The 57671-nt window shown below is 34.9% G+C and carries 45 protein-coding genes and 1 tRNA gene (1 of these 46 running past the window's edge); 21 read left to right on the plus strand and 25 right to left on the minus strand.

Features of this window, described 5'->3' with window-relative positions; genetic code table 11:
- From HX004_RS16010 to HX004_RS16020, 3 genes are all read right to left on the minus strand, one after another.
- A partial coding sequence (locus HX004_RS16010; RefSeq protein ID WP_502888487.1) for a phage tail-like protein occupies positions 1-741 on the minus strand: 741 nt, incomplete at its 3' end.
- Between the two features lie 799 nt (positions 742-1540).
- Positions 1541-2698: a helix-turn-helix domain-containing protein gene (locus HX004_RS16015; RefSeq protein WP_286443680.1), complete on the minus strand. Its 1158-nt coding sequence runs from the start codon at positions 2696-2698 to the stop codon at positions 1541-1543.
- Between the two features lie 785 nt (positions 2699-3483).
- Positions 3484-4179, minus strand: a complete 696-nt coding sequence (locus tag HX004_RS16020) for a helix-turn-helix domain-containing protein (RefSeq protein ID WP_286443681.1) — start codon at positions 4177-4179, stop codon at positions 3484-3486.
- 258 nt (positions 4180-4437) lie between these two features.
- Here HX004_RS16020 and HX004_RS16025 point away from each other — a divergent pair, with 258 nt between their 5' ends.
- Positions 4438-5022: a Crp/Fnr family transcriptional regulator gene (locus HX004_RS16025; protein ID WP_286443683.1), complete on the plus strand. Its 585-nt coding sequence runs from the start codon at positions 4438-4440 to the stop codon at positions 5020-5022.
- A 63-nt stretch (positions 5023-5085) separates the two neighbouring features.
- Complete coding sequence (locus HX004_RS16030; protein ID WP_286443685.1) at positions 5086-5523, plus strand: carboxymuconolactone decarboxylase family protein; 438 nt, start codon at positions 5086-5088, stop codon at positions 5521-5523.
- Positions 5524-5638: 115 nt separating this feature from the next.
- Here HX004_RS16030 and HX004_RS16035 read toward each other — a convergent pair whose 3' ends face one another.
- Positions 5639-6463, minus strand: coding sequence for a hypothetical protein (locus HX004_RS16035; protein ID WP_286443687.1), 825 nt, complete (start codon positions 6461-6463; stop codon positions 5639-5641).
- Position 6464: 1 nt separating this feature from the next.
- Positions 6465-12053, minus strand: a complete 5589-nt coding sequence (locus HX004_RS16040; RefSeq protein WP_286443689.1) for an FG-GAP-like repeat-containing protein — start codon at positions 12051-12053, stop codon at positions 6465-6467.
- A 466-nt stretch (positions 12054-12519) separates the two neighbouring features.
- On the opposite strand from HX004_RS16040, the gene HX004_RS16045 reads away from it, so the two are divergent.
- The 7 genes from HX004_RS16045 to HX004_RS16075 all read left to right on the plus strand — a co-directional run bounded on the left by HX004_RS16045 (position 12520) and on the right by HX004_RS16075 (position 22681).
- A complete protein-coding gene (locus HX004_RS16045; RefSeq protein ID WP_286443691.1) occupies positions 12520-13428 on the plus strand; it encodes an AraC family transcriptional regulator in 909 nt (302 codons plus the stop codon).
- Between the two features lie 144 nt (positions 13429-13572).
- On the plus strand, positions 13573-13881 hold the full coding sequence (locus HX004_RS16050) for a hypothetical protein (protein WP_286443692.1): 309 nt from the start codon (positions 13573-13575) through the stop codon (positions 13879-13881).
- 31 nt (positions 13882-13912) lie between these two features.
- Positions 13913-14269, plus strand: a complete 357-nt coding sequence (locus HX004_RS16055) for a hypothetical protein (RefSeq protein WP_286443693.1) — start codon at positions 13913-13915, stop codon at positions 14267-14269.
- Between the two features lie 78 nt (positions 14270-14347).
- Positions 14348-15322: a 3-oxoacyl-[acyl-carrier-protein] synthase III C-terminal domain-containing protein gene (locus tag HX004_RS16060; RefSeq protein ID WP_286443694.1), complete on the plus strand. Its 975-nt coding sequence runs from the start codon at positions 14348-14350 to the stop codon at positions 15320-15322.
- Between the two features lie 316 nt (positions 15323-15638).
- Complete coding sequence (locus HX004_RS16065) at positions 15639-16613, plus strand: 3-oxoacyl-[acyl-carrier-protein] synthase III C-terminal domain-containing protein (protein ID WP_286443695.1); 975 nt, start codon at positions 15639-15641, stop codon at positions 16611-16613.
- Between the two features lie 551 nt (positions 16614-17164).
- Positions 17165-22051, plus strand: a complete 4887-nt coding sequence (locus HX004_RS16070) for a PKD domain-containing protein (protein WP_286443696.1) — start codon at positions 17165-17167, stop codon at positions 22049-22051.
- A gap of 252 nt (positions 22052-22303) precedes the next feature.
- Positions 22304-22681 carry a carboxypeptidase-like regulatory domain-containing protein gene (locus HX004_RS16075; protein ID WP_286443697.1) on the plus strand — a complete coding sequence of 126 codons (378 nt, stop codon included), beginning with the start codon at positions 22304-22306 and terminating at the stop codon, positions 22679-22681.
- Between the two features lie 335 nt (positions 22682-23016).
- Here the strand turns inward: HX004_RS16075 and HX004_RS16080 are convergent, their stop codons facing one another.
- Both HX004_RS16080 and HX004_RS16085 read right to left on the minus strand, forming a co-directional pair.
- A complete protein-coding gene (locus tag HX004_RS16080) occupies positions 23017-23229 on the minus strand; it encodes a hypothetical protein (protein WP_286443698.1) in 213 nt (70 codons plus the stop codon).
- Complete coding sequence (locus tag HX004_RS16085) at positions 23219-24058, minus strand: class I SAM-dependent methyltransferase (RefSeq protein ID WP_286443699.1); 840 nt, start codon at positions 24056-24058, stop codon at positions 23219-23221. Before HX004_RS16085 ends, HX004_RS16080 begins: the two co-directional genes overlap by 11 nt.
- A gap of 877 nt (positions 24059-24935) precedes the next feature.
- Between HX004_RS16085 and HX004_RS16090 the strand changes: the two genes are divergently transcribed.
- The 8 genes from HX004_RS16090 to HX004_RS16125 all read left to right on the plus strand — a co-directional run bounded on the left by HX004_RS16090 (position 24936) and on the right by HX004_RS16125 (position 31926).
- On the plus strand, positions 24936-26207 hold the full coding sequence (locus tag HX004_RS16090; RefSeq protein ID WP_286385797.1) for a site-specific integrase: 1272 nt from the start codon (positions 24936-24938) through the stop codon (positions 26205-26207).
- Positions 26204-27106: a hypothetical protein gene (locus HX004_RS16095; protein WP_058699650.1), complete on the plus strand. Its 903-nt coding sequence runs from the start codon at positions 26204-26206 to the stop codon at positions 27104-27106. Before HX004_RS16090 ends, HX004_RS16095 begins: the two co-directional genes overlap by 4 nt.
- Before the next feature lie 214 nt (positions 27107-27320).
- Positions 27321-27620, plus strand: coding sequence for a DUF3853 family protein (locus tag HX004_RS16100; protein ID WP_006260872.1), 300 nt, complete (start codon positions 27321-27323; stop codon positions 27618-27620).
- 96 nt (positions 27621-27716) lie between these two features.
- A complete protein-coding gene (locus HX004_RS16105; RefSeq protein WP_058699651.1) occupies positions 27717-28952 on the plus strand; it encodes a primase-helicase family protein in 1236 nt (411 codons plus the stop codon).
- A gap of 219 nt (positions 28953-29171) precedes the next feature.
- On the plus strand, positions 29172-30122 hold the full coding sequence (locus HX004_RS16110; RefSeq protein ID WP_286385281.1) for a DUF8464 domain-containing protein: 951 nt from the start codon (positions 29172-29174) through the stop codon (positions 30120-30122).
- 95 nt (positions 30123-30217) lie between these two features.
- Positions 30218-30517 (plus strand): plasmid mobilization protein, encoded by a 300-nt coding sequence (locus HX004_RS16115; protein WP_058700042.1) that lies wholly within the window; start codon positions 30218-30220, stop codon positions 30515-30517.
- Between the two features lie 2 nt (positions 30518-30519).
- On the plus strand, positions 30520-31434 hold the full coding sequence (locus HX004_RS16120; protein ID WP_058699653.1) for a relaxase/mobilization nuclease domain-containing protein: 915 nt from the start codon (positions 30520-30522) through the stop codon (positions 31432-31434).
- A gap of 3 nt (positions 31435-31437) precedes the next feature.
- On the plus strand, positions 31438-31926 hold the full coding sequence (locus tag HX004_RS16125; RefSeq protein ID WP_058699654.1) for a hypothetical protein: 489 nt from the start codon (positions 31438-31440) through the stop codon (positions 31924-31926).
- A gap of 257 nt (positions 31927-32183) precedes the next feature.
- Here HX004_RS16125 and HX004_RS16130 read toward each other — a convergent pair whose 3' ends face one another.
- Positions 32184-33350: a tetracycline-inactivating monooxygenase Tet(X2) gene (locus HX004_RS16130; RefSeq protein ID WP_008651082.1), complete on the minus strand. Its 1167-nt coding sequence runs from the start codon at positions 33348-33350 to the stop codon at positions 32184-32186.
- Between the two features lie 343 nt (positions 33351-33693).
- On the opposite strand from HX004_RS16130, the gene catB reads away from it, so the two are divergent.
- Entirely contained in the window at positions 33694-34323 is a 630-nt protein-coding gene (gene catB / locus HX004_RS16135; RefSeq protein WP_014043450.1) for a type B chloramphenicol O-acetyltransferase, read from the plus strand.
- A gap of 885 nt (positions 34324-35208) precedes the next feature.
- Here the strand turns inward: catB and HX004_RS16140 are convergent.
- From HX004_RS16140 to lnu(I), 6 genes are all read right to left on the minus strand, one after another.
- Entirely contained in the window at positions 35209-35550 is a 342-nt protein-coding gene (locus tag HX004_RS16140) for a winged helix-turn-helix transcriptional regulator (protein ID WP_150433340.1), read from the minus strand.
- 80 nt (positions 35551-35630) lie between these two features.
- Positions 35631-37550 (minus strand): tetracycline resistance ribosomal protection protein Tet(36), encoded by a 1920-nt coding sequence (tet(36), locus tag HX004_RS16145; RefSeq protein ID WP_150433341.1) that lies wholly within the window; start codon positions 37548-37550, stop codon positions 35631-35633.
- A gap of 274 nt (positions 37551-37824) precedes the next feature.
- Positions 37825-38796, minus strand: a complete 972-nt coding sequence (locus tag HX004_RS16150) for an IS30 family transposase (protein ID WP_180906896.1) — start codon at positions 38794-38796, stop codon at positions 37825-37827.
- Positions 38797-38890: 94 nt separating this feature from the next.
- Positions 38891-39439 (minus strand): hypothetical protein, encoded by a 549-nt coding sequence (locus HX004_RS16155; protein WP_180906897.1) that lies wholly within the window; start codon positions 39437-39439, stop codon positions 38891-38893.
- A gap of 489 nt (positions 39440-39928) precedes the next feature.
- A complete protein-coding gene (locus HX004_RS16160; protein ID WP_154138269.1) occupies positions 39929-40717 on the minus strand; it encodes an APH(3') family aminoglycoside O-phosphotransferase in 789 nt (262 codons plus the stop codon).
- Positions 40718-40881: 164 nt separating this feature from the next.
- Positions 40882-41652: a lincosamide nucleotidyltransferase Lnu(I) gene (gene lnu(I), locus HX004_RS16165; protein ID WP_008992950.1), complete on the minus strand. Its 771-nt coding sequence runs from the start codon at positions 41650-41652 to the stop codon at positions 40882-40884.
- Between the two features lie 484 nt (positions 41653-42136).
- Here lnu(I) and ere(D) point away from each other — a divergent pair, with 484 nt between their 5' ends.
- Positions 42137-43363, plus strand: coding sequence for an EreD family erythromycin esterase (ere(D), locus tag HX004_RS16170; RefSeq protein ID WP_095073170.1), 1227 nt, complete (start codon positions 42137-42139; stop codon positions 43361-43363).
- 200 nt (positions 43364-43563) lie between these two features.
- Here ere(D) and HX004_RS16175 read toward each other — a convergent pair whose 3' ends face one another.
- From HX004_RS16175 to HX004_RS16190, 4 genes are all read right to left on the minus strand, one after another.
- Positions 43564-44427, minus strand: a complete 864-nt coding sequence (locus tag HX004_RS16175; RefSeq protein ID WP_010257826.1) for an AadS family aminoglycoside 6-adenylyltransferase — start codon at positions 44425-44427, stop codon at positions 43564-43566.
- 175 nt (positions 44428-44602) lie between these two features.
- A complete protein-coding gene (gene estT, locus HX004_RS16180) occupies positions 44603-45517 on the minus strand; it encodes a macrolide hydrolase EstT (RefSeq protein WP_165134135.1) in 915 nt (304 codons plus the stop codon).
- Between the two features lie 177 nt (positions 45518-45694).
- A complete protein-coding gene (gene abc-f, locus HX004_RS16185; RefSeq protein ID WP_090410526.1) occupies positions 45695-47290 on the minus strand; it encodes a ribosomal protection-like ABC-F family protein in 1596 nt (531 codons plus the stop codon).
- Between the two features lie 354 nt (positions 47291-47644).
- Positions 47645-47893: a hypothetical protein gene (locus HX004_RS16190; RefSeq protein ID WP_125020289.1), complete on the minus strand. Its 249-nt coding sequence runs from the start codon at positions 47891-47893 to the stop codon at positions 47645-47647.
- Positions 47894-48082: 189 nt separating this feature from the next.
- Here HX004_RS16190 and HX004_RS16195 point away from each other — a divergent pair, with 189 nt between their 5' ends.
- Complete coding sequence (locus HX004_RS16195; RefSeq protein WP_286412918.1) at positions 48083-48922, plus strand: tyrosine-type recombinase/integrase; 840 nt, start codon at positions 48083-48085, stop codon at positions 48920-48922.
- Between the two features lie 86 nt (positions 48923-49008).
- Here the strand turns inward: HX004_RS16195 and HX004_RS16200 are convergent.
- The 7 genes from HX004_RS16200 to HX004_RS16230 form a co-directional block, all read right to left on the minus strand.
- A tRNA-Ser gene (locus tag HX004_RS16200) sits at positions 49009-49093 on the minus strand.
- Between the two features lie 126 nt (positions 49094-49219).
- Positions 49220-50356, minus strand: a complete 1137-nt coding sequence (gene ribB / locus HX004_RS16205) for a 3,4-dihydroxy-2-butanone-4-phosphate synthase (protein ID WP_286443700.1) — start codon at positions 50354-50356, stop codon at positions 49220-49222.
- Between the two features lie 22 nt (positions 50357-50378).
- Positions 50379-51890: an LptF/LptG family permease gene (locus HX004_RS16210; RefSeq protein WP_286443701.1), complete on the minus strand. Its 1512-nt coding sequence runs from the start codon at positions 51888-51890 to the stop codon at positions 50379-50381.
- Between the two features lie 8 nt (positions 51891-51898).
- Positions 51899-52543 (minus strand): outer membrane lipoprotein periplasmic chaperone LolA1, encoded by a 645-nt coding sequence (lolA1, locus tag HX004_RS16215; RefSeq protein ID WP_286443702.1) that lies wholly within the window; start codon positions 52541-52543, stop codon positions 51899-51901.
- A gap of 17 nt (positions 52544-52560) precedes the next feature.
- Positions 52561-55083 (minus strand): FtsK/SpoIIIE family DNA translocase, encoded by a 2523-nt coding sequence (locus tag HX004_RS16220; RefSeq protein ID WP_286443703.1) that lies wholly within the window; start codon positions 55081-55083, stop codon positions 52561-52563.
- A gap of 151 nt (positions 55084-55234) precedes the next feature.
- Positions 55235-55732, minus strand: a complete 498-nt coding sequence (gene tpx, locus HX004_RS16225) for a thiol peroxidase (protein WP_286443704.1) — start codon at positions 55730-55732, stop codon at positions 55235-55237.
- A gap of 146 nt (positions 55733-55878) precedes the next feature.
- Positions 55879-57330: an aminotransferase-like domain-containing protein gene (locus HX004_RS16230; protein WP_286443705.1), complete on the minus strand. Its 1452-nt coding sequence runs from the start codon at positions 57328-57330 to the stop codon at positions 55879-55881.
- Positions 57331-57412: 82 nt separating this feature from the next.
- On the opposite strand from HX004_RS16230, the gene HX004_RS16235 reads away from it, so the two are divergent.
- A protein-coding gene (locus HX004_RS16235; RefSeq protein ID WP_286443706.1) for a GNAT family N-acetyltransferase crosses the window boundary here: on the plus strand, positions 57413-57671 show its 5' portion. The gene runs 188 nt beyond the window's last position; 259 of the gene's 447 nt are visible here — the first part of the coding sequence; its start codon is at positions 57413-57415; its stop codon lies off the right edge, out of view.

A 57671-nucleotide genomic window follows, 5' to 3' on the forward strand; every position in this document is an offset into this window, starting at 1 on the left:
AGTCAAGACTCCTGTAGTTGCGTTATAACCTAAAACAGTTAGGGTTTCATTTAATTCAATCAACTGCTTGATATCCAAAACCGTATCAATTCCCTTTTCATCTTTGAACGTAATCGTACCCGCTGTTGCATCACTGGTAACGCTGGTAACGGTTTCAAAGGACTTTACTGCTCCTTTGACATCTACGGTAACGGTATTGCCATGTTCATCTTGATAGGTCAATACTCCTGTAGTTGCGTTATAACCTAAAACAGTTAGGGTTTCATATGCTTTGACTAACTCTTGCATATTGATTTCATGTCTATCACCATTTTCATCAATATATTCGAATTTAGTACCATCATAGTATACGTTACCTCCGCTTATTTCAAAAAATTGTTTAATTTCATTTTGCACGTATTCATTTGTAATAATTTCATGAAAATTATTAATCACTATTTTAACCACATCGGAATCTCCAACAATACGCATCCATTTCGTTTTATCCCAATAATAAAACCCAGGTTCAATATCTCCTTGTTTTAGTGTAGCATATACTAACAAGCTTTCCACATTACCATTAACAATTGTTGTTTGATCCGTTGTACTTTCTAATGGGATATTAGGAATAAGCAATCCCTTATCTTTAGATAATAAAGTTAATTCAGCTGATTTATTAGGTATTGTTGTACCAATACCAACCTGTGCATGAATAGCGGAAGCCAAAAGCAACATGGCAATTGACAATAATTTTCTTTTCATATTTATCAATTTATTTTTTTTTACTTACTATTATGAATCTATCAATGTGTCTTACATTTTACTTGGATTTCTATATTAGTAAAAGATTACGAGCTCTTTAAGCACTATAAACAATCCTATATGTTTTTCCACATCATTCACAACTATTCAAACTTAAATAAGAAAAAAGTTAAAAAAAGTATCAAAAAAAACAATAAATAAATAAAAATATCACAATGAAACACAATTTAACTTTCATTGATAAAAAGAAAAAAAACACTTAGATAAAAAGTTACTTTGAAATAAACAGCGATTGAATAAAGCAGGTCCAAGGGGGACTATCGTTCACTTTTTTTTACTCTCAATAGTATAATTTTGTTTAAATTATTTTCACGTACTACTCCTTTTAATGGATTTAATTTTAGTAATGATCGAATAATTCATCTAATTTTCTTAGACTCCTTGAACTACAAAATACACAAGGGTAAAATGAAACACATTTTACCTTTTTTGTTAACATTCTATTTCTCATCCTTATATAAAGTATGATCATTTTTTACGATTTAAGGGAATATCGATGAAGAAATATGACTTTTATTTCATCTATCGTTTCTTGTAAAAAGCCCCCCTCTTTCCCTCCTGAAATTTAGCACAGATCATTTCCATTCTGGTCCAAACTGCTACTATCTCTTGTAAATTAATACCTCCATTATTAACCTCCTTCTAATTAGGCTATCTATATCTATTTCAAAAAAAATAGATCCTATAAAAGGATCTATTCTTCGTCTTATTAAGGTAAAAAAGGATTAAAATGTATTTACTATTGACTTTTTTTCAAATATTCAAAAGGGGTGCATCCTAATACTTGTTTAAAGCTTTTGAAAAAGGAGGTTTTTGAGTGAAATGCACTTTCTAAAAATAAATCATGTACACTTAATTTTTCTTTTGCCTGGTGATATTCTATATACTCTACTACATGTTCTATTCTCAACTTATTGATATACTCGCGAAAATTCATTTGATAAACCACATTAAAATACTGAGCTAGATAATACCGTGATATTTTTGTTTTAGAAGCTAAATCTGTCATTTTAAAATCAGCGTCTAGATAAGCTTTATTCTCAATAATTATATGATAAACTTTGACATTACATCGTTGTAAAACGACATCATTCAATTTAGTTTGTCCATACTTGAGTAGCGTGCTTTCTTGTGCGCTTTCTTGTGCACTTTCTTGTGTACTTTTTTGTCCATCCTTTTCTTTTCTATGCTGTATGTGTTGCCATTCCTCCTCCTTTTCATGTGGTGCTTCCTCTAGTTTCGCAGTCATTAAATCTGGTTTACTTTCCATTTTTTTTCTCAAAAAGGTAAGGTATACATAAAAAAGTAGGAGTAAGAGAAAAGCAGATAATTCAAGATTCTCAGACAAAAAAAAGAAAAATACAAGGAGTAAAATACCCAAACAAATATGCATAATTCTATTCCAATTGCTTTGCTGTTCTTTTCGATCAATGAAACTTTCGCTTTGCTTCATCATTTTTTTGTACAATACAACTCCATAATAAAAAAAGGTTACACTAAATACAAATAGCATACATTCTTTTATATACCCCCATTGATTCATCACTAAAGATAAAAATGATACAAAAATAAAGACATAGGCCATTCGATAGAAATCGCTAAAATAATACACCACATTTACATATTGATTCCCTTTGACTCGAGTAGAAACAATGAGATTTAAAAAAGGACCATAGAACAAAAACAAGAGAATCCAAATTGAAAAATGAAATGCATCTTGTAAAAAAACATCTTCATAGACTAAGAGAATTAGTTGAATGACGACAAAATAGCTAAACCATGTGGTTGTCTTATACGTCATTTTTATTTCTTCAGATAAAATTCGACTAGAAACAGAAACGATTTCATATAAAACAATGGGGACTAATAAAATAAGAAAGAAATTTTGTACGGGCATAATTAACATATTTAAAAAAACAAAAGTGCTTCGTTTCTTATCCTAATCAGATATACCCATTACAATAGCAATGCATTATACTGTAATTTCGCGCTTAAACAAGAAAGCGAATCAACAACTGTTATTTCAGTTCATAAATCAGCTCTTGTAAAAGACAACGTAATCTAACTTAGGATATGGAAAGTATTCAAGTAGCTTTAACTACTGCTTCTAGAATTCTACCGATACAACTAAATCTCATGCACAAACATTACGTTAACGATTCAACTTCATTTAAAAACAAGGCAATGATGCCATTCAGACTAATTGATCTAAAAAAGCTTCAAAAATCAGAGCTAAGCATACTCTAATTGCTGTTTTATGCTCCACAGCAAGATGACTTAAAGACAGTAGTAAATGTCTCCCAATTGACTTTTTTGGCGTGAAGCCTGCCCAAATTTGGGCAAGGCTTCGACCAAAAAACACACAAATACTTGAACGTATATTTTCATCACTTATCGCTTAAAGTGATAAATTGCACATCAATAGCGATGTCCAATACCCAAACTTAATTCATCATAATGTTAAAAATAGTATCAAAAAAATATTATATAATCAAATGAATCTAATGATACACAAATTAACTATCAGCTTTTCCACAGCGCATAGGGTGCTGTTGTATCCTCTAAGTTGTTCAAGGATTATCCTTTGAATTTTCAGCTCAATCTCAACTGCCTTTTTACTAGTGAGTGCCCAAAAGAGGTGAAAGAAGTAGAAAACAAAATAATAATTCACCTATTGTTGTGTCACTTTAATAGTTCAGATGGAGCAAACCCATAAAAGTGTACAAAGGCGCGATAAAAAGACAGCCGTGTATTAAATCCGCACAGTATAGTTAATTCCTCCACTGTAATGTCTTTTTCTTTGATTTGAATGATATGAATGGCATATTCAATTCGCAATCGACTGATATACTTTTTAAAAGTTCGAGCTTCTGATTGTTCAAAATATCGAATTAACGTGCTTTTATCCACATTAAGGAGATTCGCAACTTTGCTCAACGTTAGGGTCGAATCTAAAAACAAGGCTGTATCAATAACTTGAGTAAAAAGTAATCGCTTTAATGCTAATACTTCTATTTCAGTCATTTCGCTTCCAATGTTATCACTAGCAATACAAGCTACTTCAAGTCCTCTTATTTTCGTTTTATCAATGGGACTCTTACAATCATTAACCTCTATTCTACTATTTTGTTTCGAATAAGGAAATTTACATATCCATTCACATGTGAGATCAAATACCAAAACTGTAAGCCCACTCCACAATAATATGATATGACGTTGCCCTACAATCTTCCACAAATTGAAACTACTTTCTACTGGTAGCAGCATATATTTTGTTACAAAAACAAGCCCCCCCACTAGAGATAAAAAAAGAAAAATATAAAAAACATACTCCTTTTCCACTTCCTTTTTTTCTTCTGGTATTTCTTTTTCTTTCATGTTTACTTTTTTCAGTAGTACCCCATATAAATCACCTACTCATTCACATACACTTTAGACAGAAAATTAAAAAAATAGTCACCGAAAACACAAAAAATAAATAAAAAACACCACAAATATTAAATATATAAACATATTGAATTAAAAAAAACACAAGAAAAGAATTGTTTTTTGCTTATAAGCCTCTCTAGCGATTGCTTATATTTGACATGAATAATCAATGAAATACAGTAAATTAGTATTTTTACCTTTATTCTCATGGAAAAAGCAATTCTTTTTATTGAACATATTGAGCGATTTACCTCTCCACTAACCCCTAGTGAGAAAGCGTCTATTCTCTCTTTTTTCTCCTTTGAAACACAGGCTAAGAAAACGTGGATTCAGGAAGCAGGCAAGCCTTGTACTACACTTTGTTTTGTACTTCGCGGTTGTTTGAGAAGTTACTATATCAAGGCAAATGGTATAGAACAAACTGTAGATTTTGCTATTGAACAATGGTGGTTAACCGATTATCTTGCATTTGAAAACCAAACTTCTAGTGATTTTTATATTCAAACCGTTGAGCCAACTGATATACTCCTAATTACTTCAGCTGATTTTAAGGCGCTCATGGTTGCTCATCCGATTATGGAGAAATATTTTAGAATTATATTTCAAAAAGCCTATGGGGCAGCTCAACGTCGATTAAAATTCTTATATGAATATAGCAGAGAGGAATTATACTTTCACTTTGAAGCGCAATTTCCTGCCTTTGTACAGCGTATTCCACAATATTTACTAGCTTCTTATTTAGGGTTTAGTCCCGAATATTTAAGTGAAATTAAGAAGAAGCGTTTTTCTTAAACTGGTTGAAGTTTTTCTTATTGGTAAAGTTCTAGTTTTGACTTTATAAAAAAGTACAAAACAATGTCAAACAGAAAACCTATTTACAGTATAGATCCCAAAGCTTATGATGGGATGCTACAATTAGAGCAATACCTCAATGAATCACAATTAACAGCCACGCATAAGGAACTCATCAAAATTAGAGCTTCCCAATTAAATGGCTGTGGATATTGTTTGGATATTCACACCAAAGATGCAATAAAATATGGTGAATCAGCTAGACGCCTATTCGTATTGGCTGGTTGGAGAGAAACGGAGCTTTTCACCACCGAAGAACAAGTCATCCTTGCCTTAACAGAAGCCGTTACTTTTATTCACGAGGGTGGAATTAGTGATGAACTATATCAACAAGCAGAACATTTATTTGGCACTACATATCTCGCTCAACTCATTATGTGCATGGTCACAATTAATGCCTGGAATAGGATTGGTGTAGCTACACAACTAAAGGCAAAATAAAGCGGTTCAACTGCAGAAAATTCAAAGTAAATCAAACAAAAAAGCTTGAGTGTACACTCAAGCTTTTTTATCATTTAGCCATAGTTATTCTTCTATTAGCTAATCTAGTATTGCATTATAAACCAAAACTGTATTTCACTTTCATTCCCAAGGTAAACATTCTCAACTTATAACGTTCATTTTCAACAGGCAAAACACTGTTAATTTGTTCTTTTTCCTGATACGTCAGAACTGATTTATTCGCTTGACCAGCAGCTCCTAAATCGCAATCACCATAGAAACCTAAATACAGAGCTTGGTTGTTAGACAAGGCGTATTTCACACCTATTTCTCCCAAAACAAAGAAGCCACTGTTTAATTTGAGCTTACTTTCTTGTGTTTTATCCCCTAAATTACCAAAACCTGCGTAAGTTGGATTGTGTAATTCGGCATCCCATTGTTCATAATAACCGCTTGTTCTTATCCCCTCTAAGGTTTGAGTTGATTTTACTTTGCTATAAATTTGATATTTGATTCCAGCAGCGGCATAAAGACGGAGTTTTTCACTTCCTATATTGGGGCCTAAATACTGCATTTTAATTGGAATCGCAAAATAGGTTCCTTTCAATTCTTCTTTGAATTTCGCTATTTCATAGCGAAATTCAAAAGCAGCTCCTTGTCCATCTATAGCAGGACTTGTTCCCTTGTAATCGGCATCCTCTTTTGTCAATTGATACGTTCCTACTTCTAATCCAACACCAAGTGAAAGATGCTGGTTAATTTCATGCAAATACGAAGCCGAAACGCCTAAAGTAGATCCGTTTGATAACGAGATACTCGGTTGTCTTACTCCAGATAATCCTCCTAAAATCGAAACCTCAACTTCTTGTGCTTGGATATAAGTCGACTGTAATCCTGCTAAGATTCCCATAGTCAACCCAATTATTTTTATTGTTTTCATCTTATTTTTTTACTGCAAATTTGATTGACTCTCTTCTTCCATTTAATTCAAAAACAGCCACATACATTCCACCTTGTATCGTTTGAGGTAAATAAATCGCCGTGCGTTCACCTTCCATTGAAAAAGTGTGAACCAACTGTCCGTTTAAATTGAATACTTGAACTGGAATTCCTCTTAGCTGAACCCCTGTAACCTGTACTTCTAACGTTGTTTTCTGACCGAGAACAACAGGGTTAGGATACAATTGAATTACCGCTTTCACTTCAGTCATTTCCTCCATCGGACAAACGTGAATTTCTTCTCCTTCTGCCGTTTTAACAATCGCGTGATATACTGAATTCCTATCTAATATTGCCTTAGCACCTGCTGAATATACTTGTTCTTCCGAAACTAAAGTTCCATTTTTATACCATTGGAATCCTACAAAATGATAACCTCCATTCGTCTGTGGATTCTTGTTAATCAACAAGGTATTATTGAACTTTTTCACTGCAATTTCATCAAAGGCAAATGGTTTTTCAACAACAATTACATAGGTTTCTTTTACTTTTCCATTTTGAGAAACAACCGTAACTGTTTGTTTGTAAATCCCTGGTTTAGGTGTTGCTATAACAAATGTTGCATTTGGAGTAATCGTTGCTCCTTCATCTACAACTATTTTTACTGCTACCTCTGCTCTTTTCTCATCACAGCGCATCAAATGGTAAATTTGGTTCTGAGGGGTTGTATAGTGTTCATCCCCAATCCAGATCTCGTGAATGGTAGCATCGTTGTTTACAATGCGCAACATTCGACTTACAGCAGTTGCTGGATGATAATTTTTATCTCCTGCTTGAGCTACTGTAATGGTGATTTCCCCTACTTTCTTGAGTGTCACCCAACCTGTTGTACTTACCTCAGCAGCGGGTTGAGTTTCCGTGTAAGTGTACGTATACTGTAATGGTAAACCTGAAGTTGTTGTTGCTTGCAATTGGAAATCCTCACTTTCATCTAAAATGATTGTTTCTAGTTCGTCAAAGCGAATTTGTTGAGAAGCCTTTTCGATCTTTAACGTTGCTACTAACTCTCGACTTTGATAATTATTTCCTCCATTTACTCTTGCTTTTACTTCATAACTTCCCACGTCAATTTTTCCATTATTGATATGTTCAACAGTCACGCCCTGAGGGATAGCTCCTGAAACAAAAATGTATTTCGCTGTTCCATCATAAACAAAAGTTTGTCCTTCGAATAAAATTGCATTTATAGGTGCCTTTGTAATTTTAAGCGTCGCTCTTAGTGTGGTATTTTCGTATTGACCACCTCCTTGAATTGACGCAATTACGGTATAAGTTCCAGCTTCTATTTTATCATTCCCTTCATAGGTTACACTTACTCCTTCTGGAAGGTTTTGTATTTCAATTCGCTTCGCTGTTCCATCATAAACAAAAGTTGCATCTTCAAAAACTAAATCTGCCAAAGCATGGCGAATTTGTAGATTTGCCTGTAGGGTTTTATCTTCATAGTTTTCTCCCCCGTGCAATAAAGCGCTAACAGTATAGTTTCCAATTTCTATTTGTGTATTCCCTTCATAGGTTACACTTACTCCTTGAGGGAGTTGACCTGTAACTTCAATAAATTTTGGTGTTCCATCATAGAGAAAAGCTCCATCTCTAAAGGTAATTCCCTCAATAATTGCTTTCGTTATGGACAAGGTTCCTTGGCGATATTGAATTTCGTAATTTGGCGATTCATATCCCATGGGTTCGATACTATACGTTCCTACGTTAACAGCTGGAATTGCAGTTCCTTCATAACGCAATGTTCCTGTCAATACACTTACATTCTCTCCGTAGACAAATCCGTCATAGGTTGCAGTCCAAGCCGTATGTACAACTCCGTTGTATACCTTTGTTTGATTGGTGGCTTGAACGGTTAAAGGTGCCTTAGCGACACGCAAGGTAAAACGCACTTCTTCTGCTGGTAAATACTCACTATTTCCTGCTTGATTCACGCGAATTTCAGTTTCACCTGCTCCTTTTATTACAATTCTTCCTCCTTCTATTACAGCAATAGTAGGGTCGACAACCGTATAATTTAAAGGCAATTGACTAGTTGATTCTCCCGTTTGGAACGGAGCATCACCATATACTTTGTTGACATTCTCTACCGAAATTAGCTGTTCTTTCACCTTAATTGTCGTGAAGCTAATTTTTTGCCAAGTAGAGCAATTTGCAGCTACGCGTACATAAACATCATACGTTACTTCTGGTGATAATCCTTGAATTTGTTGTGTGGCAGTAGCCTGTTCAATTTTTGTTCCTTCTCCTTGTGTAAAGCCTTCTACTCCATATTCTACTTCAAAAACAGTACCCGTCGATTCAATTTGAAGGGTTGCAGTTTCTTCGCCAATATTGTCAATTGACAGTTGAACTGGTGGGCAACGCAGTGTTTCAATATCAATATTCACCTCTATTTCAGCGAATTTAGCTGTATTTTGAACGGAAGTTGCTTTTATTTTTACCACACCATTAGCAAGAGCGGAAACACGACCATTTTGATCGATTGACGCCAATGTTTCTCCTTCAACAATGGTCCAAGTTACTGCTTGATTTGCCTCCGCAGGTATCACACGTGCTTGAAGCTGTAAAGTTCCATTCTCTGTTGTGATTTCAGGAGTTACATTATTTTCCGTTGTAATTTCTACTCCAGTGATCCCCACGGCAGGACGTTGAACATTCAAGGTATAATCTTCTACTTGACCTAAATAATATCCCGTAGGACAAGGTACATTCTCCAAGTGAACCCAAGTAGTTTCTGGGTTGTGATACATACTTACCACACGCATACGCGTAGTACCGATTAAGGCATCTATAGGAACTTGAATCGTTCCAGAAACTTCTCCTCTTTCCCCTCCCGTATTATTAAGAAATCCAACTGTTACGGTTTCATTCTCAGAAAATTCAAAATCATGATTGTAGTCAATATATACCTTCACTAACAACATATCCTGTCCATCTGTTTTTCCTTTCACTGTGATGGGATAAGTTCCCCCTTGCTCAACTGGAAGTACAGTAGAAGTAAAATCTTCATATAAAGGATCTGTAGCCGTAGTGCTTCCACTCGTTTTTGTTGTTGTATCAAACGTAACTTCATAAATTGGCAAGCTACGCGCTGTATCGGAAATTTCAGGTAGACAATAGTCTTCTGGAGTTACAACAGGAGCCAGTTTTAGGCATCGAATAGCTGATCCTTGCTCACGAGGAGCACCTGCACCTGCATTCATGGTGAGGTTACTGTAAAATAAATGCTTGACAAAATCTCGATTGGTTGACGTTGTTTTGCTCCAATAATACCCGCGTAATCCTTCATTATAAACCCCATTACTTCCCCTTGCACCAGCAACTGTTAGGCGCAAATTACTATCGTAAGCCGTTTGAATATTAGTAATATTTTCTGCAGCGATAATAGCCTGCCATTGATCTTGCGTAGGTAAAGTCCATCCTTCACCTAGTGCTTTACACGGATCACAGCCTGCTGTATCCGTTACGTCTTGAGGAATACGAGCTTCCCAAGTATCACTAGCAGCTCCGGCTTGCCACCAAGAAGGATCTGCGCTGTAAAACTTATTGTTATTCACTCCCAATCCACGAGGATTATTCGGTGTTGGTGCCTCCGTAGCTACTGTAGAAGTTCGCTTTTGATGGCCATCATCCCATCGTCCCCATTGAAATAAGTCACCATAAGCCGATGCATCTGTTGCAGCTGTTGCTACTTGCTCACTACCTAAATTTTGTTGTAGCCAAATTGTTCCATCCCCTGCGCGAACCGTTGTATAGGTAACCGTTGATCCATTGTAAGTAAAAGTTACACAACCTGTATCTCCAGGATTCATTCCAGGTTCTTCATTATTGCATCCTGGTTCTACTGTACCATCTGTTATTTGGACAGAATAATCTTCTATTTGACCATATTCGGCATCTGTACAAGCATCAAACTCACCCTCTTCATAAATGTACCAATTATCCTTTATGATTCGCATACGCGTTTTACCTAGTACGGCATCATCTGGTACGCGGATTTCAAACTCCACTTTCACCTCATCTTGTCCTGTAGAAGGCGAAAGTAGTCCACGATATAATTCTGTACGTACATCAAATTGTCCATCATTATTCCAATCAATAAAAGCGCGAATATCGTGTTCAAAATTTCCATTGGTATTTCCTTTTACAGTCAAGGTATAAGTTTGTCCTCGTTGCACATTTGCTGTTAAAGAAGTAAAATCTTCATAAGCTATTGGCGCTACCGTTGGATTGGGCATTATATCTGTTTGATTATTCAAATTAGCAAATTGAACCAAGGTAATAGGTTCTACCCCATATAGTACCCTAACCTCACAATACTCGGCCTCAGTCGTAGGTTCAATCGTATTTTCATATAAAGTAGTCTGGGCTGTTCCATCACTGGTATATCCAATAACGAACAAATCCATATCTCCATCCTGGTCAAAATCAAACCACTTCGCTCTTGATGTACTCAATCCTCTAATCGCGTTGGAATTCTCAACATCTAAAACAAAAGATTGGTTGTTTTGATTCTTGTACAAATTCGTTTTAATATTTGAAGAAGCTGTACTACCAAAAGCAAAAACGTCCAACAGACCATCCTTGTTATAATCCACTAAGGCACAAGATCCCATAATGATTCCTTCAAACTCATAAGGCGCTGGTGTAAAATTACCTTGACCGTCATTCAAATACAACACAAGGCTGTGGGTCATGCTGCCATTCATTCCAGAAAGCAAGACATCTAAGTCTCCATCCCCTTCATAATCGGCCACGCTTATTGAAGAAAAATAAACTGGACCTAATCCAGAATCATGTGCGCGAAAATTCCCATTGCCTTCATTGATGTACAATTGAGTAGAAGGAACGTAGCTTGTACTGAATCCCGTTATCAAAATATCTGGTAATCCATCTCCATTGGCGTCAAAAATTTCAGTTGCGCTGAAATAAGTTCCCAGAAGTTGAATATTCGAATCAAGAAACTCACCATCCGCTTGTTGGAAATAAACTTTAGAGCTATATCCTCCATCCGTTTGCCCATTGACTAATAGATCTGGTAATCCATCACCATTTAAATCCGCAATTTTAATCGAACCATATTGCGCGGGTACAATCGTTGTTATATTTTTCTTCGTAAAGGTATTGTCACCATTATTATAGTAAATCTCAAAAACCTTTTCGTTGGGAAACCCTTCTTCTTTTCTAAATCCAGTAATGGCAAAGTCCATTTTCCCATCCCCATCAATATCCCCGGTTTCAATGGCAGAATACATGATTTGAGAAAAAGAATCAGCTAAAGCTGTAAAATGATTTTGCTCATTGAGATAAACGAACGTATTTCCTGACCCATATCCTTCACCTGTGCCTGAAAACACAAGATCCGGATAAGCATCATTATTCACATTTAGTATAGCCGCATCTCCATAAAACACTCCAGGGAATGTTTGAGCCGTATGGGCACTAAAATGCTGCCCTTGGACTGTAAGGCCTCCAAGTACGCAAAGCCCATAAAGAATAAGTGCTTTTTTAATTGTATAGATACTCATAGTGTTTGATTATGTTGTGATTAATTTGGGTTAACATCAAAATGAAACTGTATTTTCCTTTCGTTAATTCATGCCTAAAACAAAACCTACTGGGCATCCTTTGGGTTGATAAAAGTAAAATTGATTCGGACAAAACAAAGGTTTGAATTCCGATTTTGGGTATAAATGATTCATATAAATAGATAGTTATAATTTTACGAACAAATCTATTTATATTAAATCTAATTAAAAACAACAAGCTTTTATTTGCAAAATTTTCTACTGAATCGTTATAACATCACGGTTATTTATATTAGACTTAGACTAATTAAATATATTAAAGTTTTATTTCGTTAATTTTCAATCAATATAAAAGCGTCTTTCACTAGTTAATACATCTAAAGAGGGCTTACACTTTCTTCAAAAAGTAATATCTTCGTCTATTTACTCCCAAGGAGGATGTATATTTCACAATTTCGTTTGCGTTATGTCTGAAAAAATTCACATTTATTCTATTCAAGAGATGTTGCAGTTATTGGACCACGATTTTCAAGAAAGTGGGCTTTACGTAGACTTTAAACAACAGCTGACAGACCATCCATTACAACACCCCTATCGAACGACAAATTATACAATACTCCTGATTGTTGAAGGAGTAATGGATGTTCAACTTAATTTAACTACCTACAAGTTAGAGCAAAACCAATTGGTTCTAGTACCGCCACAAACTCTTATTTACTTCAAAAACTTTAATGAACAACTGGAATTCATTACCTTGAGTTTTGATAAAAAATTCGCTATCAATCACACGCAAAACGAAAAAAGTGACTTCACTTTGTTGGCTTCCTCTAAAGTACAACATCTATTACTTGATCGTGTACAACTCAACTTTTTGGTCAATCTGTGTGAATTAATTGATCAAAAAAACAAGCAAAAGTCAAGTTTTCCTTATTTCATTGAGGCGATTCACCATCTATTTGCGTTATTCCTATTGGAATTAAAAGCGACTAGTCAGCATAACAATTTCCTTTTACAAGAACATCTTTCGAGAAAGGAACAACTTACCTTATCGTTTTTAGCAACCTTAAAAATCCACTTTAAAAAAGAAAAAAAGGTGCGCTTTTATGCTGATGAACTCTGCGTTTCCGATCGCTATTTAGCAAAAGTGATTAAGGAGGTTACCTCTAAAACGATAGGAGAACTAATTGATCAGGCACTGATTGTAGAAGCCCAGCTTTTATTGGCCAATACAACGCTGACGATTAAGCAAATTGCAGATGAATTACAATTTACTAGTACTTCCTTTTTCGGCAAATTCTTTAAAAGACAGTTAGGTTATGCACCAAGAAACTATAGAAAGCAATTTGGAAAAAAAGAGTTGCTTAAATCACCTTGATTCACTCCTTATTTTCAAAAACGCCTAAAAATGCGTATTTTAGAACAGTTTTAGCTCCAAATAGTTCTTTTTTACGCCACAAATTTGACTCAATTTTGCCCTAGTTCATTTTTAAAGGCGCATTGCCCCCATTAAACGTATATCATGAGTAAGCATTATATTACCTGCAAACATTGTCAAACGGAAAACGTCAATACGGACTATTGTAGCCATTGTGGAAAAATTATCAATATCGTATTGGAACGCCAATTGGAGCAACAACGCATAAAAGAAGAACGCATACAAAAGGAGATTCACCGGGAACCTACAGCTACAGAAAAGGTTTTTTTAAAATTGCGTCATCACTCCAATCCAATCGTGCGAATTCTTTATCTTATAGTCCACACCGTTTGGTTGGTGGTTGCCACAATTGCAGCGGGAATCGCCTATCTTGTTGGAATGATTGCCGCTTAATGAGAATGCCCCAAACAACAAAAAAATAGAGATGAGAAAGGTATTATTTTTTATTGCTTTAGGTATAGCCGCTACCATCTATCTTTTACAACAATTACAATGGCCCATTCCTCAATGGATCAACAATTATGTCAATGATTTTCTTATCCTTCCTTTGGTGCTGAGCATTTGCTTAGTTGTCGTTAGAAAATTAAAAGGAGATGCTACCCTACAACTATCACTGCCCTTAATCCTTGCTGTGACCCTATTCTATTGCATTTATTTCGAATGGTATTTACCCCAACACCATCCTCGTTATACAGGAGATTGGATGGATTGCTTGCTTTATTTTTTAGGTTCATTTCTTTTCTACCTCTTTCATAAAAAAAACAAAATAACCAAATATTAACCATAAAAATAAAGATATCCTATTTTTTATTCTAAATTAGTTTCATATAAAACCTTTTTATCATAACATACTTATAGCATGAAACTAAAACATCTATATTTTCACCATCCTTCAAATTTAGAAACCAACGAATCAGTTATACAAGAATTTGAGGCAAAAGAAATTCCCATGCAAAAACTTCAAGAGGCATTAGGGAGAACACATCGATATATTATCCCTTCGCAAGCACGAGAAACATCTCTTTCTTTGGGAATTGAAGCTGCCAAAGGAGTATTATGTCAGTCAAATATTTCAATAGAAGACATTGACCTTATCATTTTCGTGTCCTCTACTCCTGAACATCAAGTTCCCTGCGATGCGATTTTTATTCATCGAGCGCTTCAAGGAAAACCCAATACAATGTGTTATGATTTAAATGCAAATTGTATTGGCGCCTTTATTGCTGTAGATCAATCAGTTCGATACTTAGCAACCAACTCTAATACCCAAAAAGCACTCATTGTTTGTGCTGAAAAACTATCGCGTATTGTAGATGACAACAACCCCGTAACTGCCTTCTGCTTTTCGGATACAGCCTTTGCGCTAATTCTAGAAAAGGACGATACAACCTCTGGATTATTAGCTGTAGAATATCATACTGATAGTCAATGTAGTGATACCATTCTATTTCCCCCACAAGGTTATTCTTGTTCTATTCCTGGAGACGTTATGGCTTGGGATACAACGTTTGATGGAAGTGGTAGTATTCATTTTGTCACGCATAAATTAGAACACTTTTTAGCACAACATCAGCTTACCCTAGATGATATCAGCTTATTTCTCTTCTCTCAATTCTCCTATAAAAATGCGAAAATGATTAAGGACTACTATCAATTAGCCGATGAAAAAACACCGTTTTACTCTCATGTATTTGGTTATACGGGGTCCTCAAGTCCTTTTCTCGTTCTTCACCATTTTCAAGAAACAGTTCGCCCAATCAAACAAGGGGAATACATTCTCATTTGGACTTTGGGTGCAGGATATCAAACAGGGTTAATGCTCTGGAAATATTAACCCTTCCTATATCACATTTAGTATAGTAAACAGCAATCTTTTTCTGATTGCTGTTATCATGTTCCCTACTTTTTCTTTGATCTGAAAAAAGGAAAAGTAGCATTACTATTTTTAAAAATACCAAAAACTAAGTTTAGTAACTTTTGGTCAACTTCACTCCTTTACAATTGACATTAAATCAACCATAAATTATCTTACTTATTTTTCCAATATTAAAAAATAAGTAAATATTAACATAATTAAAATATAAAAAAATAATTTTAATCTTAAATTCGTTCCATACTATTTTTTTATTATCAACAAAACCCCTTATAGTATGAAACTAAAACACATGTATTTTCACCATCCTTCAAAACTAGAAAACAACGAAGCGGTGATAGAAAAATTCGAAAACCAAGGTGTTTCAATGAAGAAAATTCAAGAAGCATTAGGAAGAACCAACCGTTATGTAGTACCGGGTGATTCCCCCGAAACCTCTCTTTCCTTGGGGATTGATGCCGCAAAAGGAGTATTAAAAGAAAGCCATACTTCGATGCAGGAAATTGACATCATTGCCTTTGTAACTTGTACACCAGAACATCAAATTCCAAATGATTCAATTTTCATTCACCAAGCCTTACAAGGCAAACCCGAGACGATGTGTTATGACATCAACGCCAATTGCATCGGTGCCTTACTTGCTTTAGATCAGGTAGCCCAGTATCTAAACAACAGTAAAACCGCACAAAAAGCCTTGGTTATCTGCGCTGAAAAAATGTCGAGTATACTCGATCAAGAAAATCCGGTAACGGCTTTCTGTTTTTCTGATTCAGCCTTTGCTTTTATCGTGGAAAAAGACAATACCTCAGCGGGATTAATCGATGTTCATTATCACACTGATAGCAGTTTTTGCAATACCGTACTCTTTCCACCTAAAGGGCATTCTTGTTTTGCTTCAGGAGAATTAACAATGTGGGATACTTCCTTTGACGGAAGTGGCAGTGTGGAATATGCAACCAATAAAATTGAAGATTTCTTGCGTCGCAATAAACTTACCACAGAAGATATCAGTTTGTTTTTATTTTCTCAATTGTCTTTAAAAAATATTGAGATTATCAAAAAACACTTTGGATTACCTGATCACAAAGTTCCTTTTTACTCCAAAGAAATAGGGTACTCCGGATCCTCTAGTCCACTTGTTGCCTTAGATCAACATCAGCAAATCGTAAAACCCATGCAAGAAGGTGAATATGCCTTGATTTGGACCTTGGGTGCGGGATATCAAGCGGGATTAATGCTATGGAGGTTTTAACACCTAAAGTATAGAATAACCACTACCTTAAAAACCGATAGCTTCGCTATCGGTTTTTTTTGTTCTCTTCTTATCAAAAGTTTATTTTTTTTAAAAAAAAGTGAACAAAAGCAGCTGCTTTTCTATTTTTCCTTCTTCAGTCAATCTTTTATTCCCACTTCTATTGATTGTGAATTTTATTTCAAATCCCTAATAAAATAACATAATAAGCAAAAACAGTTTGTTTTACATTGCTTAATATACAATTAAATTTTATAATTATTTTCACATTTATTTAATATTAAATTTGTTTTATAATTATTTTTCAATTTATTTTGATACACAATTCACAATAAAACTACATTTAATAACCGTGTTTTACACTTAAAATCAATCTTAACAGATTAATAGTATAAAACTTAGCCGACCCTTTTAACACTAATTCCCTAGTGTATTAACAACCCAAATTCTTTAGATTTAATCTTCGCTAATTTCCCCTTTATTTTCCATTTACTATTTATTCTAAAAACTGCAACACCAACAAACTTTAATCAAGTTAAACTATTCACCTTATGAGAAAAACAACGCGATGGCCCCTCCTTAGGGTCTTGGGGTTTCTTATGCTGATTACCCTGTGGTCTTTTGGAATAAAGGCACAAACAGCAAATCATCCTGTACTTACTTGGGATCAAGAAGTTGGATGTATCAAATATGACGATCAAGGCGAAAGAGACTACTACAACTTCATTGAACAAGTACAAGCGGGATTCTGTTTGCGTGTTTGCGAAGGAAGTACGGTCAACTATAACTTTTCGGCCAATAATGTTGCACAAGTACAATGGCAAATTACAGGAGGACAAGTGCAAAGTAGCAATAATTCTGGGGCATCAATACACTGGGGAAGTGCCGGTAATGGAAGTATAACCTTGAATATTACTTATACAGATAATACAGTTGAAGTACTAACCCTTTGTGTTGAAAAGATTATCAGTCCTAAAGCTTATTTTGAAATTGATGGTGTAGACCGTCATCAAAGAGAATTCTGTACCTTTTTACCCATTTCCTTTAAGAACCTATCGAGTACCAACGGAGGTTCTGATCTCGTAAACTACCTATGGGATTTTGGTGATGGAACTACTTCAAGTACATTTGAACCTACACATACCTATGACCAACCGGGTCATTATATCATCACTTTACAAGTAACCAACAGTTGTAATTGTAGCTCTACCTTCGAATGGGACCTAGAAATTAGACCCGCGAAAGAATTTGAGATTTCATGTCCAAGCGTTGTCTGTCAAGGCAGTACGGCTACATATAGTGTCAATGATGGTTGTGGTGGTGATTGGGAAGTCATTGGTGGACATATCATTGCACATCAAGGTACTTCCATTGAAGTGGTTTGGGATCAAGTAGACCCTAGCGATGGTTTCGGATACGTGAGTTACCGTTCCAATTGTTACTGTCCTGCTTGGACGACTGTAAAGGTTCCTGTTATTCTAGAGCATGGAAGAATAAAAGGACCAGATATGATTTGTGAAGGAGATCAAGGGCGTTACGCTCTTCCTCAATGGCCTGCAACAGAATTTGATTGGATGATCAATGGAGCTCCTTACCATCCAATGTTAGTGCATACAGACCAACGCAATGAAATTATTATTGATGGATTAACACCAGGTACGTATCACCTTCAGGTAACTTACCGCAATACACTTATTGATGACGGTAAATGTATGGGTAAATCTGATTTCCAATTTACCGTTGTTGAGCGTCCAAAAATTAGCACTGGAGATGAATTGACGAATTGTCAACATACTCCGATGACCTTCTATAACGACAGTGGATCTTCTACCTATTGGCAAGTGCAATTAGGAGGTACTGTTGTCTATAGTTTCAATGGGCCTTCTATGAGTTATAACTTCCCTACTGCAGGTACACACGTGATTACGGCTAGCAACAATGGCTGTAAATCCGATCCTATCACAGTAGAGATTGTACAAACACCGGTTCTTACAGGAACTATTTCTGGTCCGAATAAAGTGTGTTTAAACACCCCTTATACGTATACCTTAAGTGAAGATGAAATCGGATTTGTCTATATGTGGAGTGTGACCAACGGACAAGTTATCGGAGACAACACAGGAACAGAAGCTGATGTTATGTTCACCGGACCAAATGCGGTGGTACGCGTGGTAAAACAAGCGGTAAAAAATGGAAAAATCTGTAGTTCTTTACCTGCTCAATATAACGTGAGTGAGATTGTAATCAATCCAACGATTCAAAACAACAGCGGCCAAACTACATTTTGTCCAAGTAGCACGGCAAACTTCACCTTAAATTTAGGCGGCGTTGTTCCAGACCTAATTGAGTGGAGTATCGTAAGCAGTACTGGAGCTACTAATTTCGGAAGTATTATCGAAGGAATTAACAGTGCAAATGTAAAAGTTGGATTCAACGAGATCAGCAGTTCTGCTTCCGGTTTATTGAAAGTAGCAGTTACGAAATGTGGCAAAACCGTTCAGAAAACGTATCCAATCCAACTACTTGTAAAACCTGTAATTACAATTGGAACTATCGCTCCTATTTGCAGCAATCAAGGCAATGTAGTCGTACCGATTTCCATCACGCCTGCCTTACCTTCCTCTGCTCAAATCAAATTTTTCATTGATGGCGTAGCGCAGGGAACGGTTAACTATTCTGGAGGTACGAGCATTACCATTCCGAATAATTTTACCAACCAATCGAACAACAACATTTCTCGTAGTTTAACCCTACAATTGAGCATTTGTAACTATACGAGTTCAACATCGACCAATGTTTCCGTTTATCCTCAAACCGAATTGCATATTTCGCCTCAGTACAGCTATGTTGTTTGTCCGACCAATTACAACGGTATCAATATTAGCTCAACGGTATCTACAGGCGTAACGGCTTCTATGGTATTCAAATGGTATAAAACGACTAGTTCTACTCCAATTCCAGGATTTAATGGTCCAAATCTTACGATTTCGGGTCCAAATCCAGGTGGAACCTATTATTTAGAGGTAATTGATCGCAACGGTTGTTTAGTTAAATCCGATTACATTTACGTAACCGAAAGCTGTGGCGGTGGCACGAGCCCAGGTGGATGTACAATTACACCTGATCCGAATGCATCGATGTCTGCCAATTGGTCATCTTGTGATGAAATTACAGCCTCAATCAATGTGGGTTATGCCCCTACTTCGATCACTTGGTCAGGTAGTACGCATCTAACCTTGGTTCCAGGTACGCAGAACACACCAATAGGAAAATTCACAACAACGATTCCTGGTGCACATACTGTAACTGTTTTATTAAACTATTCCAACTGTGTCATCGTGAAAACGTTTACTGTAAAGAAACACTATCAGCCTAAATTAGCTACGGAAATTACATGTAATGGCGATGGTACTTACAAAGTAATATTGCGCAATAATTCGCTAACCTATGACATTGATCCGAATACGCTTCATTTTGGTTATAGCGGCCCAGGTGTTCCACCACTTGCTTCCGGAAATAGTTATACGCTAAACAGTGTATCACCAGGTACACACAATTATACCTTGACCATTACGTCTCCAGGTTTACCTAGTTGTAGTATTATGCTTCCTGTAACCTTGGCGACAGAACCAAGCCCTAACTTTACCTTGTCTCCCTTGAATTATTGTTCAGATGATACCATCTTGTTGACAATACCAAATTACAACGCAAGTAATACGTATGAATGGGTATTTAGCGGTACTTCTTTTATAGCAAGTAGTGCTACAACATCGATTCAACTTCCTCCAGGATTGAATCAACCGATTAAGTTGAGAATTACAACACCATATGGTTGTACCTATGAAACAACGACAGCCAACGCGCCTAAGGTGAATATTAAGACAGCTACATTTAGCAGTATCACAGTTAATCCACCAGTAGCGAATTACTGTCTAGGAAATGCTCAACCACTAACCGTTTCTGCTTCTCCAATGCCTGCGAATGTCATTTGGATGGAAGGCAATCAACAAGTAGGAAGTGGTACATCCTTCCTTCCTTCGAAAAGTGGTAGCTATTGGCCTGTTTTGATCAACCAAGATGGTTGTAAAAACAACTCCATGGCAACAAGTCCTAAAAACTATCTCCTACGCAAACCACCATACGCTAGTATTAGTGGCAATACCTCAGTATGTTTTGGAGAAACAACCACATTAACAGGAATTACCATGGACGATACAGCAGAGCACCGTTGGACAGGTCCTTCACTTCCTGCAAATTACGGCAATTGGGTAAGTGGAAATTCGAATAAAGTTCTTACTGTTGGAAACAATCTAGCTCCAGGTACGTATTCGTATACCTTCTTTACCCGTGCAGCAAATGACACTTCTTGTGCTAATAGCTTTACCATGACGATTGTTGTACACCCACCTGTACCAACGCCATCCATTTCATTCCATGTGGATAATTGTGACCCTTATATAATACGATTAATAGCGAATGGACCGTCAACAGGTACGTATACGTGGAGTAATGGTATGCAAGGGCAATCCATTCAAGTAACACATGGCGGTGCTTATAGTGTTACCTATACAGAAACAACAGGATGTAGTGCAACAGGATATATCCAAGCACCACATAATCCTCAACGAGCAATGTGGGTCGTTCCTGCAGGTTGTTACACAGTTTGTCAGCCTTCTTACCTCATCGGACCATTAGGTATGTACGATCATTACCGATGGGAAGTGAATAATGCGACAACGCAAAGTGGTAGCTATGCGATACCTTCACAACAAATTGTAACAACAGGTACGTACCAATTATTTATCGATCAACAAGGATGTACATACGAGAGCAATAGACCGATGATTCAATTTGATCCTAAACGATGTCCACAAAAACCATGTCGTTTTAAAGCAAATTATGAATTGGGTAATACCATCCCAGGTGGTTTTGAGTATCATATGTTTATCGACAATCCAACTGGTAGTCCAATAACTGTGAGTTTAAGCAGTTTCTATGGGTATGGAACGTTCGTACCAGATGTGGTTGTACTTAACCCTGGATCGAACTCTTTCCCAGTAGAATTCCATGTAAATGGTACCTACTTCCCTGGTGCTCATGACTTCTTTATTATCGGTGGACCAGATTGTGCAACGATACTAGAAGCTCAGTTGAGAGATACACATTGGAGAATGCTCAATCAACCTGCCTCTATTGCACTTTCACCGAATCCAACAACGGATTATACGGTGGTTACCTATCAATTGGGTACAGCTTATGAGCAAGCGCAAAGTATTGCAGTTTATGATCTAACAGGTGTACAACACCATAAACAAAAAATAAGTGGCAAAGAAGGGGAAGTTTCTCTTTCTGTGCAACACCTCGCTCGCGGAACCTATCTCATCGTTCTCGAAGCAGATGGCAAACGCATCGTCACAGAAAAATTAATCAAAAAGTAAAAACTTTTAGAGTGCTAAGGATTATCCTTAGCACTTTTTTTTCTTCTTTCGTACATGAAGGGCTTTTATTTTCAAGTCAAAGAAAACAGGATTAAACCATCGTACAAACACCCTATATATATTTCTTAATTTTATCTAAAATTAACTATATTTACTCCTTGATCTAACGCCGTAAGACAAGAACAAATCAACACTACTCTGTTTTATGATTTAAAAAAAATAGTCTACAACACCTTATTGTTCCATTATAATATGAAAAAAACAAGCTATCTTCCACTCCTACTTGCGTTAACATCCCTCATTTCTTGTGAGGGCTACATAAATGAAAAAGGAGTCGTACAAGACCTAGAAACAGGAGAAAGACTCCAAGATGTAGAAGTAAAACTCAGCTCAAATCAGGGAGATGATGTAACCATCACCAATGAAAACGGATACTTTTTTGTTGGCGTATTCTATGGCTGTGGTTTACGCGCTTGTGATGCCGATTATACCGTGCAGTTTCACAAAGAAGGCTATGAAATACTGGAGATTCCAGATAATTACATAAAAAGCAAAAATGCGACTTTCGTAAATCCAGAAAAACGAGATACCCTCATCATAAAACTAACTCCTATAGAACAATCTCTTTAAAACTGAAAGAACCTCCTGTTCTACTGGGGTTAAATCTTCTTTTCAAGAGAGGTATCATGGAATGATATCCCTTCTTCTCTATACGCTATCTATCAAAAGAAAGGGATTATGTATTCATTCGCAGTACATAAACACAAAGAAACGTAGGGGTGAATGGCAATTCGCCCTATAACCAGACATTTTATTTCAAAAGGACAAGGGATTGCAGACCCGATGGCACGGATTTGCACCTTAAATCCGCGCCATCAGGTTAGCTTGGCAATCTTAAAATCGTGTGGGCAAAATTATGGTCGGACTGGAAATAATAGGTGTTCAAGCACAGCTTAATATAGTGGCTACTTACTATTGTTTTTTTTCTTCACTTTTTTCATAGGACTGTACTTACAAACTCTATTATCTACATATTCAATTTTATATTCGGATAGAAGCTGTGCAATTATTTTGGTTGTTTCATCTTCGTTAAGACCAACACTTGTTCCGAGGTCAATTTCATTTAATTGATCGTCATTTTCTATTATTGCTCTGTAATATTTCTCTTTATTTTTCATAATTATATCTTTTTTGTACGGCTATCATCATATGTGGGCTAAACGGCAGAAGATAACTGTCATTTTCAGTAATTTGGATAAGCTCTATCAATGTTTTTTGTCTTTTACTGTTCAACATATTGGCAAAAAAATCTTTGTCCAACCATGCCATACCCTCAACCGCATAAGTGTTTAGATAAGTTAACTCTTGATTTACAAATTCATCCTTAAACTGTTCGGGTTTATGATAAAACGCTTTGGCTAAAAGCCAAGGAAAATCATCGGGTGGATTATGTTTGCCTGTTGTTAATTCTTCTTTACACATTTCAAAAAATGATTTTTTATGAATTAAGCCATTTGAAAGACCTACCAAAGTTGATGCGGTATAATTAATGGCAAAACCCAATATGATTCCGTTATTCTTCAAAACCCGTTTAGCTTCACAAATAGCTGAATATCGCTCCTCTTTCTCTTGAAGATGATAAAGAGGGCCGTGAAGTATGATAAGGTCTGCATAATTATTTGGGAACTCCAACTTTCGAGATTCCCCTATGTGTACAGAAAACTTGTTTTTTAATTTATTGGCTCTGTTTTCGGCTATTTTTATATGTTTCAAAACTGGCTCTACCAAATGAACTTTATGTCCTTTCTTTGCCAGCCATTCCGAATACTTTCCCGTACCGCCGCCAACATCAATTATTGTTAAAGATGAAGTGAAGATGTATTTTTCTATAAGTGATTTGATTCTTTCAAATTCAAATACGCCCATTCCTTTATCAAGTCGTGTTTCTTCGGATGCCTTATCGTAGAATATTTCTATATCTCTACTTATTAACTGTTTACTATTCATTAGAGTCCTTGTATTATCATCATTTTTAAATGTTGAATACATTGCAAAATGACAAGCCAATCGATTTGATAATCAATTGTTCGTTTATGATTTAATAAAATAAGTGGATACGATTATCTGTGCATTGAAATCAGACAATTTCACGCATTAATTACTCTTTTTCGAGTTCGTCTTTTTGTTTAAGACGCAGATAATATGTTAGATATAGTATAACAGACTACAAAAATAGAAAATCTAGATTAATTTTCCTTATTTACACCTTTTAAATTGTACAAAGGTTCATTCTTTTAAACTTGATACCAAAGGAGCAAATAAACACAAATAAAACCGTAGGGGCGAATAGCAATTCGCCCTATGGCATGAAAATCTATTTCAAAAGAAAGAGGGATTGCATATCCCAAAGAAAACAAATGTAGGGGCGAATGGCAATTCGCCCTATGGCATGAAAACTTATTTTAAAAGGACAAGGGATTACAGATCCCAAAGAAAACAAATGTAGGGGCGAATGGCAATTCGCCCTATGGCATGAAAATCTATTTCAAAAGAAAGAGGGATTGAATATCCCAAAGGGGATAAATAGACACAAAGAAAACCAATACCTCGCTGCACTCGGTATTGTGCTTTTTTTATTTCCAAAAAGTGATGCTGAGAGTAAAACTCTCCATCACTTTTTGGAAATAAAAAAACCGATAACTTTCGTTATCGGTTTTCTTTGCGGAGAAAGAGGGAATATAACCTACACATAAATAGAGTATCATAAAATACTATTATTTTGATTTATTGATAGTTATGTTTTTATTAAGTCGGTTGAATACCATAAAATAGTATATGATAGTATTAAAATTGGGTGTATATTTGGGTGCTATTACAAATAACTATGACTATAAAAAGAAAGATAACTATTGCTATTGAAAAGAGAAAAAAGGATGGTGTATTAATCACAGAGAACGTTCCAATTCGTGCAAGAGTGGTATATAATGGTGGTCGTGTAGAACTCTTTACAGGCTACCGCATTGATGCTTCTAAATGGGATGAAGCAAAAGAAAAGGTACGTAATGGGTGTACCAATAAGCTAAAACAAAGTTCTTCCGAAATCAATACAGCAATACAGGAGCTATCTACTACAATAGATAGAATCTTTAAAGAGTATGAATTGAAAAACGAAGTACCTTCATTTGAACTCTTAAAAGATGAAATAAAACGTTACTCAGATAAACAAACCATATCAGCAATAGAAAAGAATCTCTTTACTGCTTTTGATGAGTTTGTAAAGAACAGTGGAAAACGCAACGATTGGACAACTGCTACTTACACCAAGTTTAATACTGTTCGCTCACATCTTTTTTCTTTCAAAAGTAATTTTCAATTTACTGATATTAACGAAAAGACTTTATTAGACTACGTTTCATTTCTACGCATTGAAAAACAGATGCGTAACAGTACCATTGAAAAGCAAATTAGTTTTGTAAAGTGGTTTTTGAAGTGGTGTAAAAACAACAATTATACAATTACTTATAATTTTGAAGAGTTTAAACCAAAGTTAAAAGAAACCTCTAAAAAGATAATCTTCTTAACCCAAGAGGAAATCGAACAGATTAAATCAACAGATTTAGGTACAAAATCATACTTAGAACGAGTACGTGATGTATTGCTTTTCTGTTGTTACACAGGACTTCGCTATTCAGATGCTTTTAGCCTAACAAGACACGACATTAAAAATGATGCGATTGAGTTTGTTACCAAAAAGACAAATGATATGCTGAGAGTTGAATTAAACAAACACAGTAGAGCAATATTAGAGAAATACAAAGATGTACCTTTTGAAAAAGGAAAGGCTCTACCTGTTATTTCTAACCAAAAGATGAATGACTACATAAAAGAACTTGGAGAGTTAGCAGAGATTGACGAACCAATCCGAGAAACGTATTATGTAGGCAATGAAAGAGTAGATGAAGTAAAACCTAAATACGAACATTTAAGCACGCACGTAGGACGAAGAACATTTATCTGTACCGCCTTATCATTGGGGATACCTGTACAGGTTGTAATGAAATGGACAGGACATTCAGACTACAAATCAATGAAACCTTATATTGATGTAGCTGATACAATTAAAGCGAATGCAATGACTAAATTTGATATGATATGAGTTTAGATAATCCTCTTTTGAAACACTTAAATGAGTATTTAAAAATACTAAAAGAACTATCAAATTTATTAGATACTGATTCCTTACAACAGAACACATATCAATGTATTCGACAGGAGAGTTATGCTAAAGCATTTAGCGATTTAACAAAACTTGATATTGATGCTCTTTTAATAACAGGACAAGCAGAGAGTTTATCTAAAAAAGTATTTCTGAATATACTAAAGCAGATTGAAGTTATTAATAAGCTTATTGATGATAAAGACGAGTTAATAACTCATTTTGATTTTATTCATTTATATGATAAAGTACTACTTCCTAAAATGTTTGAGAACAAAATCTTAATTGCGCGACAGGATTTAAAAGAAATAAAGGAAAAAGAAAAACCTATCTGGGTATCACAATGTGAATTTGATGAAGATAAAAAGTATTGGGAGAAAGAACTTTATAGGGTTTTAGCAGAAAGAGATACCTATACACAGGATAATGTGCATCTAATTCAAAACTATTATCACAAAATACGAGATTACCTTTTAATAGTTAAAGAAGATATTTATGTGTATTACCCTGAAGATAGACTTCGTTTAGAATCTGATTTATTTGAGATCAAAGATGTACTTAAACTTTATAACTCTGCTTTAGAATTAAAATGTTTTAAGGAAGATGATTTAGCATTTGAAGATTTTTATTTAATATTTAATTTAAGAGAGCCTAAAGCTCGATTTGATTCAACGTTTAAATACATAACAAAATTTGCTCAACCACCACTATATGAAATGATGAAGGATATAGAAAAAGATGTTAGAGATAAAGTGATTGACTTCATTGTGTTGAAATTAAAACTAAAGTCTGCATTGACAATTTCGAAACGCTTTTATAAACCTTCAGAAGAAATTTAATTATTGTTTTAATCCTTTTAAGTTCATTAAAGAGTTTTTAAAGTCTTTTATTTTTGATTTCCTCAAAAATAAATAACCAAACGCATATAACTAATTCATTATTAATTATATGCATTTTGTTTTTTTATCAAATTCCACACATTTCCACAGAAATTTACAGATAGTTTTGAATTGTTCGAACATCACAAAATCGTATAATTTAAAAACTAAAACTATGTATATAAGCGAATTAAAAGAAAAGCCAGTTTGGCAAATGACAGGAGAAGAACTATTACAGTTATTACAAACAGTATCTATAAAGGATTTTAAAGAACTCAATACTTCGCAAGAAACGCAACAATCTACAAAGCGTTATGTTTACGGAATACGTGGTATAGCAGACCTACTTGGGTGCAGTATTACCACTGCTAATAAAATCAAGAAAGAAGGTCATATTAAAAAAGCGATTATCCAAAGAGGTAGAAAAATTATAGTCGATGCTGACTTGGCATTAGAACTATTCGCTAAAAAATAAAAGGGACAACTTCCGCAAATCGTCCCTTAATATCCAATTAAAGTATAACTGAATTCTTATCGTGTAAAGATAAGGATTATTAAAACACAAGTAAATATGAGCTTAGATATACCCTATATCCGAGTAGGAACTGCTTACTTTAAAATCATCGAAAAACCTTTGATATCTGGCGATAAAGTTAAAGTAATGGTGCGTTGGACTCGTGAAACGATTGTATCAGATCACGGAAAGTCCTACTTAGAAAACGTCTTAAAATTAGATGGCTTTTGCTGTATTCCAGACCATCTTAACTATCAACCAATCGTAGAAAACTTTTTTAATACCTATAATGAATTAAATATGAAACCAATAGAAGAAGATTTTAACTTAAAAGAATTAGAACAATTGATTCCAAACTCACTACACTTTATAAAACACATATTTGGAAGTGAACAATACGAATATGGTTTAGACTATCTAAAGCTATTGTATGAGAAGCCAACGCAAACCTTACCAATATTGTGTCTTGTTAGTAAAGAACGTGCAACAGGAAAAAGCTCTTTTATCAAATGGCTTAAAAATATCTTTGGACTTAATATGACTTATATTAAAGGAGATTCTTTTGGTTCTCAATTTAACGCTGATTGGGCAAGTATGCTATTAGTTGCCATAGATGAAGTATTCTTTGATAAGAAAGAGATTACAGAGCGTTTAAAGTACCTTTCTACTACTGACAAAGACAAAGTTGAAGCAAAGGGAAAAGACAGACAGGAAATAGAGTTTTTCGCCAAGTTTATTCTTTGCTCTAACAATGAGGATGATTTCATTCAAATAGACGAAGAAGAAATACGTTTTTGGATTCGAAAGATTAAACCTATTGAATCAGAAGACGTTCACTTTATCAAGAAGCTAACAAGTGAAGTTCCTTATTTTATCAAATACTTACTTCTACGACCTTATTACACCACGCAACAAACCCGAATGTGGTTTACACCTAAACAGATACTTACAGCTTCTCTTTTAAAGCTAATTAGTAAAAACAAAATAGAGATTTCAGTTTTAGAACTTTTAAACCTGTGCTTCGAAAAGGTTGACGAGGATGAAATTTGCGTAGCTCCCAATGATTTACTCTTGTTATTACGCAAGACAAACCCAAAACTAATTATATCTGCTAGTGAAATAAGAAAGATTTTAAAGAAATGGGATTTTGAACCACAAAACAACACAAAATCTTATCAAGGAATAGAGCTTTTATCTCATGGAGAATTTGTTAAAATAGAACGTAGAGGACGTTACTACATCATTAAAAAAGATTTATTCTATAAAATATTTGATGCAATGATGCAAGAATAGATTAAACCATTGTTTACTAACAAGTTATACTGCATCAAAGTTTGCATCAAACTAAAAACACGTCAAGTTTGATGCAAGAGTGATGCAAGAAAGAAAATGAGTTTGATGCAGTGATGCAAGAGTGATGCAGGGTATTTTATTGAAATACAATTAATTAACACCTTTCTGCATCATTGCATCAAAAAAAAACAGATTTTTAACCCGACTATTTCAAACCGTATGAATTGTGAATTAGCTAAACAAATTAGCCTAACAGACTTACTTAAAAAGTTAGGTTTTACCCCAACGAGGACAACGAGAATTGATTGGTGGTATATCAGTCCATTTAGAACTGAAAAAACAGCATCATTTAAAGTGAATATTGCTAAAAACGTGTTTTATGACCACGCAGAGGGATTTGGAGGAACAACACTTGATTTCGTGATGAAGTACAATAATTGCGATATTAAATTAGCTTTAGAATTGCTCAAAAACGATTCTTTTTCTTTTCATCAGCCAATTATTGTGAGTTCTAACATTACTCAAGAACCAACATATACAATTCAAGCGATTAAGCCACTAACACACCCAAACTTGATACAATATATCAACGAGCGTAATCTTAGCCTTAAAGTGGCTCAAACTTATTGTAAAGAGGTACATTATACGCTAAAAAACAAATCTTATTATGCTGTTGCTTTTCAAAATGAATTAGGCAGTTTCGAGCTTAGAAACAAGTATGTAAAAATGTGTCTTGGTAAAAAGGCAGTAACCTACTTTGACAACAAAAGTAAACATATTGTCTTGTTTGAATCTTGGAGTGATTACATCAGCTTTTTAACCCTTTATCCAAATGCAGAAAAGCAATATGATTATTTGATTCTTAATTCCGTATCAATGTTGAATAATACAATAATTAAAACACCAAATAATTATTTGTACAAATGGATAAATGGGGAATTGTATAAATGTATCAATGTACAAATGGATAAAAGTATCAATAATACTTTGTACAAAGAATTAAAGTATGAAAGTATTATTTGTTGTTTCGACAATGATAAAGCTGGAGAAAGTGCCTTTCAAAAAGTAGCTCAGACCTATGCAAACGTTGTTGATGGACGAAAACTGTACAAGAATTACAAAGACTTGAATGATTATTTACTAACTATTAACCGCAATGATTTGACGTGAGAATTATCGAGATGTGTCTTTGTCCTTACAAATTGGAGATTTGACAGCCAAAGACCACTCGTTTTTCTCCCGAAGGTCGCAAAATGGGTAAGACGATGAAAAAAACAAAGAAGATAGAATTTAGAGTTACCCTTACAGAAGCTCTAATCATAAAAAACAAAGCAGAAAAAGTGGGTTGTAGCGTTTCAGAATACATCCGAAACACCGCACTTGAATATTCTTTAGCGTATAAATTAACTCCTGAAGAAATTGAAGTTTATAAATTACTGAACAAATACGCTGATAATTTTAGGCGAATAAGCAACCTTTTTAAGCTTGGTGATACAACAGGAGTTAAACAGCACACCATTGAAACAGCTAATTTAATTCGGACTCACTTACAAAAACTACTGTAATTATGATAGCAAAAGCTAAATCCTGTGTTGGTGGCACAGCATTATTTAATTATGTGATAGATTCTAAAAAAGGATATGAACTACTGAGAAATAATCTTTCAGGGGAAACTCCGAAAGATATGTTTCAAACGATGCAGATACTACAAAATCAAAACAGCAGATGTAAAAACAATACAATATCAGCTGTTATATCTCCAACCATTGCAGATAGTCAAAAGATGAGTGATAGAGATTTACGAGTGTTAGCGGTTGAGTTTTTACTTGGTTTACAAATCGATCCTACCAAAGCTCAATATATTGCATTTGTTCATACAGAGAAAGAGCATAAACATATTCACATCATCGCCAACCGCATAGATGAAAATGGAAAGGCTTTAAAAGATAATTATATCGGTTTTGAAGCTCAAAGAGTAGCTCACGAAATAGCACTTAAATACGGATGGACTTCAATACGACAAGAAAATAAGAACAAGAAGCAAAGAGCTAACAATACTAATTTAATAGCTAAAAATGCTATTAAAACAGCTCACAGGGAAGTTTTAAGGCAGAAGCCTAAAGATTTACAACAATACATTTACTTAATGAGGGGAAAACAAATTGAGGTTAAGCCTACCATTAATAAACAAGGTGATATTCAAGGGTATCGATTTATTCATTTACCAACAGGAACAAACTTAAAAGCAAGTGAAGTTGACCGAAATTTGAAGCTGAATGACTTATTTAAAAATACAGCAAGTATAGAACCTAAAGATGAAGTAAGCAAACAATTTACTAATCAAGAAGCAAACAAATTACATATGCAGAATTGGAAAACAGATACATCTATTTTATTTAGTATGCTATCTGTTTTACAATTTGGCGGTAACGATGAAGACGATGAACAGAAAAAACGCAAACGAAGAACATTAAAAAGATAAACAATGGCAAAGAACCAACCTAAACTCACAGATATGACTGAATTATTACTTCAGCAAGTCATACAATTAGAGCAGACAATAAAACAAAGTGAAAAAGCTCATTTAGATACTATCAAGGAATTAAGTAATATCAAAGTAACAGTAAATGTTACGGAACTCCGACAGATAGAAAAAGAACAACGTCAACGATTACAGAATGATTTTGAGCAATTTCATCGAGAGATAACAAAAAACAAAGAGGAACTTTTAAAGGTTCATAAGGCTGTAAGTTCTAAGAGATTGTTATACTTGATTATATTTAATATCATTCTAATTTTAACAACAGGTTTTTCTGTGTATTTAGCTGTTAAGAATACTATTGACAAGTCGGAGTATGAGCTTCTAGTAAATGAAAAAAGTCAATTAATAAATCAATTAGAAAATGTAAATCAGTTTTTTATCGAAAATCTTAAGACAACAAAGTTTTTCAAAGAGTGGAGTCAAAAACAATAATTCGAAAGTATTTATCAAAGTTATTTCCGTAAGATTTTTAGAGCTGGGAGGGTTCGAAATTTCATGGAAATAACTTTGTTGGAATATTTTATGCTATTTTAAAAGAATTGCTAACGTTTGGCAAATTGGCGATGGAGCCGACTTTTAGCACAAATGTTGAATAGAATTACTAATCTTCAACATTGCACAAAAGTTCAATAGAAGTACTTCACCGGCTCTATTGCCAATTTGTTTGTTATGTGCCGTTTTATTCCATTTTATACATTTAACAATTGCTGAAACGTAAAGTCGGGTTTAAACATTTCAATTTCGTTTTGAGTTGATTCTTCTTGTGCTTCTTTGCCATAGATAAACATTTGCTGTTCATAATTTTTAACAGCCTCTTCAATGCTATTAAATTTTCCATCGGCTAGATTATCAGACAATATCAAGGCATCCACCAACCCACTATTTACTCCCTGCCCTGCAAAAGGCGGCATCAAATGTGCGGCATCCCCAATCATTGTTATGGGTAATGGGCGCTTGCTTTTCCAAGGCTTTTCTAAAGGAAATATCCGTGTAGCCAATCCTACAAATGACAACGTCGTATGAATCAATTCTTTGTAGCGTTCGTCCCAATCGGAAAATTCTTTCAGAAGAAAATCAACGACACTATTTCTGTTTTGAAAATCTACCTGCGTTTGGTTTTTCCATTCATCAGGTGTTTTAAAACTTATTCCAAAATGCAATGCACCATTATTATTGGGGTTAGCAAATAATAAATTACCTTGGTGAGATGCCATTAGCCGGTTTCCATTGCATAGCTGAAAAAATCCAGGACAGTTTATCTCTGGTTGATGAATATCGGCTTGTATATTGAAAGTACCTGTTTCTTCAACTTCCGTGTCGGTAACAAATTTTCTTACCTTGGACATCCCGCCATTGGCAAGAATAACCAAATCTGCTGTTTCACTCGGTTTATTCTCAAAAGTTAGTGTCCACTTCTTCTTACCAGGTTCAAGCATAACAAGTTTTCTATCCCAAATAACCGTGTCGTTTTCTAAACTATTCAACAAGATAGCCCTTAAGTCATTTCTGTTTATTTCAGGATTGTCAAATCGATTTTCGGGCTTTACATTTTTTGTGGATAAAATATTGCCTTTTTCATCAGCAATATTTACACCCATTGGTAAGGCTAAGTCATAATAAGTTTGTAACAATCCCGCTTTTTTCATTGCTTCCTGACCTGAACCTTTGTGTAGGTCAAGGGTTCCACCAAAAATTCTTGCCTCTCGGTCGTTGTCTCTTTCGTAAACTGAAACGTCTATGCCGTTTTGCTGTAATAATTTTGCCATAGTCAGTCCAACGGGTCCACCACCAATTATTGCAACGTTCTTATCACTAAGTAAATTCATTTGTTTGTCTGTATCTATTCGCATTGTCATTCAAAAATGGCACATAACGGGAAACGCATTGGCGAAGTGGCGGATAAATTGAACCGAAAGTTCAATTTAGCAGTGACGTAGCCGATGTGTTTCCACAGAAGCTAAATTATTAAAAAAAAGCTGAATGTGGAACACATTCGGCGGAATAAAAAGCACAAAAGTTGAATTTTGTACTTAACCCGCCATTTTGCCAATGCGATGTTATGTGTAGTTTTTTTGTATCTTTGTCAGATGAAATTATCAGATTAGCATATTTACTTTACGCAACGTATAGGAAGAGAATAGTTTAGTATTATTCTTCGTTTCCTTATTGTCTCTTATTGTAAATTAAATATGTTAAATAATGAAAAATTTCTTCGAAAGTCCTTTTAAAGGAAAAATAATCAAAGACCACATAACTAATCCCAATATAATTTCGGGTAAATATTCTTATTATTCTGGTTATTATCACGGTCATTCATTTGACGATTGTGCTCGTTATCTGTTTCCGGACAGGAATGATGTCGATAAACTAATTATCGGTTCTTATTGTTCAATAGGGAGCGGTGCAAGTTTCATAATGGCAGGTAATCAAGGTCATAAATATGATTGGATTTCCAGTTTTCCATTTTTTTATATGTCTGAATTTGATGTTTTCAGTAAAAGCCAAGATGGATTTCAAAAAGCAGGAGATACAGTTGTTGGGAATGATGTTTGGATTGGTAGTGAAGCTATGATAATGCCAGGAGTTCAGATAGGAGATGGAGCTGTTATTGGCAGTCGTGCTTTGGTTACAAAAGATGTTGAACCTTATTCAATTGTAGGGGGAAATCCAGCCAAATTGATAAAAAAGAGATTTAGTGATGATGACATCCAAAAATTGCAGGAAATGAAATGGTGGGAATGGGATGAAGAAACCCTTTTTGAAGCAATGCCAATTCTTTGTTCAAATAAAATCGATTTGTTGTACAAGTTTTTTAGAAAAATGAAATGATAAAAAGAAGGTTCCGAAATTCGGAGCCTTTTTGTTTTAACTGCGTTTGCGGCTAAAATTACACATAACGACCGAGGCTATGGGCACGGGCGGGTTGCGGGCGTATTCGCTGTCGCACAGCGACAAGGCGAATGCGGGCGCAAAACCTGCTAAGTGCACGTCAGCCAGCCTGTGAACATAGGCGTGTGTTAGGTGGTCGTAGTTTGTTGTTTTTCAGTCGTTTAAATTTCGGCCGTTTAGTGAGCTTTCACTTCGAAAACCACAATTCAGTCGCTTGTTAAACCGCATTTTCCAACCGAAAACGCTCAAATTCGTTGTAAATTTTATATTTTCTTTTTTCTTAAAGTCTAACCGCTAAACTACGCACAAATTAACGAATAAAAACTGATTTTTTTGTCTTAGAATTCATGTTTTCCGACAGTTTTAAAGTCGAGAAACTCAAATTAAATGAACTGAATGTCAGTCGGAAAGCAGAAATAGAATCGAAAATTTTTCCGTTTAAGCACTTTCACGACAGCCCGAAACGGGTTTTTTATTTTCGGGTTGTCCGTGAGTTTGTTTTTCTTTTTGTTTTTTCGTCAAGTTTGTTCGTTAACCACTTTCAGTCCGCTAAAGAGCAGAGTCTGCAAAAAATGAACTTGGTTTCCTTATATTCAAATCGGAAATCTCCATTTCCAAAATTTCGTTCGTTATATGTCGTAGTCTGAAAAGTAATAAGTCTAATTTTCTTTCCTTTAAAATCTGCGAGGAATTGTCCGCCGTGCAAACTCCCGAAAGCCAGCAAATTCAGTCTAACCGATAAGTCAAAAAGTCGAGAAGAAGCGGACAGTTCCTCAAAGATTTTTCAGCAACAAATCCGTCTTTTTCCTTTTTTTACTATGACACCTAACGACCGAGGCTATGGGCTTGGGCGGGCTGCGGGCGGATTTCCTGTCGCCACAGCGACAAAGGAAATGCGGAACGACCTAAATCAGTCAGAAAATACTCAGTACGAGGTGGTTGTTCTGCATAAATTTTTCTATCTATAATCTTATACTCCAACAATTCTTTAAGTTGTTGATTTATTACACGTTCTGTTGCATCAGGCACCTCCTTGAATATCAGACTTGGGCGTAGTGGCTTATCTCGAAGTGCTTCTATGATGCAAATTTTCCACTTTCCGCCAAGCACCTGCATAGCAATGCTATAACCACATTCTAGATATATAGGGATTTTTCTTTCAGACATAATTGTATAGTTAATTTGTAGGAACAAGATACAAAAATAGTGCGAGAATGCATTCTTTGATTATTTTGCTTATCATTCTCTTATCCTAATTCCTTCTCAAACATATACATCAATTTATCTTTTTCATTCAGTTCTACACTTCTGCTTACCTTTTTATTGGTGATTTGATAGCCCGAAAATCGAGTAACAAAAATGCCCAAGCCTTGAGTGTAGGAGCTGACTTCTGCTGAGTATTCTTTACTAGTATCTAAAGGAATTTCACCCAAAATAGTAGTCCAATCACCATCTGAAGTAATAGTAGATATTTCGCCTTGCATCTTGTTGATGTCTGTAATAGCCCTAGCATTCACAGCTATTGGAATTTGCAATTTAAAATCTAAGATTGGCTCCAACAACTCAACATCAGCTTGTTGTAAAGCCAATCGAAAAACATAGGGAGCTAAACTTCTAAAGTCGGCAGGTGTGCTCACTGGACTATAATAGATTCCGTGAGAAAAAGTGACTTTAAGGTCGGTTACTTTCCAGCCATACAAACCCGATTCACAGGCTTTCTTGACTCCATCGAATACTGCATTCTGAAAAGATTGATTCAAGTAGCCCAATGAAATATCGCTCTCTATCGTAAGTCCCGCACCGATTGGCAAAGGTTCTATAATCAAGCCAATAGATGCCCAATAAGGATTAGGTGGCACTTCGATATGAATGGTGTATTCCGATTTCGTTTTCAGACGTTCCTTATAAATCGTTTTCACCTCTTCAAAGTAAGCATCTACCGAAAATCGCTCCTCCAACAAAGTCAAAATAACTTCCCGTTGAGTTGCTCCATAAAGAGAAACTTCTAGCTCATTATTATCAGCATTGATACCAAACGTTAAAGATGGATCTTCTACCGATAATACATTCATAGCAGAAATTAATTTACTCCTATCCTCTACTTTGGCAGGATGTATAGATGATTTGAGAGCAGGACTAGGAATATTCAATTTATCAAATAAACTTGGCATTGTTCCTAAATAATCACCTACCATCAGACTTTCGGCATGGTCTAAAATTGCAATATCGTTTGTAGAAACTTCATCTACATCTATTTCGTTTCCAGCGTAAAAGGTCTTTAAACTTCTTATTTTCAGATTCTCATCTGAGCCATTGAGGTTGTATGATTTTCTTGTTCTAAGGCTTCCCCCTATAATCTTTAGATAGGCTCGTTTCTGTTCCTTCTTATTATGCTCAATTTTATAGACATAGGCAGATAAATCGTTCTCTTGAGGTAGAGATGTTTCAATAAAAGTAGTGATTGAGTTTAGCAAATCTTCGATACCAATGCCATACATTGCTGAGCCATGGTAGATAGGATGTAGTTTAGCGAATTGAACAAGATGAATCATTGAACTCCAATAGTCTGAATTTGAGAGTTGCGTATCGCTTAAGTATTTTTCAAGCAAAGAATCATCTTTCTCCAAAATTGTTTCTCTGTCCTTTTCTGATATGTTGTGTATTGTACAGCTAGAAGTTAAAATCTTGCCATCAACGGATTGCATAAGAAGAATATCTTTTGAAAGGCTATTTTGTATTTCGAAATAAAGCTGATTTAGATTTACTCCCTCTCTATCTATTTTGTTGATAAATAGAATGGCTGGAATTTCTAGTTGTTGCAAGACATTGAACAACAATCTCGTTTGAGCTTGAATACCCTCTTTAGCAGACACCACAAGAATAGCACCATCTAGCATTCTAAAAGTGCGTTCCACTTCTGCTAGAAAGTCCATGTGTCCAGGAGTGTCGATAATATTAATCTTTGTATCGTTCCATTGAATAGACGTTGTAGAAGCTCTAACGGTGATACCTCTTCGTTTTTCAATATCCATCGAATCGGTTGTGGTATTACCTTTGTCCACACTTCCACGTACCTCAGTTGCTCCACTAGCAAATAGCAAGTTCTCAGTAATGGAGGTTTTTCCTGCATCAATATGTGCAAGAATACCTATATTTATAGTTTTCATTTGATTTTGTAAATAATATAGCGGATGCTTTGTAGAAATGCATCACATAAAAAATACATCCTTGATGGTAGAATGTACCACAAGAACTTGAATTCGTATTTCTAATTATATTATTTACTGCCGCATAGTGTGACAAAGGTAGAAAATAAATTTTAAAATCAACCCTACATTCAAGTTGAAAATGCAACTTTATTGATTATTAACTAAATGATATGTTTGATGAAAAAATCGAGGATAACTTTTTTCGAGCTCGATGGGACGGCTCCAAAAGTTATCACCCGCTTTTTTCGAGTAGATTCCAAATTCCATCAAATATCTGATTTGGGGATAAATATCCAAATCTTTTTCGTGGCCTGTTGTTTATCTGTTGTTCCACATAATTCACATATTCATGTGTAACATAATTGAAATCAACTTTTTTCGGTATATATTGCCTTACCAAGCGATTATAGTTTTCGTTGGAACCTCTTTGCCAGCTTGCATATGGCTTGGCAAAGAAAAAGTCGATTTTCAAGTCTCCGGCTACCATCTGATGACACGAAAACTCTTTTCCATTGTCAGATGTGATTGTTTTCAGGAATGGTTTCCAATCCTCCAGGCAATCAATAGTAACCAGTGCGAGTTGTTCCGCATCCTTGCCATCTAATTTTCGGAGTCTGGCTATTCCGGTTGCCCTGTCGTTGATGGTTAAGATGGCACCTTTGTGATCCTTGCCTATGATAAGGTCAATTTCCAAATCACCAAAGCGTTCCCGTAGTTCAACTTCAGGCGGTCTTAGAGATATATCTGTACGATTGGGGATTGTTCCCCGCTTGTCGTAAATCACACTTCGCTTTTTGTAGCGACGTCCACGGTTTCTCAGGTCAAGATATAGCGTCCCTTTTTTACGCTTATCTTGCCAAATAAACTGATAAATACGTTCGTGTGATACACAGTTATCTCCATTTGTTTTGGCAACACCTGCAATTTGTTCCGGACTGTATTTGAGACGCAATTTATCTCGTACATAAGCCTCAACCTCAGGTGTGAAGGTTCTCGCTTTAGCTTTGTATGCCTGACGCTTCAGGTATTTACGATGCGCTAAATCATCTTTGTATTCGCCAGATCGGGCATCTGCATTACGGCGGATTTCACGACTGACAACTGATTTATCTTTATTTATTACACGGGCAATCTCACATTGTGGATACCCACTTTGCAACATTGTGCAAATAGTATATCTTTGTTCTCTGGTTAAATGACTCATAAATGTCAACTTTGGTCGGTAGACAATATAGTTCATTTTTTCCATCAGGGCAAGGGGGAGTTATTCCTCCTGGCTCTGAAAAAAACAAACTTTCCTATTTTGTCTGCAAAGTTGCATTTACAACTTGAATTTTCATGTCAATTTCTTTTATTTTTCTGAAAAGTTTATTTCCAATTCTAAAGTACTCATAGTTGTTGTTAAAATAGAAAAATACTTTATATCTTCCTCTATAACTATAAACACTTTCGATTGGCAGAGTCATAACAATCTGATTACTGTTTTTTGCAACATTATAGCCAACAATGTGAAATATTGCTTCAGCTGTAATTCCAAAACTTGAATAAGAAATCATTGAAGCCATAATAATCAATAAAACATATGTAAACACTCTGTCTATAATTGACTTAAAACCTTTGTGAAGTCTTTTTAAAAAGTTAAGTCTGAGTAATGTTATAATAACAATTCCTATAATAAAAGGTATCCACTCTACAAATAAATTGTATTTAAAACTTTGTCCAATTGTCAGTGGTTTAAGAAAAAAGTAATAAATGACAGCATATGTAAGAAACCCTACAAATAATTTATATACAATATTTTCTTCTTGACTATGTTTGATTTTTATTGAGCTCAAAAACTTAAGCATATATTTTTCTAATTTTCATGTTCGCAATACTTAGTGTTCTAATCTTGAGTCTTGTAAAAATAGTTTTACCATTTATAATTGTTTTCACTCGTAAAAAAGAGATAAATTAAGTTCCTACTAATTCTCAACCACAATGTCCCGCTTTTGCTCGTTATTTGTCAATGTAATGAAGTGAAAAGTCAAAAATACTTCCTTTATAGTCTGCGAGGAATTGTCCGCCCGAAAAAGCTGACAGAAGTAAAAAGTCTGTCAAACCCGAACTGTCTGTCTATGTCGAAAAAACGGACAGTTCGTCAAAGACTTTTCAGTGAATAAATCTCTGTCTTTTCTTTTTTTACACTGACGCATAACGGTTACGTATTGGCGATGGTGGGGCATTTGAAAAACGTCAGCCCAACATTTGCACTAATGCCCGATAGAAGCACAAATGTTGAATTTATAACTATCAGCCCCACTATTGCCAATACGATGTTGGTGGCTGGGCTTCTTTCAAAAGAACTCGTCTAATAATATATAAAACTCTATTTTATTTTTGTTTGGCTTATCAAGTCCATATACCTTGTAAAATATGTCAACCATTTCTGGTCTAAAATTATCTCGTATGTTTCTAACAGCAAGTGCAATATCTTGATATTTATCTGTTATACCTCCATTGCCAATGTCTATAAAACCACTTAAGTTATGATTGTCAAAAATTAAGTTGTCAAAACAGTAATCTCCGTGTGTAAACACTAATTCATAGTCTGATGGCTTTATGCTTAATAATTTCACAAATAGTTCTTCGGGGCTGTAAGTTTGATTTTCGGGTTGTAAGTCTGTAAAATCAATTAACCCACTATCTAAATTAAATCTTGCTTTTGAAATTTTCAAGTCAAGGTGTTGAACCAACGCAGTATTGTCAATTTTCAAAGAATGAAGTTTTTTCAATGATATTGCATATTGCTTAATAATTTCTTCAGTTTCTATTTTATCAAAATAATATTCAAGAGTTTTTCCTTGCAGTTCCGTCATACATAACAATTCAAAGTCGCTTAATTGTTCATAAAAAATAATCTTAGGAACTGGAATTTTTCCGTCAAGCCATAAATAATTTTGATAATCGTATTTGAGGTTTACATTATGGTTACTATAAATTTGTTTTTTGAGAATAAAACTCTTTGATTCATCTGTCGTAACCCTGAACAATTCAGCATTTGTTGAACCACCTGAAATTTGTGTGGTAGTATAATTTCCAAAATATTTGTCAAGTTGATTTTTTACGTCTTTACTGATGTCCATTTGCTGTGTCTTTTAGCCTTGCCACCAACGGTCAAGTATAAGCGTAGTGCGGGATTTCGGAGCAATTCACTGTCCGCCCACCACAAAGTTTCTTAGGAGCAAAAATGCTCAAATTTAGCAGTTCAGCCCGCATTACGCTTATACAATGTTGGCGGTAGTTTTTTTTATTCAATTCTCCTTAATACCCCCTTTAATTTTGCTTCAACTCCAAGATTATCAAAAAGTTTTTCAGTCAATGTTAATGTCTTCTTGAAAGCTGTTTTAATATCTGTCGGATCTAATTCTGATGTTGTCTCCTGAAATAACGAATACCAATCTGGGTCTATGTCTTTTTCCAAGCTTTTTGTTGGACTTTCCCAATGTTTGGTTTGGTATGTTTCAATTCTTATTAACCAAAGTAAATATTTTTGAACATTTGATAAGCTTTGGTAAGCGTGAGCAAATTCCTGTCGTTTAATTAAGTTGCTTGTTGTAAGTAAAACATTCAACAATGATTGGCTCAACCACAGGATATTTTCATTTGTTGTTCGATCAGGTACTTTAGTTTTTATTTCTTTGAGCGTGTTAGTCAATAAATCTTCTTTATCTACTAAAATCATCTTGTCAAAGTCGCTAAACTCTACCAAACCGTCCCACGATTTGATAACTTCCATTTGGTCGTTTGTCAAAAAATGAAACTCCCCCCTTATCATATTTTCAAAAATGGCAACTTCACTTCCATACTCGTTGGTAAAATATAATGCCAAAGGATGAATTTGGCTTACCCAATTTTCAGCGGAAAAATTTTCTTTATCCTTCAAGAAGATGTAGAATTCAATATCTGAATATTTGTCCCCTTCATTTTTGGTAAATGACCCGTACATAAATACGGCAGAAATATTTTTATCATTTTGAGCTATTGACTTTGTTTTGTCAATCATTTGTAACTGTGTCATTTTCTAATTTTTTAATATTAACAATCGCCCTTTCTACTTTGCGTATTAAAGGATATTTCAATTCTTATTCTATCTTACAGTTACTTATAGCTTCATTTTCTTGAATGTTTTTCGTTGTTAATTGTTTCTTCAAATTACCGCCAACGGGAAACGCATTGGCGAAGTGGCGGATAAATTGGACAAAAAGTTCAATTTAGCGAGAACGTAGCCGATGTGTTTCCACAGAGCTAACTTACAAATAAAAAGCGAATGTGGAACACATTCGGCGGAATAAAATGCAGAAACTTTCAATTTAGCACTTAACCTGCCATTTTGCCAATGCGATGTTATGTGAAGGAATTTTTAGTATCTTTGTATTCAAATAATTCACATTTTATGTATTTCAGCAAGCCTTGGTAATTAAAAATTAAAGTAAATTATTAAATCGTCTTTTTGAGACGGTTGCTATTTGGTACGTTAATTTTTAATTTAAAATAAGGTAATAATGAAAAATATAAAACCCTTAACTTTTCCGTTTAATTCGGAAAATAATACATCCATAAAACAAAGTCTTTTTCGATTTCGAGAATATTTTGATTCTTCTACAATTGTTGGTTTAGGCGAAAACTCACATTTCATAAAAGAGTTTTTTACATTCAGGCATCAAGTTATTGAGTTTTTAGTAACTGAATGTGATTTTGACACCTTGGCATTTGAGTTTGGTTTTTCTGAAGGATTAGAAGTTGATAAGTGGATAAAATCACAAATTCCATTCGACGATTTGGATAAGTTACTGTCACACTTTTATTATCCAAATGAGTTTAAAGATACTTTGCTATGGCTTCGTCGGTATAATCAAGACAATAATAATCAAATTACCTTTTTAGGTGTGGATATTCCTAAAAATGGAGGTTCTTATTTTCCAAACTTTCGTATTGTATCTGATTATTTGCAAAGACTTTCAATCGTTTCTTCTGATGTCTTACAGAAGATTTTAAATCTTGCTGAGAAATTTGATTTCTATTCGACTTCTCAGCTTGCGTTAAATTTATCGCTTTTTGATGAAGCTGAACATAATGAATTAAAAGCATTGCTATTAAAAGTTTACATTCGTTTGATTACTCTTCAACCAAAATTAGAAAGTTTAGAATTTCAATCGATAGTTCATCAAGTTAAAGGCTTGATTTATATGAATTATAATGCTGATGCTATGGAAAGTTTCATTACTGAAAGGGGAATTGAAGGAGATATGGGAGCAAAAGACCAGTATATGGCAGAAAGCATTGATTGGTTTTTGAAAAATTCACTTGGTAAAAAGATTATTTTGGTTGCCCACAATGCTCACATTCAAAAAACTCCGGTAGATTTTGATGGATTTATTAGTTGTTATCCAATGGGGCAAAGACTTTCGATGACTTTTGGAGAAAAATATAAAGCATTTGCAATAACTAATCTACGTGGAGAAACTGCGGCATTGTATCCTGATAATGATTATCAATTTGGCTTTAGGGTTGATAAATTTCCACTTGATTTTCCAGAGTCGGATTCTGTTGAATTTATTATGCAAGAATTTGGAGGAAAAGAATGCTGTTTACTAATGAACAGAAGTACGGAATTAAAAAATTGTAATAAGATTCGATTTGATTCGATGTGCCTAAAAACTGAAATAGAAGAAGCTTTTGACGGAATTTTTCTAATAGAAAAATCAACTGTTTCAGAAGTAGTGGATTGAGAATTTATAAATTTAATTTCGAAACGGCACTTTCTTTTTGGAGGTGCCGTTTTATTCTTTCACATAACGTGCCGCGTATTGGCGATGGGCGGGATTTTTAGCACTGAACTTTAATCGAAGAACAGAAATTGAATTTTGCACTTCCGTTGATACGAAGCCGTTCAGCCCGCCTATTGCCAATACGATGTTGTACGACGTAGTTATGTTTTGGGTTTTAGTCCAGCTAAATATTTTCGTATGTCATTTTCTAATTTATCCGGGTATTTGTACTCTAATTTTTTTGACAATTCAGTTCCTATTTCTGAAACTAAATCAGTCATTGAAAATAGAGCAGTCCAATTTTCCTTTATATTGCTCCCTGAAAATGTTTGTTCTGTTTTAGCCCACATTTCCTGGTTAAGATACTTTTTGAAAAGTCGTCCATATTTATTGGTCGTTATGTTCCAATTGTGTTCACTTGCAATGTGCCATTCAATTAAAGGAATTAAATATTCTGTGCGAATAACGGTTTCCGACATAAATTTCGCATAGAATATTTCATCTCTCACAAGACACTTTGCCACGTAAGTTGTGTCCCACCAAAAATCGTTTATTAGATTTTGAAACTCTTTTTCAGACGGTTTTTTGATAATGGAAATTTGATAAGTTGGTTTCAGCATTTGCTTTGTAATACCATCTTTATCAATTAAAATTTTATAACCAATATCCCAATCTTCTGGTAATTCTTTCTCTTGCGTTTCCTTTATAAATTTTGATTTGCTGTAAAGTTTAAAATCTACTTTCACACCGTCTTCATAAAGTAGCATTTTCATTGCGTGTTTATGGTTAAAACAACTTTCGTCTTCTTCAATCATAGCAATTGGATTTCCGAATTTAAGCGTCCAGCTTTTGTCTGAAATGTAATTTGTATTATCCTCAAAAACAAATTCAATGTCTAAATCACTAAATTCGTCAACAAGTGCTAAAGGATTTACAAGTGAACTTGTCAGAAGAAGAACTCTTACATCTTCGTTTTTCTCCGACCATTCTATAATTGTTCTTAACTTTTCTTCTCTGACTTTCATTTTGTTTGGTTCGGTTTTACTATGTCGTACAACGGTTAGTATATGAAAAGTAGGCGATTTCGAAGTGCCAAATTTTCGGTTAAGCACAAAGTATAATACGAGCCAAAAGCCTTGAATTTACTACTGTTTCGCCTATTTTTTATATACATTGTTAGCGGGTCGTTGTTTTTGTTTATCAGTCATTTATGTGTTTTTCTATTCCATCAATTATTGATTTCCAATCATCAACGTGTAATTCGTGTCCTGTACCTTCAAGGGTGATTAGATTTGAACCTTTTATTTTTTCTAGTAAAAAACCTGCATTCTTATAATGCCAAATTTTGTCGTCTGTTCCGTGGATAATTAAGGTGGGTTGTTTGATTTCGTTTAATCTGTTCCAATATTCTTCACCACCTTGCAATGCAGCGTGATTGAACATACTTATATAATTGTTGGCTCTATTGAACTCAGCTCTTATCAGTTTTTCACTTCTTTGTTTGTCAAATTGTTTCTTGCCACTCATTAATTCTGCACCCTGAATTAAATAGTTTACCACACTGTCTTCATTTGTCCAATTGACTGTACCTGCTTTACTATGGAAATCTAAAATACTCGTGTCCATTTCAGGTATAGTTGGGTCTGAGTCTCCCCAAGGGCCTGATGACATAAGAGTTAAGGAGTTAACTCTGTCGGCAAACTTTATTGATGCTATTTGAGAAATTAGTCCGCCCAAAGAAATCCCCACAAAATGTGCTTTGTCAATCTTGTAGCCATCCAATATTGAAATAGCGTCATTAGTTAAGTCAACAATATCGTATGGAGTAGAACCTGGTTCATAATTAGTGGATTTTCCTACATCTCTGTTGTCGTAACGAATAACAAAAAATCCTTTTTCAGATAATTGTTGGCAAAATTCAGTGTCCCAATACAGCATTGATACGGTTGCACCTGCTACCAAAAGGATTGCTGGATTTTTCTTATTTCCAAAACTATCCGTACAGAGTTCAATGCCGTTTGTTTTAATTATTTTCTCTTTCATTTCTGTTTTCCTTTGTTTGCAACTGATTATTATCAGTCCTAAAATTAATATCCAAAGTAGTTTTTTTTTCATTTATCAATGTTTAACTGTTATGCTGGTATCTTTCACAATGCCCGCTAACGGGCCGCGGCTTTGCGAGGGAGCGGATTTTAGCATAAGACTTCCAAGCGAAGACGGAACTTTAAATATAACGAAAATCTTTGAACGGAAACAATAACCCGCTCTCTTGCAAAACCGATGTTATCGGCTTTACTTCATTAATTCAATAGTTCGTTCAATATTTATTTCTTGTAAGAACGTTTTATCGTGGGAAATTACAATTAAAGTTCCTTCATATTCATTGATTGCATTGGTTAAAATTTCGATGTTTTGAAGGTCTAAATTATTGGTAGGTTCATCTAAGATAATAATGTCGGGAGATTGATTAGCAATGTTTAAACAACACAACATTAACCGCATTCTTTCTCCGCCACTCAATGTATGACAAGGCTTATCCCAATCATCTTTTGAAAATAAAAAACGGTCTAATCTGATTTTTACTTCGTGTTCCTGAAGGCCGGTTTGATTAAATTCTTGAGCTTGTTCATAAATCTGTAAATGATTATTGATTAAAGAATAATCTTGGTCAATATAAACAGAATGACTTTCAGCAATAAATATTTTTCCTTCCGTTGGTTTAAGTTTTCCGAGTATTATTTGGATAAGTGTGGTTTTTCCTGTTCCATTTTTTCCGTTGATAGCAATTCGTTCACCGCTGACAATTTGAATGTTTAGAGGTTTCTCCCATAATAAACCTCCTGTTCTATATGCGAAATTGATATTTTCTGCTATAAACAGATTTTTACCTTTATGAAGATTGGAAGAATCAAATTCAAATTTCATTTGTTCTATATCAGAAACGGAAAGCCTCAAATCTTGAAGTTCTTCTTTTATACCATTAATTTTATCTGAATGAACTCCGGCAATTTTTGCTGAGCTTCTTTCAGCATTATTCTTCCAAGCATCTGATACTATCTTGGGAAGTCCAGCTTTTCCTAAATTCTTTTTTGCTCGAACATCTAATTTTTGTTGTCGTTCAATTGTTTTTCGCTCCTTTTCTTTCGCCTTTCTAAGTGCTTTTTCTTTGCTCTGAATATCTTGACTTAAGGCGTTTTGTTCAATTTCTTTTTGCTCTTTATAAAATTCATAGTTTCCGCCATAAACTTTAATTTCATTTCTGTTGAGCTCACAAATAGGATTTAATAACTGAAGTAACTCTCGGTCGTGGCTAACGATTATAAAAGTTGCTCTTGAGGTTTGAATAAAATCGTATAGTAAGTCTCTACTGGATTTGTCAAGATGATTACTGGGTTCATCTAATAAAACAAATGATGGTTGATGAATAAATATACCTGCGAGAAAGACTTTTGTTTTTTGTCCTCCACTTAATTCGCTTAATTTTTGAGATAGTGATAAATCAGAAATATCCCAATAGCTTAGGGCTTCTTGACATTTTTCTTCTATCGTCCAATCGTCATTTAAAAGGCTATAATTCTTTTCATCTACACTTCCGTTTAAAATTTCGTGTAAAGCATTGAGTTTGGTTTCAACTTGTAAGGCTTGGGCAATTGTCAAATCATTAAACTGACCGAAAATTTGAGGAATATAATAGGGTTTGGTTTCGGAGGAAATTTGTCCGTCATCAGGTTCTAATTCCTTGGCTATAAGTTTGAGTAAAGTAGATTTTCCAACACCATTATTGCCAATTAATGCAATTTTATCGGAATGGTTTACTGTCATACTTAAATTAGTAAACAGCGTATTTTTATTGGGATGTGAATAGGATAAATTTTGAATCGTAAGCATAATTAATTTCTTTTTGAGTTTAACAAAAGTGGGAGCCCAATTTTTTGAGCTGATTGTTAGATTGTCTAAGAAATTAATTTTTACATTTTCTGCTTACTTTTTATTTATGTTGCAAATATAATATTTTTTCTGAACTACTTTATTTCGTATTGCCGATAACGAGCCGCAGCTTCGCGAAGTGCGGGAATTTCAAAAAACCAAGTTTAAAGAAAATCTCAAACACAAGCAAAACATTTTGGTTTTTGTAAATTTAATATTTTTTACAAAACGAAATGTAATTGCGACTTAAAAAGCCAAAACTTTAAAAAAAAGCCTTTACACCGCATTTTGCGAAACAGATGTTATATGTAGTGTTTATTTGATAAATTCTTTAAACATTGGACCTTCGCGTTCTACTTTTTCAATTGCGTCAATCCAATAATACCAAAAAGCTGAATCAATTGGTTTTTCTTCACCCAACCAATATTCACCTCCACTAAGAATGTCAGTTAAATCATTTGAGCCACTATTTTCATAATATGTTTTTAAAACATAAAGCATAGCTTCATAACCAATTTTCTTCGTGATAATTTCTTTTTGTTCATTTTCTATATTATACTCCATTTTTCAAACATTACATATAACATTGTTATTTTACGAAATAAAATAAGGTGTAGTTTCGTAAAATAACACCTATATGCGCATTTCGTAAAATCTGTTACTAATATAATTATTTTTTTGTAAATTAGATACTTAGTAAGTTGTTTTTTGTGGATAGCGAAACAAAATAGGTTCAATTAGATTTATTTAAGTATGGATAGCGAAACAATATTAAAAACTTTACATGACCGATTGCAAGTGCAACGCTATGCCAATAATACGATAAAATCGTATTGTGGTTATGCACAAATATTCTTAGAGTATATGAATAAATATCGTACGCTCAACGAAATACCTATTGCTGAAATAGAGGGTTTTATTAATGAAAAAGTATTTCAAGACAATATTAGTGCATCTTATCAACGCTCTTTAGTTGGGGCAATTAAGAAGATTTATGAGTTGGTCAATAATCAAACGATAGAATTGAATTATTTATATCCTAAACGAAAATCAACCCAACTGCCTACTTTCTTTTCTCAAGAAGAAGTAAGAAAAATATTAAATGCTACAGAAAATTTAAAGCATAAAGCAATTCTTACCACTATTTACAGTTGTGGATTACGCTTAAGTGAGTTAATAAATCTTAAACTAACCGATGTAAAATCCGACAGTAATTTACTGCTAATACAACAAAGCAAAGGGAATAAAGATAGGCTGGTAGCTTTACCTGATAAGTTATTAAGTTTGTTGCGAGAATATTATATTGAATATAAACCCAAAATATTTTTATTCGAAGGAACTAATGATGAGCAATACAGCGAAAGAAGTGTTCAGTTAGTTTTGAAAAAGTCAATGAAAAAAGCCAATATTGCAACAAAAGGCAGTGTGCATACTTTGCGTCATTCGTACGCCACACATTTAATAAAAAGCGGAATTGACATTCGGGTTGTACAAGAATTATTAGGACATAGTGATATTAGAACAACCATGATTTACACTCATATTACAGATATAGATAAGAAATCGACACCAAGTCCATTAGATTTTTTGTAACCTAAAATAAAAAACACCCAACTTTACATTTTTGGGTGTAAAATTGGGTGTTTACGCTTTAACTGACTAATTATCAGTATTTATTGCGGAGAAAGAGGGATTCGAACCCCCGGACCTGTTACAGTCAACAGTTTTCAAGACTGCCGCAATCGACCACTCTGCCATTTCTCCAGTAGTCTGCTTTACTTCTGTATTGCGAGTGCAAATATAGCGTGTTTTTTTAATTATGCAAAAAAGAAAATTTATTTTTTTAATAAAAATTCACGCTACATCTCCAACTACCTCTTATATTGCGAGTTAATAAGTCACGTAATCTGTAATTTCTAAACCATATCCGATCATTCCCACGCGTTTTTCTGGTTCAGAATTGGTCATTAGGCGAATATTGGTGATTCCCAAATCGTGTAAAATCTGAGCACCAATACCGAAGTCTTTCTCATCTCCTGGTAATTTTGGCGTTTCCATATCCAAAGTTCCATTCAATTGATCCTTGATAAAACTCAATCGTCTCAACAAACTAATGTTTTGTGCATCTTGATTGATGAATAAAATAGCCCCTTTTCCTTCTTCGTTTATCTTGTTAAAGGCCGACTCAATGCGCACGTCTAATTTTCCGCTCAACGCATCTAAAATGTCATTACTTCCAATCATTGAATTGATACGCGTTAAAACCGCCTCATCCTCTTTCCACTCTCCTCTTGTTAAGGCGATGTGGATTTGTTTGTTTGTAATTTGTTGGTATGCGCGCAATCTAAATTTTCCGAAACGCGTTTCGATTTCAAAATCTTCTTTTTTATCAATCAAGCTATCGTGTTTCATGCGATAAGCAACTAAAGCTTCGATTGAAATAATTTTTAAATCCCATTTCTTCGCTACTTCAACTAATTGCGGAAGACGAGCCATCGTTCCATCCTCATTTAAAATCTCAACTAAAATCCCCGCAGATTTAAATCCAGCTAAACGCGCTAAATCTACTGCTGCTTCTGTATGCCCTGTACGACGTAAAACACCGCCTTGTTTGGCAATCAAAGGAAATATATGTCCCGGACGTCCTAAATCCTCTGGTTTAGTGCTATCATCAACCAACGACAAAATAGTCTTTGCACGGTCTTGTACTGAAATCCCCGTTGTACAGCCATTACCGATTAAATCGATAGAAACTGTAAACGCCGTTTGATGCAATACCGTATTATTTTGAACCATTGGTTTTAAATCTAATTCTCTACAGCGCTTTTCATTCAATGGAGCACAGATTAAACCACGTCCATGTGTAGCCATGAAATTAATCATCTCTGGTGTGGCCATCTCCGCTGCTGCTATAAAATCCCCTTCATTCTCACGATCTTCATCATCCACGACAATAATTACTTTTCCCGCTCTAATATCTTCTATAGCTTCTTCTATCGTATTTAATTGAATATGATTCGTTGACATAATAAATATTTTTTGTTGTGTGTTATTCTATTGTTTGTTCTTCTTCTTTTGCTGGCTGTTTTTTGGTCAATAATCCCTTAAAGAAATCTCCAATTGTTGAAAAGAATCCCAAGAAATTCACCTCTCCATTATCGCGTGTTGCTTTTAAGGTTAAGAAGATAGCCAAAGGAGTAAGCACCATAGCTCCCGCCCAAGCCCCTAAAACAGGTTGTATTCCATCCTCTTGCGCCAATTTTTTTCCGAATGTATTGACAAAGTGATATAAAATAAAGATAATCACCGCAAATACAATTGGCAATCCCAACCCTCCTTTTCGAATAATAGCACCTAGAGGAGCTCCAATAAAATACATCAAAAAGCAAGAATAGGCAATCACGAATTTTTCATATAACGCTAAATAGTGATCATTTAGTTTTTTAATCTGTCCCAATGAAGCGACATCATTTGACTCCGTATTAAACACAATATTATTCGTATAATCAATCGAAGACTGCAAAATTCTTCCTTGCATGGATTCAGAGAAATTGGCTAAAGCATTCCCTTTTAAGTCAATTGCTTTCTCTTTAATCGAATCTTTTGCTTCCTTTTCTACTGTAGCTGAAGCTACACTCTTCTTGTAATTATAGGGATTGTAAATGCTGTTATAACGCAGTAACATATTCTCCATATTGGAGTTTTTATCGCGAACCAAGGCTGTTTCTAAAGAATCAATGGTATAGGTTAACTCTTTAATATTCAACATATGGTAGGTATTCTTAATTTCTTCTCTTTCCATACCATCATCTTGCAAAGCACCAAGATCAATATTCATGGTATATTTTTCAAAAGCCACTTTGGTAAACGGTCTCTTGCGCATTTGAGCTGTCGACTTCGGCACGACATCTTCGTAATAATTTCCGTCGAATAAATGCAATTGCAAAATACTAGAAGAATTGTCTGACTCTAACTCCCCATCAACAGAGCGAATAACCGCTTTATTATCATAACCTGATGCCGATTTAATGTGCATGGTTACATTCTCTAAATACTGTCCTTTTTCGCCTGTTTTCTTATCAACTTTTATATTAATCGCTCCTACATCATTAAACTGTCCTGCGGCAATCGCCATGGCAGGTTTCGTTTGTAGAATCTCTTTTCGCATATTGATAAAGCGATATTCCGCTTTTGGAATCACATCATTCGCAAACCAAAACGAGATTAAAGCCAGTATAGCAATAAAAATAGACAGCGGTTGCATGGCTCTTTTCAATGAAATTCCCGAAGCTTTCATCGCAGCAAATTCATAGTGTTCAGCAAAGTTTCCAAAGGTCATAATCGATGCCAATAAAACAGATAAAGGCAAAACCAGCGGAATCATCTTAGGCGAATAAAACAATAGAAATTGTACGATGATAAAGAAATCTAAATCTTTACCAGCTAATTCAGTAATAAACAACCAAATTCCCTGTAAAATAAAGATAAAGTAAAGAATGATAAACACTGTAAACAGCGTCGATACAAAAGAGGTTAGTATATAGCGATCAAGTATTTTCACGAAAGGAATTAATCTATGTTATTGATGTAATAAGTTGAATAATCTGCGCTTGTAAAGGTAAAATGATTTTTCGACATAGTTTGGTTAGTTTTAAAAGATTTAACCGTCAAGACTGACTTCGAACCATTTTTATTCACTTGAATCTTGGTATAAATCTGTTTTGTTGCGTGATCTACACCTACCAATACCTCTTTAATCCCCGATTTTTTATCTAGTGGAATTAATTTAATGTATTGAATTTCTTTGCCTTTAATATTCTGTAAAATATCCCATTGCAAGTCATACCCTTCTTTATAGAAAGTCAATATTTGTAAAGGTAGCGCATTGTCTATTTTTTTGGGATCGTATTTTGAAACTGTTACTTCTTTATCCTCATCGCTAATCGTGTAAATCTTCTTTCCATCGAAAATACGCGTCATATCCATAAACGTCAAGCGATACAAATTCTCTTTTAAATCGATATGTCCATCTGTTTCTTGATTAACATCACCTGATTTCCCATCGATCTGAGCGTAGTGAAAATCAATTGAAATAGTTGAATAACTGGCTATTTTCTTATTTACTTCATCCAAATAATTTCTCGCACGTTGACTACTTTGTCCATACGTTAGCGCTGTACTACACACTAATAAAAGAAATACTATTTTTTTCATGTTTACTCTTGGTTTTCTTAGTTAAATAAGTCGTTTTGTTCTTCTTGAAAGAAGTGATCTAAAGCTACTAAATCTGGAATTAATACACTACGCGCTTTACTTCCTTCAAAAGGGCCTACGATACCTGCGGCTTCTAATTGGTCAATAATTCGTCCAGCGCGATTATAGCCTAGTTTTAATTTTCGCTGTAGCAAAGACGCTGATCCCTGCTGAGCGGTAACTATAATTTCCGCAGCCTCTCTAAATAGAGAATCACGCTCACTAATATCCATATCCAAAGCAGATAAGCTTCCTTCCTCACCCACATATTCAGGCAACAAATACGCATCTGGATACGCTTTCTGTCCACCGATATATTCCGTAATTTTTTCTACTTCTGGTGTATCGACAAATGCACATTGCACGCGAACAAGATCATTTCCTTGAGTATACAGTAAATCCCCTCTACCAATTAACTGATCTGCCCCTTGTTGATCGAGAATCGTACGGGAGTCAATCTTAGAAGTTACGCGAAATGCAATTCGCGCAGGGAAGTTTGCTTTAATAATCCCCGTAATTACGTTAACGGAAGGACGTTGAGTTGCAATAATCAAGTGAATTCCAATTGCACGAGCTAACTGTGCCAAACGCGCAATAGGTGTTTCAACGTCTTTTCCTGCAGTCATAATCAAATCCGCAAACTCGTCAATAACCAAAACGATATAAGGTAAAAAACGATGTCCATTTTCTGGATTTAAACGTCTCTGTTTAAATTTCTCATTGTATTCCTTGATGTTGCGCACCATCGCATCCTTCAGCAAACTATAACGGTTATCCATTTCAATACAAAGTGAATTCAATGTATTGATAACCTTAGTATTGTCTGTGATAATCGCTTCCTCAGAATCCGGTAGTTTTGCCAAATAGTGGCGTTCAATCTTATTGAATAGGGTCAACTCTACTTTCTTCGGATCGACTAAGACAAATTTCACCTCTGCGGGGTGTTTCTTGTATAGCAAGGACGTTAATAAAGCATTTAATCCTACGGACTTCCCTTGTCCTGTAGCTCCTGCCATCAATAAGTGAGGCATTTTTGCCAAATCCACCACAAACGTTTCATTGGAAATTGTTTTCCCCAAAGCAACGGGTAATTCCATTTCTGCACTTTGAAACTTAGGAGAACCAATTACACTGCGCATAGACACCGTAGATGGACTTGTATTTGGAACCTCAATACCAATGGTTCCTTTTCCTGGAATAGGTGCAATAATACGAATTCCCAAAGCCGCCAAGGACAAAGCAATATCATCCTCTAAGTTTTTAATTTTAGAAATACGCACCCCTGCTTCTGGTACAATTTCGTACAGTGTTACCGTCGGTCCTACCGTAGCTTTAATTTGTGCAATATCAATCTTATAATTGCGTAACGTTTCTACGATATTATTCTTATTCTCTTCTAATTCCTCTTGATTTATAGTAATACTACCTGTTCCGTAATCTTTCAATAAATCTATAGATGGAAATTGGTAATTAGACAACTCTAAGGTAGGATCAAATTCTCCAAAATCTTGTACCAATTGAGCCGCTAAATTTTCTTCTACAGTACCCTCATCTTTTGGAGCCTCAATCACGAATTCTTCTGTAGAAATAGGTTTAAATCCTTCCTCTTTTTTATGTTCAGCGCCTTCTTTTTTAAGGGGTAGATTCAATTCAGAACTATGTCCAATTGTCGGTTTAATACTTTTGTGATCAATAGAAAAAGCAGAAGGTTGCACTTCCTTTTCGCGGATTTCCTCTTCAGGTTGAATAGCTTTTACTACCTTATCTTCTACAGAGGCAATTGGTTCTTTTTGATCTTCTGTCTCTACTTTTACTGTCGCTTGATTCACCACTGGAGTTGAAGGTATCTCTTTGTCAAAAGAAGCATCATCTAACTTACTAGCTGGAGAAATTTTAGCAAACTTTTCAGGCATAGCCGCGATAAAATCGCGAATTCTTGTAGGAGATAATTTATATCGGAACAAAAAGAAAGTCAACGTAATAAAGCTAATCAACAAGATAGTACCTGCAGTTCCCAAGTAATCCGTTAAATACAAATTAATCTCATAGCCTACTGTACCACCTAAGAGCGGATTAGATTTCCAAAAGAAACCTAAAAATGCACCTAATAATACCATGGAAGTAAGATCCCAAAAGATAACTTTTTTTATTCTTTTTGAAGCAATGCCAAAAAAAGCATAGACTCCGGTGTGGACTAATAACTTAGCAAAGAAAAAAGAGGCTAATCCAAACCCTTGGTAAATAAACACATGTCCCAAATAAGCACCTAGTTTACCCAACCAGTTATTTACTTCAAGCTCTCTATTTCCTACATCAATTAAATTACTCTGATCTTCTATTCCAGTAATAAAATAAGAAACAAAACTCAAAGTAAGGGATATCCCTACAATAATCAATAAGATAGAAAATAGGAAACGCGAATTTTTTAAAATAGTCGTATCGTATTTTTTTTGTTCAAGCGGGGCTGTTTTTTTCTTTGTTGATTTATTTTCTCTTTCCATTTATACATTGCAATTGATAAGATAGGCTTTTACACTTTGCTCGCTAATGTAATAAAGTAAAAGATATCTTTAAAAAATGTACTTCATTTAACGAGCAAATGAATCACTTTCTTTAAAAATATCTTTTTTACATGCGCTACTTTTAATCTGCTTACAAAGCAGCTAAAGCTAATTCATAGTTTGGTTCGTCTGCTGTTTCGGCAACTTGTTCGGTATAAACAACTTGTCCTTCTTCGTTAAGCACAACAATTGAACGCGATAATAAACCTGTTAAAGGTCCATCAGTAAAAGTCAACCCATAAGCTTGTCCAAATGCTCCTGCTCTAAAGTCAGACAACATCACAACATTGTCAATTCCTTCAGCCCCACAAAAACGAGTCTGAGCAAAAGGCAAATCTTTAGAAATACACAATACCACAGTATTTGCTAATTGTGCAGCTTTCTGATTGAACGTGCGAACAGATGTTGCACATGTTGGCGTATCTACGCTAGGAAAAATATTTAAAACTACTTTTTTACCTGCGAAATCCGCTAATTTTTTTGTAGATAAATCTACTCCAACTAATTCAAAATTAGGAGCTACCGAACCTACACTTGGTAATTCACCTACTGTGTGAAACGGATTATTTTTTAATGTAACTGTTGCCATACCTTACTTTTTTATTCAAACAAAAATAAGAAAAAATGCCCAACTATTTGATTTAATTATTGCGAAGTCTTATCGCAAAACAGACTATTTCATAGGAAGAAGATTTTAGGACATATATCCCTAGAGGAGAACTCATAACTCATAACTCATAACTCATAACTTTCAATAACCTTCTTCAACAACAATACTGTTTGTTCTAATTCTTTCTCATTCATTGACGCAAAACCAAAGCGGAATGCATTTAATTCAATTGCAGATCGTTTAATAGATAGCTGTGGATGTCGAACTAAATATTCCACAAGCCCAGGTTTGTTTAGCATCAACCATATAGCCATCCCTCCTGAAGGTAGACTATACGTCAAATGAGTGCTCAAGTGTTCTTGCAACAATTGATCTAAATAATCCCGACGCGAAAAATAGCATTTCTTCGCTTTCTTAATATGTCGTTTTAACTCCCCCATTTTAATCAACTCGGCCAGTGCATTTTGCATATAACCATCAACACCTACATCAATTAATTTACGCAATGCTACACCTTGTTCAATAAAATTAAAAGGAGCGACCATAAACCCAATGCGAATTGAAGGATCTAGAAGTTTAGAAAAAGATCCGATATAAATGATATTGCCTTGATGTGGACTACTGGCTAAAGGTAAATAAGGAGAAGAGGCATAGTGATAATCATAGTCGTAATCATCTTCGATAATGGTAAATGCATATTGTTGAGACAACTTAAGCAACGCGATTCTTCTATCAATACTCATGGTTACGGTTGTCGGATAATGATGATGAGGAATCACATAAATGGCTTTAATCGGTTGTTTCTCACAAATTGCTTGTAGCTCTTCCACGATTAAACCACAGTCATCTACTCCTACTTCAAGTACAGTTGCTCCCGTTTGTTCAAATACTTGAGTCGCTTTAGCGTAATTCGGTTTTCCCACAATCACAACATCCCCTTTTGCCAAGAGTAATTGTGCGGCTAAATAGATGCTCATCTGTGCTCCATGGGTAATCAAAAGATGTTCTTTTTCAATGTTTAACCCTCGAGTCTCTGACAAATAATCAGCTAATACTTCACGCAATTTTAAACTCCCTTGTGCACTGCCAAAAGTTGCATTGCGAATACTGTGTTTCTTTGAGGTATACGAACGATAAATTTTTAATAAATCATCAATAGGCGAAAGTCGCACATCGGGGAAACCATCATCTATAATTACATCCGCTAATAGAGAAGTAGATTTTGTCTTAGGAGGCGTTATTTGCTTAAAAGGCAAACGAAACAAAGTTCCATAAGATGATTCATTCGTCTCTTCTGACCATTTCTTAGGCTTTAAACTGGGGATTTTATCCGAAACTGCTACGTATTTACGCGGTACTGAAACGACCCAATCTTGCGCTTCTAGTTCTTCATAAGCTGCAACAATCGTTTTGCGGTGAACAGCAAGTAGCTTGGCTAAGTCACGCGTGCTTGGTAGATGGGTATTCGCTTTGATAATTCCTTGACTAATCGCATTGATAAACGAAATAGCAATCTGTCTATAAATGGGAATTTTACTCTCTCGATCTAGGATGATGATTCTTTCAAATGGCAACATATTGGACTACTTATTATAACTTAACTGGACCACAAAGATAGTCCTAATCTCCTATACTTTTGTCTCGTAAAATAAAATAAAGATGAACTACACAATTAAAAAAGCGAGCCTAGAAGATCTAAAAGAAGCGTCTGAATTATTTAATTTATACCGCATATTTTATCAACAAGAATCAGATTTACAAGGAAGTACAACTTTCATCAAAGAACGTTTACTCCATGGTGAATCCGATATTTTCTTAGCGATGATCGACAATAAAGCGGTTGGTTTCGTGCAATTGTACAAGCTTTTCCACTACATCAAATTGCAAAAGCAATGGTTATTAAGCGACTTATTTGTAC

It is taken from the genome of Myroides sp. 1354 (assembly GCF_030324495.1).
Classification (GTDB): Bacteria; Bacteroidota; Bacteroidia; order Flavobacteriales; family Flavobacteriaceae; genus Flavobacterium.

Coding starts and splice junctions, on each gene's coding strand:
- abc-f (WP_090410526.1), bottom strand. CDS start 47,290: ATGCTTACGATTCAAAATTTATCCTATTCACATCCCAATAAAAATACG.
- HX004_RS16055 (WP_286443693.1), top strand. CDS start 13,913: ATGAGAAAGGTATTATTTTTTATTGCTTTAGGTATAGCCGCTACCATC.
- HX004_RS16220 (WP_286443703.1), bottom strand. CDS start 55,083: ATGGAAAGAGAAAATAAATCAACAAAGAAAAAAACAGCCCCGCTTGAA.
- HX004_RS16140 (WP_150433340.1), bottom strand. CDS start 35,550: ATGTCTGAAAGAAAAATCCCTATATATCTAGAATGTGGTTATAGCATT.
- estT (WP_165134135.1), bottom strand. CDS start 45,517: ATGAAAAAAAAACTACTTTGGATATTAATTTTAGGACTGATAATAATC.
- HX004_RS16155 (WP_180906897.1), bottom strand. CDS start 39,439: ATGCTTAAGTTTTTGAGCTCAATAAAAATCAAACATAGTCAAGAAGAA.
- HX004_RS16125 (WP_058699654.1), top strand. CDS start 31,438: ATGGCAAAGAACCAACCTAAACTCACAGATATGACTGAATTATTACTT.
- HX004_RS16110 (WP_286385281.1), top strand. CDS start 29,172: ATGAATTGTGAATTAGCTAAACAAATTAGCCTAACAGACTTACTTAAA.
- HX004_RS16080 (WP_286443698.1), bottom strand. CDS start 23,229: ATGAAAAATAAAGAGAAATATTACAGAGCAATAATAGAAAATGACGAT.
- HX004_RS16070 (WP_286443696.1), top strand. CDS start 17,165: ATGAGAAAAACAACGCGATGGCCCCTCCTTAGGGTCTTGGGGTTTCTT.
- HX004_RS16065 (WP_286443695.1), top strand. CDS start 15,639: ATGAAACTAAAACACATGTATTTTCACCATCCTTCAAAACTAGAAAAC.
- HX004_RS16115 (WP_058700042.1), top strand. CDS start 30,218: ATGAAAAAAACAAAGAAGATAGAATTTAGAGTTACCCTTACAGAAGCT.
- lolA1 (WP_286443702.1), bottom strand. CDS start 52,543: ATGAAAAAAATAGTATTTCTTTTATTAGTGTGTAGTACAGCGCTAACG.
- HX004_RS16035 (WP_286443687.1), bottom strand. CDS start 6,463: ATGAAAACAATAAAAATAATTGGGTTGACTATGGGAATCTTAGCAGGA.
- HX004_RS16100 (WP_006260872.1), top strand. CDS start 27,321: ATGTATATAAGCGAATTAAAAGAAAAGCCAGTTTGGCAAATGACAGGA.
- HX004_RS16190 (WP_125020289.1), bottom strand. CDS start 47,893: ATGGAGTATAATATAGAAAATGAACAAAAAGAAATTATCACGAAGAAA.
- HX004_RS16050 (WP_286443692.1), top strand. CDS start 13,573: ATGAGTAAGCATTATATTACCTGCAAACATTGTCAAACGGAAAACGTC.
- HX004_RS16150 (WP_180906896.1), bottom strand. CDS start 38,796: ATGAGTCATTTAACCAGAGAACAAAGATATACTATTTGCACAATGTTG.
- HX004_RS16020 (WP_286443681.1), bottom strand. CDS start 4,179: ATGAAAGAAAAAGAAATACCAGAAGAAAAAAAGGAAGTGGAAAAGGAG.
- HX004_RS16195 (WP_286412918.1), top strand. CDS start 48,083: ATGGATAGCGAAACAATATTAAAAACTTTACATGACCGATTGCAAGTG.
- HX004_RS16075 (WP_286443697.1), top strand. CDS start 22,304: ATGAAAAAAACAAGCTATCTTCCACTCCTACTTGCGTTAACATCCCTC.
- HX004_RS16015 (WP_286443680.1), bottom strand. CDS start 2,698: ATGCCCGTACAAAATTTCTTTCTTATTTTATTAGTCCCCATTGTTTTA.
- HX004_RS16230 (WP_286443705.1), bottom strand. CDS start 57,330: ATGTTGCCATTTGAAAGAATCATCATCCTAGATCGAGAGAGTAAAATT.
- HX004_RS16030 (WP_286443685.1), top strand. CDS start 5,086: ATGTCAAACAGAAAACCTATTTACAGTATAGATCCCAAAGCTTATGAT.
- HX004_RS16160 (WP_154138269.1), bottom strand. CDS start 40,717: ATGGACATCAGTAAAGACGTAAAAAATCAACTTGACAAATATTTTGGA.
- HX004_RS16045 (WP_286443691.1), top strand. CDS start 12,520: ATGTCTGAAAAAATTCACATTTATTCTATTCAAGAGATGTTGCAGTTA.
- HX004_RS16090 (WP_286385797.1), top strand. CDS start 24,936: ATGACTATAAAAAGAAAGATAACTATTGCTATTGAAAAGAGAAAAAAG.
- ribB (WP_286443700.1), bottom strand. CDS start 50,356: ATGTCAACGAATCATATTCAATTAAATACGATAGAAGAAGCTATAGAA.
- HX004_RS16085 (WP_286443699.1), bottom strand. CDS start 24,058: ATGAATAGTAAACAGTTAATAAGTAGAGATATAGAAATATTCTACGAT.
- HX004_RS16120 (WP_058699653.1), top strand. CDS start 30,520: ATGATAGCAAAAGCTAAATCCTGTGTTGGTGGCACAGCATTATTTAAT.
- catB (WP_014043450.1), top strand. CDS start 33,694: ATGAAAAATTTCTTCGAAAGTCCTTTTAAAGGAAAAATAATCAAAGAC.
- HX004_RS16105 (WP_058699651.1), top strand. CDS start 27,717: ATGAGCTTAGATATACCCTATATCCGAGTAGGAACTGCTTACTTTAAA.
- HX004_RS16025 (WP_286443683.1), top strand. CDS start 4,438: ATGGAAAAAGCAATTCTTTTTATTGAACATATTGAGCGATTTACCTCT.
- tpx (WP_286443704.1), bottom strand. CDS start 55,732: ATGGCAACAGTTACATTAAAAAATAATCCGTTTCACACAGTAGGTGAA.
- HX004_RS16130 (WP_008651082.1), bottom strand. CDS start 33,350: ATGACAATGCGAATAGATACAGACAAACAAATGAATTTACTTAGTGAT.
- HX004_RS16040 (WP_286443689.1), bottom strand. CDS start 12,053: ATGAGTATCTATACAATTAAAAAAGCACTTATTCTTTATGGGCTTTGC.
- HX004_RS16175 (WP_010257826.1), bottom strand. CDS start 44,427: ATGAAAGTCAGAGAAGAAAAGTTAAGAACAATTATAGAATGGTCGGAG.
- HX004_RS16095 (WP_058699650.1), top strand. CDS start 26,204: ATGAGTTTAGATAATCCTCTTTTGAAACACTTAAATGAGTATTTAAAA.
- HX004_RS16060 (WP_286443694.1), top strand. CDS start 14,348: ATGAAACTAAAACATCTATATTTTCACCATCCTTCAAATTTAGAAACC.